Raw genomic sequence first — 55637 nt, 5'->3', positions numbered from 1 at the left:
GTGGCGCAGGCGAAGAGCTGGGGGAACCGAACGACGCCTCCAAGCGACTCGTGCAACGCTGGGAGTCCGGGGAGACCAGGACATGCCGCCCGCTGTATGCGCGGGCACTGAAGCGGTTCACCGGCCGCACCCCTGAGTCGCTGGGGTTCGCGATCCCGATGGCACGCGTTCACTCAGACGGGGCAGGAGGACACGACATGGAGGCTGGGGAAGTCAGCACCGCCGACGCCGCCACAAGCCCGGAGCCAGAGCCGCAGACCGAGTACGCAGGCATCTGGCTGTCCCAGTACGAGTTCTACTCGTCCAGCCGTGACGAGACGTTCGACTGCAAGCATCACGTCGTGATCGTCCAGCACGGCAACCGACTGACAGCCCAGAGCTTGCCCGGAGCATCGACCAACCCGGACAGCCCGTTGTCCCTGGATCTCACCGTCGATCGGAACATCGTCACCGGTACGTGGACCGAGCAGACGGCGACGGACGGGTACTACCAAGGCGCCCGGTACCACGGTGCGATTCAGCTACTCATCGAGCCGACAGGCCGACGTATGGCGGGCAAGTGGGTCGGGTTCGGCAAGGACTTCGATGTGAACACGGGCCCGTGGGAGCTGCGCCTACTCGACCGATCGACAGGCCGCGCGAGCATCGAGCGGTACTCGACCACACCGCAGTGAGGGATCGGGGCGCTCCCCTGCAAGGAAGCAGCGGGAGCCGCCCCAGTGCGGGAGCCTCCGGCTCCTCGCCACCACTGGCCCGAGGGACAGCGTTCGCTAGGATCGGGCCATGAGTCATGGCCGTGACGTCCGCCCGCACCGCGTCGTCGTCCTCGCGCTGGACGGTCTGCTCCCCTTCGAGCTGGGCATCCCGCACCGCATCTTCGGGCGCCCCAAGGACGCCGGGGGGCGGCAGCTGTACGAGGTCGTGACCTGCTCGATCCGGCCGCCGGGGCCCGTCGAGACGGACGCCGACTTCGCGATCATGGTGGAGCACGGGCCGGAGATCCTCGCCACCGCCGACACCGTCGTCGTCCCCGCCTCCTACGAGCTCGGCCCGGTCTTCGAGGAGGGCGTGCTCACCGGCGAACTCGCCGCCGCGCTCGCCCACATCCGCCCCGGCACCCGCCTCGCCTCCATCTGCACCGGCGTGTACGTCCTCGCCGCAGCCGGTCTGCTCGACGGCCGCCCCGCCACCACGCACTGGGCCGAGGCCGAGCATCTGCAGCGGCTCTTCCCGCGGATCGACGTCGACCCCGACGTCCTGTTCATCGACGACGGCGACGTCCTCACCTCCGCCGGGGTCGCCGCCGGCATTGACCTGTGCCTGCACATGGTCCGCCGCGACCACGGCACCGCGATCGCCAACGAGGTCGCCCGCCGCACCGTCGTACCGCCGCACCGCGACGGCGGTCAGGCGCAGTACATCGAGCGGCCCGTGCCCGATCCGCAGCAGGCCGGTACGACCGCCGCGCGCGCGTGGGCGCTGGGGCGGTTGCACGAGCCGATCCAGCTGCGGGACATGGCCGCGCAGGAGGCCATGTCCGTACGGACGTTCACCCGCCGCTTCCGGGAGGAGACCGGCGTCAGCCCGGGCCAGTGGCTCACCCAGCAGCGCGTCGAACGGGCCCGGCAGCTGCTGGAGTCCAGCGACCGGTCCGTCGACCAGGTCGCCCGGGACGCCGGTTTCGGCACCGCCCAGTCGATGCGGCAGCACCTACAGGCGGCCCTCGGCGTCACGCCGACCGCGTATCGCCGTACCTTCCGGACAGTCCGCGCCTCCCGCACCGTCCGGACCGGCAGCGGCGGGACGACAATCGGCGAGCGCGAGAGCTACGGCGGGGTCGGCGCCCCGAGCTGAACGGGCGGCGTGCCGGGCCTCGCCCCACCAGCCCATCCCGGTCAGCGCCAGGGTCAGGCCCACCCCGGCCAGGATCGCCGTGGACGGCGCCACCACCCGCAGCAGCGCGCCGGCGAGCGAGCCCGTCGCCGCGTAACCCGCCCCCGCCGCCGCGTACATGACGGAGTAGCCCGCGGCCAGGGCGCCCGGCGGGAGGGCCTCGCGCAGGGACAGGTTGCGGGTGAGCATGGCGCCCGACTGGAGCATGCCGCCCACGGTGAGAGCGGCAGCGATCCCCGCCGCGTGCGGCATCAGCGCGGCGGCCGTCACACAGACCGAGGTGCCGGTCATCAGGACCACGCTGCGCTCACGCAGCCGCCCCGGCCAGGTGCGCAGGCCGTAGAGGAACGCGCCGAGCCCGCCGCCCACCGCCATCCCGGTCAGCAGCGGACCGGACCAGCCGACGCCGACGCCCCGCTGTTCCAGCAGGGCCGGCAGGACGAGTTCGGAGAGGCCGAGCAGGGTCAGGCTGGCCGCACCGGTGACGTACACCGGCCAGGCGCCCGCCAGGAGCCGCGGCAGCGACGCCCCCGGCCTGTCCCCGCCGGTGGTCCCGCCCGTGCCCCAGGCGGCCGGGAGCAGCCACAGGCCCGCGACGGAGGAGGCCATCAGGGCGGCGGCGAGTAGCAGCGGGACGTACGGGGCGACACCGAGGGCCAGACCGGCGACGGCGGCCGGGGAGACGGCCCACACGCCGGCGGTGAGTATGGACTCGACGGACAAAGCCTGCGCCGCCGCCCGCTCCGGAACCAGCTCGGTGAGCAGGGTGCGCAGACCGCCGGTGGCGGCGCCGGGCGCGGCACCGGCCAGGAACGCGAACCCGCCGAGTACGACGGGATGCGCGCCCGGCAGGGCCCCCAGCCCGGCGAAGCCCACGGCCCCGGACCCGAGCCCGACGGCCAGGTGGGCGCGGGCCCGCTCGTGACGCAGCCGCATCCCGAGGACGGGGGCGCCCACGATCTCTCCGAGGACATAGGCCGCCGCGAGGATCGCCCCCAGGGAGTACCCGCCGGGGCGCTCCCGCACCAGGAACACCAGGGCCAGCGGCGCCATCGCGACCGGCATGCGGGCGCCGACGGCGGTGCAGGCCCAGGTCAGGACCTGTCGGGAGGCGAGGTCGCGGTAGCTCATGCTTCGACGGTAGGGCGTGGGTCCGACAACGCCCCACGGGTTTTCCGGCACCGCCTCATGGCCGGCCGGCCCATCGGGCGGGCCACGCGGTCGCCCTGACCCGGTGTCCGGTGGGCATGCCAAGATGCTTCTGCACCGGGGGAACTTGCCCGGTCTGGGAGTGCGAGCAGAGTCATGCCTGAGACAGAGACGATCCGCCGGTGGTTGCTCCCCGCGCTGCTGGCGGCGGCCCAGCTCGCCTGGCTGGGGGCCGAGGGCCCCTGGCGCGACGGTGATCCGCGCGGAGCGGGCGCGACCGTGGCCGTCGGGTGCGCGCTCGTGGTGGAGACGGCGGCCCTGGGGCGGCGACGGGAGGCGCCGGTGACCTCCCTGGTCTGGTCGGTCGGCGCCATGGCCGTCGGGCTGATCGCCTGGGCGGACGGCTACTTCGCGCTGGGTGCCGTGGTGTCCCTGTACTCCGTCGCGGTCGGCTGCCCCCTTCCCGTGACGTTGCGGGCCGTCGCCGGGGTCGTCGCCGCCGAATGGCTCCTGTCCTTCGCCCGGGCGGGGTTCCGTGGCGTGCCCGCGGCGGAATGGGCCGTCGCGGCCCTGCTGTACGTGCTCTGCGCGGGCCTGGGCGAGGCGCGACGCCAGTGGCGGGCCCGCCGCCTGACCGCGGCCCGTCGGCTGGCGGGTGCCGAGGAGAGCAGACGGCGCGCCGCGGAGAACGAACGGCAGCGCCTCGCCCGTGAGTTGCATGACGTGAGCGCACACCACCTGACCTCGGTGGTCGTCACCGTGGACGCCGCGCGCAGGCTGGGCGGCACGAGGCCGGAGCTGACGGCCGAGGCCCTGGAGTTCGCGGAACGCACCGGCCTCGAGACGCAGACGTCACTGCGGCGGCTCGTGGGGCTCATGCGGGACCCGGAGCCGCGCGAGGCCGAATCGATGACCGGTCGCATCCAGGAACTGGTCGCGGGATTCGGCCGGTTGGGCCGCCCCATCGCCACGGAGCTTCCCCCGGACCTGACCGGCCCGGTGGGGGAGGCCGTCCACGGGATCGTCCGCGAGGCCCTCACCAACGCGATCCGGTACGCCCCCGGCGCGGCCGTCCGGGTCGCCGTACTGCGCGACGAAGAGCGGCTGCTGCTGTCGGTGGCCAACGGGCCCTCGGGCGCGCGGGCGGCACAGCCGACCGGCATCACGGGCTCCGGGCACGGCATCAAGGGCATGCGGCAGCGCGCGGCCGCGGTCGGCGGTGAGCTCGACTCCGGTCCGACGGGCGAGGGCGGCTGGCGGGTCGAGGCGGTGCTGCCCGACACCGGCGGCGCGCAGGCACAACAGGGATGGCAGCGGGACGTTCTGCGGGAACAGCTGCTGGCCGACCCCGCCCTCGCGTTCACCGCCGCGGTGCTGCCGGTCTTCTTCGTCCTGGTCGGGGCCGAGGACTGGAGCCGGCAGGCCAGGCACGCGGCCCTCCCCGGAATCGTCCTGGTCTCCGTTCTGTTCGCCCTCCACGCACTTCCCCTGTTGTGGCGGCGGCGCGCGCCCCGGGCCGCGCTCATGGCCGTCCTGGCGAGCTCGCTGCTCTGGCCGGCGGCCGCCGCGCTGGCGCCCCTGGCGCACCTGTCGGCCTACTTCGTCGTGGGCCTGATCGCCGAGTGTCTCGCCGTGAACGCGCTGGGCGCCTACAGCCACCGCGGCGCCCGCACCTGGCCCTGGGTGGTGGCGACGGGGGTGGTGAGCACCTGTGTGCTGATCGCCACGGCGGCTGCCGACGGCGGACCGCCGGCAGCCGGGATCCCATGGCTCATCGGTGCGGCGCTGATCGTGCCGGTGAGCCTGCCGGCGTGCGCGGGCTTCGCCCTGCTCTGGGGCGTCGGCCTGCTGGTCCGCAGGCGCCGGCTCCGTGTACTCGCGCAGGACGACTTCGCGCTGGCCAGTTCCGCATGGCAGGCCGACCGGTCCGCCGGAGCCGAACGGCAGCTGCTGGCCGCGCAGTTGAGCGATGCCGTACTGCACCGTACGGCGCGTCTCGTGGAGCTCGCCCGTGCGGGACGGCTGGACGACGTCGCGGTCGAGGCCCGCTCGACTCTCGCCGCCATGCGTGAACTGCTGCACGGCCTCGACCGGTCGCCGCGCGCATGAGGCTGGTGGACTCCAGGAGGTGGCGGCCGCGTTCGACGCGCTGCTGGGTGAGCCTACGGCGAGGGTGACGTCCCGGTCGGCGCTCATGGCCCGATCCTAGTGAATACTGGCCTTCGGGCCAGTGTTCATGGAAGGGTGCACATCGGACCCTTAGTGGCGTGACCCAGATAAGCGAGGCTCCCGCAGCCATACAGGCACAGAAGCCCCCCGCCCGTTTCCGTATCCACCGTGCCTGGTTCGTTGCCGCCGTCACCTTCGTCACGATCATCGGCGCGGCCGCCTTCCGCTCGCTGCCCGGTCTGCTCATCGACCCCCTGCACGCGGAGTTCGGCTGGTCACGGGGCACGATCGGCGCGGCCGTCTCGATCAATCTCGCCCTGTACGGACTCACCGCGCCCTTCGCCGCCGCCCTGATGGACCGCTTCGGCATCCGCCGGGTGGTGGCGGTCGCCCTGACCGTGATCGCGCTCGGCTCCGGACTCACGGTGTGGATGACGGCGGCCTGGCAACTGCTCCTGTGCTGGGGCCTGCTGGTAGGCCTGGGCTCCGGTTCGATGGCGCTGGCCTTCGCCGCGACCGTCACCAACCGCTGGTTCACCGAGCGCCGCGGCCTGGTCAGCGGCATCCTCACCGCGGCCTCCGCCTCCGGCCAGCTGATCTTCCTGCCGCTGCTGTCCTGGATGATCACCCGCTACGACTGGCGCCCGGCCGCCGTCACGGTCGCCCTGGCCGCCCTCGCCGTCGTCCCCTTCGTCTGGCTGCTGCTGCGCGACCACCCGGCGGACGTGGGGGCGAGCCCGTACGGCGCGAAGGAGTTCGTGCCGAAGCCGCCGCCGGTGCAGGGGGCCGCGAGCCGCGCGGTCGGGGTCCTGCTCTCGGCGATGCGTACCGGCCCCTTCTGGCTGCTCGCCGGCACCTTCGCGATCTGCGGCGCCTCCACGAACGGCCTGGTCCAGACCCACTTCGTGCCGGCCGCCCACGACCACGGCATGCCGGTCACGGCCGCGGCCTCGCTCCTCGCGGTCATCGGCGTCTTCGACGTCGTCGGCACGATCGCCTCCGGCTGGTTCACCGACCGCTACTCCCCGCGCCGCCTGCTGGCGGTCTACTACGCCCTGCGCGGCATCTCCCTCCTCTTCCTCCCGATGTTGCTGGCCCCCGCCGTCCACCCCCCGATGATCTTCTTCATCGTCTTCTACGGCCTCGACTGGGTCGCCACCGTCCCGCCCACCCTCGCCCTGTGCCGCGAGCAGTACGGCGACGACAGCGCCATCGTCTTCGGCTGGGTCCTCGCCTCCCACCAGGTCGGCGCGGCCCTGGTCGCCTTCCTCGGCGGCGTCGCCCGCGACACCTTCGGCTCCTACGACGTGGTCTGGTACGCCTCGGGCGCCCTGTGCGCGGCGGCGGCGCTGATGGCCCTGGTGATCCGCCGGAAGCCGACCGTGGCCCTGCGGGCGGCGACGGCCTGAGGACGGGACTCCTCAATGGCTTCAGGAGCCTTCCGGACAACGGACTCCGTACTCGGCGAGCCATCCGAGAAGCTCCTGGCGGGAGGCGTGGACCAGGCGCCCTCCGGTGAAGCGGACGTCGTCCGTGACCTCCGCGACGCACGCGGCGGGAGGCACGAACGACCGTGCCTCCTCGTCACTCGTGAACTCGGCCTCCGCGAGCACCAGCCCCCGCAGACGGCCGTCGAACACGTCGACCCCGAGAGGCGGCACACTCAGCCGCGTCTTGGACAGCTGCACACCGGGCAGGGCGGCGAGCACGTCGTACTCGGCCGAGGACAGGTACGTGTTCGTGATCAGGCCCTGAACCGCACCGCGCTGCGGGACCGGGACCACCGGGACCTTCTGGGTGAGCTTCAGTTCGCGGCGGCCGTCCGTGAAGACGGCCCGTCGGAGCCGTAGGCGTGTTCCCGTCACGTACCGGTCGGTGATCGCACGCGTGACGGTCACCGCCGACCGCTCCGGGGGCGCGGCCAGCAGGAACCGCCTCTCCCGCTCCACGCGCGCGTACTTGCCCGGGTGCAACGGCCCGCCCTCGGTCTCTTGTCCCGTGTCCACCTCGTGTCCCATGTCCATGAGGCGATGGGACACCGCTCAGAGGAACCGGCCCCGGTGGAAGAGCAGCGGCTGCTCCGTGTCCCCGTCGGCCGTCCCCAGGGCGGCCACCCGGCCTACGACGATGAGGTGGTCGCCGCCCGTGTGGACCGCGTGGATGGTGCAGTCGATCCACGCGAGCGTGCCGGCGAGGCGGGGGGAGCCGGTGGCCGGTGCCGGGTCGTGGGGCACGCCCGCGAACTTGTCGGCGCCGCTCACCGCGAAGGCGCGGCACAGCGCGGCCTGGCTCGCGGCGAGGACGTTGACGCAGAAGACGCCCGCGTGGGCGATGCGCGGCCAGGTCGTGGACGTACGGCCGACCATGAAGGCGACCAGGGGCGGGTCGAGGGAGAGGGAGGAGAAGGACTGGCAGGCGAAGCCGGCGGGGCCTTCCGGCGTCGCCGCGGTGACAACGGTCACGCCCGACGCGAAGTTCCCCAGCACGCGCCGGAACTCGCCCTGGTCCACCGGCGCCCGTTCGTCCTCACGGACGCAGCGTAGTTCGGGACGGGGCAGCGGTTCGACCGGGCCCGCCCTCAAGTAACGGACGGCGGCGGCCGCCATCCCCGCGTGTCCCATCATGTCCTCATTGAAGCTGACGGTATGTCAGATAGGAAGGGGCGTGAGGGGCTCCGACACGCGCGCGTACGCTGCCGTCATGGGGTGGGGTGACATGAGCACGAAAAAGGGGCTGAAACGGGCCGACGCCGACGTGACCGCCGCGGTCGCGGTGGGGGCGGCACAGCTCCCGGCGGCCTGGCTGCTCCGGTGGATCGTGGAGCTGTCCTCCGACCCGTACGGCCGCGACTACGGCGGTGGCCTCGGACTGGCCTTCGTGGTCCTCTTCGCACCCCTGTACCTGCCGGTCCTCGGGTTGCTGCAGGCCTGGGCCCAGACCCTGCCGGCCGCCGCCCTCGCCGAACTCACGCACGGCCGCCTCCCGTTGCCGCGCTGGGTCCGGCACCTGGCCGCCTCGGCGCTCATCGGGGCCGTATGGGCCGCGGCGGCCGCGGCCTTCTGGGACTGGCCCTTCGGCACCACGGTTCTCGTCCTCGCGGCGCTCGGTGTGCTGCCGGTCCTCGCGATGGCGTACGCGCGCGGGCGGGCGTGGGGCGCCTGGGGTGTCTGGCTGGGTGCGGGAGTCGGCTCCGTCCTGCTGTTCGTGCTCGCCATCCCGGTCGCGCTGCTGGCCACCGTCACGGGGCTGATCGAGGAGTACGAGCCGCCCCGGCTGTCGGCGGCTGAGGTCACCGGCGTCTGGCGCGGCGCGAACGGGGCCGAGCTGCGGCTCCTCCGGGGCGGGCGGGCCGAGTTGGCCAGGATGACGGCGGATGCGGAGTCCGGGGAGGAGCCGGTGGTGTGCGAGGGCACCGGGACCTGGGCCTTCGAGCGGGAGGAGTCCTCGAAGTGGGACAGCGTCGTGGTACGCCTCGCGGAGGGCAGCGGCACCGGCAGCACCTGCGGGGACGAGACGTCCTGGACGATCGGCGGGACCGACGACGAGCCCGAACTGTTCCGGTTCATCGGGGACCCGGACGCAGGAGAGGTACGGATCCTGGAGCCGGCGGAGAGCTGATCCGGCCGCTTCTCACCGTCCCCTGAACTCGGCCGCCCGCCGCTCCACGAAGCTCGTGACTCCTTCCCTCGCGTCCGCCGTCGTCATGTTGATCTCCTGCGCGGCGGCCTCGGCGGCGAAGGCGGTGCTGCGGTCGGTGTCGAGGGAGGCGTTGACCAGCTGTTTGGTGAGGGCGAGGGTGCGGGTGGGACCGGCGGCCAGGCGGGCCGCCCACTCCCGGGCCGTCTTCTCCAGGTCGCCGTCGGGGACGACCCGGTTGACCAGGCCCAGGCGTTCGGCGTCCGGTGCGGTGAGCGCGTCGCCGAAGAACATCAGCTCCTTGGCGCGCTGCGGGCCGATCAGGCGGGGGAGGAGGTAGGCGCCGCCGCCGTCGGGGACCAGGCCGCGGCGGACGAACACCTCGATGAACCGGGCCGATTCGGCGGCCAGGACCAGATCGCAGGCGAAGGCGAGATGCGCGCCGAGGCCCGCCGCCGTGCCGTTCACCGCCGCGATCACCGGTTTCTCGCAGTCCAGCACGGCCGCGATCAGGCGCTGGGCGCCGAGGCGGATCGTGCGGGCCACGTCGCCGGGGACACGGTCACCCGCCGCCGCGCCGCCCCGCAGGTCCGCTCCGGCGCAGAAACCGCGCCCGGCGCCGGTGAGGACGACGGCCCGGACGGTGGGGTCGGCAGATGCCTCGGAAAAAATCTGGATCAGGTGTTCTCGCAGGTCAGGGGTGATGGCGTTGAGGGATTCGGGGCGGTTGAGGGTGAGGATCGCGACGTGATTGTCAGTGGCGTGCCGTACCAATGACTCAGCGGGAATTTCCGGCTTGCCGGTCGTTCCGGGCTTTCCCGCTTTCGCGGGTATCGCGTACTCACGGGGGGTATCGGACATGTTCATCTCAGGTGTCGTCTCGGCGGCCATCTCAGCGACACACCGCCAGCGCGTCCAGCGCCACCGCGCCCTGTCCCCAGGGCAGTACCACCAGCGGGTTGATGTCGAGCTCGGCCAGGTCGGAGCCCAGCTCCAGGGCCATGCGCTGGACCCGCAGGACGACTTCGACGAGGGCGTCGACATCGGCCGGCGGGCGGCCCCGGACGCCGTCCAGCAGGGCCCTCCCGCGCAGTTCCGACAGCATGTCCCGGGCCTGGTCCTCGCCGAAGGGGGGCACGCGCACAGCGGCGTCGTGCAGGATCTCCACCAGGACCCCGCCGAGACCGACCGTGACCGTCGGGCCGAACAGGTCGTCGTGGGTCATCCCGACCACCATCTCCACCCCTTGCTCGACCATCTGGCAGACCAGGACACCGTCCAGGGAGACGCCCTCGTAGCGGGCGATGTCGGTGAGTTCGCGGTAGGCGTCGCGGACCTGGCTCGCCGAGGTCAGGCCGATCTTCACCAGACCCAGCTCGGTCTTGTGGGCGATCTGCGCGCCGGAAGCCTTCATCACCACCGGGTAGCCGACCAGCCCCGCCGCCCGCACGGCCGCCGCCGCACTGGTCACCAGCTGCTCGCGCGGAACGCGGATGCCGTACGCCCGCAGCAGCTGCTTCGCCGCGTGTTCGCTCAGCTGCTGGCCCGGGCGCATCAGCAGCTGCGCCTTGCGGTAGGACGGGGACGGGGTGCGCGGGGCCTGGTCGAAGGGCGAGCGGTATTCGCTCACGAAGCGGTGGTGCTCGAGATGCGCCCGGACCGCCGTGACGCAGTTGCCGAGGGAGCGGAAGGTCGCCACCCGGGAGGAGCCCAGCAGCACTTCGCGGTAGGCCGGTTCCGTGCCCACGGGCGAGCCCCACACCACGCACACCAGCTTGTCCGTCTGCTCCGCCGCGTCCACCAGGTCCTGCACCAGACGATCGCTGAGCGGGGGGAACGGGCCGGTGATCGGGCAGATCAGCACCCCCACCTCGGGATCGTCGAGGATCGCGTCGATGATCTTCCGGCCGCGCCAGTCCCCGACCGGATGCCCGCCGTTGTCGACCGGGTTGGCCACGTTCAGGTACTCGGGGATCCACTGGTGCAGCTCGGCCTGCTTGGCGGGCGACAGGACCGGCAGCCGCAGGCCCGCCGCCGTCGCCAGGTCGGCCGCGTGGGCGCCGGTGCCGCCCGAGATCGAGTAGACGACCACGCCGTCGGCGCGCGGGCGGCGGGCCCGGGCCAGCAGGGCGGCCGTGTCCTGGAGTTCGTCCAGGCCGTCGACGCGGATCACCCCGTACTGCCGCATCGCCGCGTCCACCACCTCGTCCGCGCCGGTCAGCTTCCCGGTGTGGGAGGCGGCGGTGCGGGCGCCGGTCTCGGTGCGGCCCACCTTCACCGCGACCACCGGGACCCCGCGCCGGGCCGCCCGGTCGGCGGCGAGCAGGAAGGCACGGCCGTCCTTCAGGCCCTCCACGTAACAGGCGATGGCACCGACCTCGGGCCGCTCGGCGAAGTACGACAGGAAGTCGGCGGTCTCCAGATCGGCCTCGTTGCCCGTCGGCGCCCAGTGCGAGAGGCGGATGCCCAGCTCCTGGAGGGCGAAGACCGGGCGGCCCTGGTGGCCGGACTGGGTGATCAGCGCGATCGACGGGCCGGTGAGATCCTCGCGGAACCGTTCGAAGGCGTTGAGGTTGGTGTTGGGGCCGAGCAGCCGGATGCCGGAGCGTTCCACGGCCGCCGCCAGCCGGGCCTGCGCCGCCGCCCCCTCCTCGCCGGTCTCTGCGAAACCGGAGGCGAACACGACCGCGAACCGCACCTTGGCCTCGGCCAGTTGCTCGATCACGGGCAGTGGATCGGCGACCAGGAGCACGGCCAGGTCGACCTGCTCCGGCAGTTCGGCGACCGACGCCACGCAGGGGATGCCGAAGACGGACTCGCGGGTGGGGTGCACGGGGTGCAGCCGTGCCCCCACCCGCTCGGCCCAGCCCACCAGTTGCCGGGTGACACCGGTGTTCGGGCGTCCCTCGGCGTCCGAGGCGCCGATGACCGCGACCGACTCGGGCCGGAAGAACCGGTCCAGATCGGGGACGGTCGAATACAACGGCCGGCCGCTGACGTCGAGATCGTCGACGTCGGCCGGCCGGCCGTGGACGGCGGGCCCGGGCTGCTCGCCGCACGCGATGACCCGGGCCCGGCGGGAGTCGGTGGTGAGGGTGCCGTGGGTTGATCCAAGCATCGGTCCGCCCGCTCCTGTGTGACTGCCAAGTAACTGACGCACTGTCAGATTACATACCTGACGGGATGTCAGGAATGGGCGTGCAGAGAGAAAGGAGCGGACCTTTGACGGCGGCAGCGGCGAGCCACGGCTCTACAGCACGGCCAGAACCTCCCTCGCCACCCGCTCGCCCGAGCGGACTGCGCCGTCCATGAAGCCCATCCAGTAGGTCGAGGTCTCGGTCCCCGCCCAGTGGATGCCGCCCACCGGCTTGCGCAGGGCGGGACCGTACTGGGTCAGGACGCCGGGCGCGGCGATGGAGACGGGGCCGCCGCGGGTGTAGGCCTCGTTGTTCCAGCGTTGCAGGACGAAGGACGTGGGGGAGGCCGCTTTCTCGCCGAAGTACGTCACATAGTCCTTCAGTACGGCCGCCTTGACCTCGGCCTCGCTCGCCGCGTCGTACGCCCGGGCCTCGTCGGCCTCGATGAAGCCCATCAGCGCGCCGTACGAGGCGTCGGGCGGGGAGTTGTCGAAGGTCGAGCTGACCACACCGGTGTCGCTGACGACCTGGCCGTTGAGGCCGTCGGCCCGCCAGAAGGGGGTGTCGTAGATCGCGATCGCCTTGGCGACCGAGGCCATCGGCAGCCGCTGGGTGAGCTGGTCGCGGCCGGCCGGCAGAAGCGGGTCGTAGGAGATACGGGAGGCGAGCGGCGGGGGTGCGGCGACGACGACCTTCTTGGCGGTGACGGTGATGCCGTCGGCGGTCACGACGTACTTGCTGCCGGACTGGGCGATCGTGCGCACCGGGGCGTTCAGCACCACCCGGTCGCCGAGGGTGGCGGCCAGCTTGAGCGGAACCTGCTGGGAGCCGCCGACGAAGCGCAGTTCCTGGGCGCCGTTCGCGGTCTCGGTGAGGCGCTCCAGGGTGCCGACGGTGGACTCGTTGCCGGCGGCGGCGATGTAGAAGAGCACGAACAGGAGGGAGAGTTCGCGGGGTTCGGCCGAGAAGATCGAAGTGCAGGCCACGTCCAGGAGGAACTTGGCCGACGGGATCACGGCGTTGGCGCGCAGCCAGGTCTCGAAGGTCTGCCGGTCCCATTCCTCCGCCTTGGCGGCGGTCCAGGGCGCGTCGACCGGGATCGTCTTGGCCATGTCGTCCAGCGAGGCCTGCACGATCGCGGCGTTGGCGAGCCCGGCCACGTCGATCGGCGGAACCGAACCGAGGACGCCGTCGGTGGCGTACGGGGTTTTCTTCCCGTCCTTGTAGAGGAGGTTGTTGCCCGTGTTGTAGGTGGCGAAGGTGGCCACGCCCAGGGAGTCGGCGAGGGCCTTGATGCGGTCCTGGGTGGGGCCGATGAACTCACCGCCGCCCTCGGTCACCCCGCCGTTGGCGAGGGACAGATTCAGGACCCGGCCGCCGACACGGCCGCGGGCCTCCAGGACGGCGACCGTCTTGCCGGCCGCGACCAGGTCGCGGGCCGCGGTGAGGCCGGCCAGACCGGCGCCGACGATCGCGACGTCCACGTCCCGGGTGGTCGCCGCGGAGGCCGGGCCGGCGGCGGTCGCGGTGAGGGCGGTCGCGCCCGCGGCCACGGCGGCGGTACGGCCGAGCAGGGAGCGGCGGGAGAGGCCGTCGCCGGAGCGGGGGGCGAGCTGTCTTTCACGTGCCACGTGCGTCCTCCGTAGAGAGGGGGGCGGAACGAAAAGGTGAACAGGTCTCACATTCTGGCTCCGCACGAGGGCGCACGACAACGCCCTCGTCACATCTGACACACGTGTAACAGGCAGAGAACGGGAGGGAGTTGGGGAGAAACGGGTCTAGGGCGCGAGGTGGCGGGCCACGGCCTTGGCGATGCGTTCCGCGTCGATCGAGAGTTCGCGGAGGGTGCCGCTGATGGGGGTGGTGAAGCCGGTGAAGTAGAGGCCGGGGGCGTTCTTCGGGGTGTGCGGGCCGTGGGTGAGGGGGTGGCCGCGTTCGTCGAGGACGTTCAGGTCGCCGACCAGTCCCTCCAGGGCGCGGACGTAGCCGGTGGCGGCGACGACGGCGTCCGGGGAGATGCGGGTGCCGTCGGCGAGGACGACCTTGCCGCCGTCCTCGAAGCCCTCGACGGCGGCGACGACCTCCACCCGGCCCTTGCGGATCGCGTCGATCAGGCCGACGTCCTGCACCGGGATCGCGCCCTGCTTCGCCCGGGTGTAGAGCCCGGTGTCGGGGCGCGGCAGCCCGTGGGCCGACAGATCGGGGATGCTCAGTTTGGCCTGCGTCCGGGAGATCCGGTCGACGAGCCCGACGGGGAGACGGCGGACGAGGATGCCGCTGTACTGGGCGGGCCAGCCGGCGGTCGAGCGGCGCACGATGTGGGGGACCGTGCGCACCGCCAGCCGTACCCGCTCGGCCCCGCTCTCGACGAGGTCGACGGCGATCTCGGCGCCGGTGTTGCCGACGCCGACGACGAGGACGTCACGGCCGGTGTAGGGCTTGCCGTCGCGGTAGGCGGAGGCGTGCGTGAGGTCGCCGGTGAAGGTGTCGCGGCCGGGCCAGTCCGGCAGGAAGGGGGTGTGGTTGTAGCCGGTGGCGACGACGACGGCGGCGCCGGTCAGTTCACGGCCGCCGGTGGCGTGCAGCAGCCAGCCGGTGCCGTCGGGGGTGCGCTCGATCCGGGAGACCTCGACTCCGGTGACGATCTCCAGCTCGTGGACCTCGGCGTACTTCTCCAGGTACCGCACCACGTTGTCGCGGGCCACCCAGCGGCCGAACCGGCGGGGCATCTTCAGCCCCGGCAGGGCGGAGAGGCGGCGGGTGGTGTGCAGACGCAGCCGGTCGTAGTGGCGGCTCCAGGACGCACCGACCCGGTCGGCCTTCTCCACGACGACGGCGCGTATCCCCTGGGCGCGCAGGGCGTACGCGGTGGCGAGTCCGCCGGGGCCGCCGCCGATGACGTAGACGGGGCGGTCGGCGGGGTTCGCGGTGGTGATCGCGGGCGGTGCGGAGTCGTCCATGGGCGCGAGCGTAATCACGCGGGAGATTGTTGGGTCTCGGTCAAGACCGGAATTGGTTGCGGATCGATCACGCTTGGGGGAGTTGTATGGAGGACTTGTGGCGTAGGCCACTTCATTGTGAGAAACGTGCGAGGACGCGTGGGGCAGGGTGCGACGCCTGGTCCAGGTGCGCTTGGGCCAGGCGTCGCGGGCGGACGGCGTCAGTAGCTATGACGGGAAACGGACGCCGCCGCGTTCAGGGGTACCCCTGGAGGGTACGGCTCGGTGGTCGGTCGCGCTCAGTTCTTTGCCTTCGTCCTGTGTCCGGTCACCTTTGCGATCCAGGTGATGAAGTCGCCCGGGTCGGTGTTGGCGCCGTGGCCCTCGTCCCAGTAGTAGAGGTGGTTCACGTCGTCGCCGAGGGTGTGCGCGGCGGCGGCGAGGTTGGCGGAGACCGTGTGCGAGGTGTCCGAGTCGTTGGTGCCGAGGCGGATCCACCAGTGCTTCGTGCGGGCCTGGTTGGGCTTGTCGACGAGGAAGTACATCGGGTTCATCAGCCGCAGCACCTCGGGGATGTCGCTGTCGAGGCGCTTGCCGGTGACTCCGGCGGTGTCGTGCTTCAGGCTGTACGCCGTGAAGTGACGGGTCTCGCTGGTGCCCTTGCCGAAGAGGTTGTTCTCGCCGGCCGACAGGTCGAAGGCATCGAAGGCCGGGGTGGTCTTCTTGCGGGCGCCGACGTGGGTGAGGAAGTCGTCCCAGGAGAAGGTGGCCTTGCCGTTCTTCCAGGTGATGAAGGTGTTCGAGGCGAGGTAGGTCGCGCGGTCGGAGTCCGAGAGGGCGGTGAGGTACCGGGTGGCCGAGGGCTCCAGGTACTGCTTGACCAGGTACTCGTCGTAGTTGCGGGCGGTCAGCCGGGTGCCGTCGAGGCCCTTGAGCCGCAGCCCGGCCTGGTACTCGGCGAACTGCGCCTGCAGTGCCTTCGACACGGTCTGGTCGACCTTGGAGCCGGAGCCGGTGGCGTTGGAACCCCAGTTCCACTCGTAGGCGCCGTCGGCGTGGTCCAGGTCGGTGATCGGGCACCAGGCGCCGGTCGCGAAGATCGCGTCGGAGGCGTCGGCGGCGCCGAGCTCCTTCAGGAGCTTGTCGTAGAGGGGGCTGTCGCCGGACGCGCCGAGCAGCGCGGACAGGGCGCCGCCGGCGCTGGTGCCCGCGGAGACGATCCGGTCGGTGTTGCCCGGGATGCGGCCCTTGTTGGACCGGATGTAGCGCACGGCCGCCTTGAGGTCGACGATCGCGGCGGGGGCGACGCCGTAGTACTCGCCGTCGGAGTTCTTGAGCGTACGGCCGCGGGCGCCGGGCTCGATGACGACGTACCCGGCGGCCAGGGCCAGCAGCTGGTTGGAGGAGGTGGCGCCGCCGGTCGCGTTGGTGTTCTCGTTCGCGTTCGGGGCGGCCGAGGCGTCGGCCGCGCCGGAGGGGAGGGTGCCGCCGGGCATGCCGCCGCCCCCGCCCGCACCGACCCCGGTGGCGTCCGCGACCGAGGACGGCATGTACCCGCCGATGGAGTTCGCGAGCAGGATCGGCGCGTTGCTCGGGTCGACCGTCTCGCCGTCGATCTCGACCGGGGCGCTGACGATCAGCGACTGGTAGGTGGCGTCCACGGGGTTGGCGACGTAGGTGATCGCCTTCCAGAAGTGGTACGTCACCGCGTGCTCGTCGCCGTCGGTGTCCGTGACGGTCGTCGTCAGCTCGGTGTAGGCGTCCGGGTCGAAGACCAGGGAGTCCGAGGATGACGACGAGCCCGACGAGCCCGACGAGGACGTGTCGGAGGCCTGTGCGTTCAGGGCGATGCCGCCCACCGCGGCGACTCCGGCGGTGGCGCCGATGCCGATGACGACCGACCTGCGCTTGACTGCCCTGTGCTTCACGGTTCGACTCCCTCGGTTTCTCTGCTTGCGGTGTGAACGTACCGAGGGTGCGAACAAAATTGCCAACAATCCCCGGGTATTCATGGGGACCCCACAGCTTCATGGCGGGCGCACAGGTTCCACGGGCTTCCCGGGCGGTCCTGCGGGCTTCCCGGATCCGTCCATCTGACGTACCGTCAGATTCATGGATGCGATCTGGCTCGACGGTGCCCAGTGGCTGGCGGTGCTGCGGATCGGGCTCGGGCTGTGGTGGCTGGAGAGCTGGCGGCACAAGGAGAAGAAGAGCTGGTTCGAGGGCTCCGGCATCTCCTGGGCGGCGGACGTGGCGGCCAAGCACCGCTGGAACGCCGTACGTTCGGGCTTCGCGGTCGTCGTCCAGCCACGCCCGCGCGTGATGGCGTACATCGTCGTCTACGCCGAACTCGCCCTGGGCCTCGGCCTGATCGCGGGCTTCCTCACCCCGATCGCCCTGGTCGCAGGCCTGCTCCTCAACCTGATCTACCTCGTCCTCATGATCCACGACTGGGCCGAGCAGGGCCAGAACGGCATGATGGCGCTGATCTCGGTCGTCGGGCTGGGCGGGATGGCGTGGCAGACCTGGTCCGTGGACAACGCCCTGGGGCTCTTCCTGTGAGCGCGCGACACGACGTCCCCGAGGCCGACGCCTTCACCCGCACCTACTGGGACGCGGCCGCCGAGAGTCGGCTGCTGATCCGCCGCTGCGGGGCCTGCGCACGGGCCCACCACTACCCCCGCGAGTTCTGCCCGCACTGCTGGAGCGAGGACGTGACCTGGGAGGACGCGAGCGGCCGGGCCACGCTGTACACGTGGTCGGTCGTCCACCGCAACGACCTGCCGCCGTTCGGGGAGCGGACCCCGTACGTCGCGGCCGTCGTCGACCTGGCCGAGGGGCCCCGGATGTCCACCGAGGTGGTGGGTGCGGGGGAGTTGCGGGCCGGGATGGAGCTGGAGGTGGCCTTCCGGGAGGGGGTGCCGGTGTTCCGCCGTGTGTGAGGGCGGCGTCAGCGGGCGGACATCCGGCGGCCCGCGAGCAGGATCGTCTCGAGGGCCTGTTGGTTGTTCATGGTCATCACGACGGACCGCCCGTCCTGGGTGTCGATCCGCACACGTGGCCCGTCGCCGCCCGTCAGCCGCACCTCACGCCACGGGTAGGCCCAGCTCAGCGTGTTGTTCTCCCAGAAGTGCAGGCGCCGTGTGGTCAGGTGCAGCACGTACGGCGGGTGCTCGTGGTCGGCGAGTTTGCGCGGGGGGACGGACGGGGGCCACACCCCGTACGTGCTGAGGACGGTCTCGCCCGGCTCCAGCTGCTCCTCCACCGCGTCCTGCCGGGCGGCCTCCTCCCGGCCGAGCCGCGCGCCTCCCCACGCTCCCACGGCACCCAGCACGAGGGCGATCGACAGGACGATCCACCAGTCGAGGCCGAGGGAGCGGCCGTCGGCGGTGAGCTGTGCGACCGCCGGGATCGCGACGAGCGCGGCGCCGCCGAGGGCCGCCCTGCGCATCCGGCGCCGCCGCTCCTCCGGTGTCCTGGTGCGCCCTGTCCCCTGCATCACCACATGGCCTCCCCCGTGTCCCTTGTACGTCGGTGACGTGGCGGGGCGGAAAACGGTTCCCTGTACGAACGGGGTTCAGGTGTTCAATGGCCGGATGACTGGCATCCACGAACCCCACACGGCCCCGCAGACCCCGGAGGTCCACGGTCATGGCCTGACCCTCCGCCGCTGGGACCCGGCGTCCGCCACGGACGTGGACGCGTGGCTGCGCGGGCACACCGACCCGGAGTTCCGGCGCTGGAACACCCCGATCAGAACGATCACCGACACCGCGAGCGCCCGGGAGTCCCTGGAGGCCAGGACCGCGGACGTGGACGCCGGGCGCGCCATGACGTTCTGCATCACCGGCACCGACGACGGGACGGTCCTCGGCCAGATCTCCGTCAACGCGATCGACCGGGTCATGCGCAACGCCGTGATCGGCTACTGGGTCCTCCCCGAGGCCCGCGGCCGGCACGTCGCCACCCGCTCCCTGCTGCTCGCCGCCCGCTGGGCGTACGACGAGATCGGCCTGCACCGGCTGGAACTGGGCCACGCCCTCGGCCACGGGGGTTCCTGCCGGGTCGCCGAGCGGTGCGGGTTCCTGTACGAGGGGACCGTGCGCGGCGGGATGTGGGAGGCGGAGCGCCGGGACGCCTTCCGGGACGTCCACCTGCACGGCCGCCTGGCGACGGACCCGGAGCCGGAGGGGCCGTAAATTCGGGGGCGGTACGGCCGGAGGGTGCGCCAGCATGCGGGGCATGCACCCAGACGACTGGCACCTCACCCATGACCTCGACGCGTTCCTCGACCGCGCCGGCGACTTCCTCGCCTCCCGGCCGGCGATGCACACCGTCCCGCTGACGCTGGCGGACGGACTGCGCCGCAGGGGCCTGCACGCCTTCGGCGACAAGGACCCCGTGTTCGGGGTGCTGGAGAAGGACGGCGCGGTGGGTGCGGTGTTCCTGCGCACTCCGCCGTACTGGATCAACGTCACCCCTCTCACGGAGGAGCAGGCCGACGCCCTCGCCGTCAGGCTGGCGTCCGCCGGGCACGAGGTACCCGGCGTCTCGGGCGCGAGCGACACGGCCGCCGCCTTCGCCGAGGCATGGCAGCGGCGCACCGGCGCCGAGCCGCAGCTGTGGCAGCGGCAACGCCTCTATCGGCTGGGCGAGCTGACGATTCCGGAGCCCGTCCCCGAGGGCGCCCCGCGCGTCGCCGGTGCCGCCGACCGCGACAGGCTGGCCCGCTGGTTCGAGGAGTTCGGCGAGAGCGTGGGCGAGCACAACCTCCAGGACAGCGGTGCCTGGGCCGACGCCCGCATCTCCTACGGCGGTGCCACCTTCTGGGAGACCCCCGACGGCACCCCCGTCTCCATGGCCGGTGCGACCCCGCAGGTGGCCGGTCAGGTGCGCGTCGCCCCCGTCTACACCCCCGCCCCCCTGCGCGGCCGGGGCTACGCGGGCGCCGCGACCGCCGAGGTCAGCCGTGCCGCACGTGCCTCCGGTGCCCGGGAGGTCCTCCTCTTCACCGCCCTCGCCAACCCCACCAGCAACGGCCTCTACCAGCGCATCGGCTACCGCCCGGTGGCGGACTACGCGGTGTACCGGTTCGGGGAGTGACTCAGGGGCCGAGAGGGCCCAGCAGCCGCGCCCATTCCTCGGCGGTGAGCGGCACGGACGGCGGCCCCGGGTCGGTCAGCCTGGCGTAGAGAGCTCGACAGGCCCGGTCCTCGTCGGGGAACCGCTCCAGGACGCTGCGTACGCCGCGCTGCCGTACGCCCACGACCCAGCCACCCTCGTCCTCCTCCAGGTAGAGGCGGTCCTCCGGCCGGGGTGTGCCGGGTGGGGCGGGGCAGTCGGCGATCTCGTACAGCCCGGCGGGGACACCGGCCGCGCGCAGCGCCTCGCACAGTCCGTGCCGATCCATGCCCCGGCCCCTCCTTCGTCCCGCGTCCGGCGTCAGTTGGCGCGTTCCAGGTTGCCGCTGTTGATGAGGGAGCTCACCGTGGCGCCGGTCTTCACATTCGGGCAGTACGTCGCCGTCGTCGCGACCGAGGTCACGTACTGCACCCCCTGCCCCGGCTGCTCGAAGGCGGGGGCGGTCGGGCCTGCGCAGACCAGCGTCGGCTTCTTCACCCGGTACAGGTGGTAGTTGTACGGGAAGCGCGGGTCCTGGGTGTTCAGGCCGGACGGCGGAATCGACCGCTCCGCGTACTTGGCGCCGGCCGGCGCGAGGAACTTGCCGAACTCGTTTCCGAAGCGGTCCACCAGCTGGCCGACCGGGAGGGTCGCCTCGGTCGCGATGGGCACGCCCTGGGCGTTGTGGTCGAAGCCGTCGTCCGGGATCAGCGAGTACTTCCAGTCGCCGATGCCGTGCTCCAGGTTGGGGTCCCACCACTTGTTGAGGAACTCGACGGGCGTCAGGGTGCCGAACCGGTTGTAGCCCTCGAGGGTGGCACCGATGAGACCGGAGTCGGGCAGCCGGGCCGGGCCGAACCGCCAGTCGTTGCAGTAGTACGGCGTGTGCGCGTACGGGTAGGGCGACGGCACCAGCCCCAGGCAGGACAGCTGCCGGGGGCGGGCGCCGTCCGGCGCCGGGTCTCCGTACCCCTGCCGTGCCTTGTCCTTGTCCTGGTGCTTGCCCTTGCCTTCCGCCCGTGCGACGGGCAGCGGCGCGGTGATGGGCTGCCGTGCCACTGGCCGGTCGGCGGCCACGGCGGACGAGGGCGCGCCGAGCAGCACGGAACCGGCGAGCCCGGCCGTCACGGCCAGGCCCACGCTCCACTGACGGAATGTCACTGATACCTCCGCGAGATTCGTCCCGAAGATCGGGAAAGTCCTGAATCATCACAGGCGATCAGTGAAGGAGCGGCAAACGGTACGGGGCCGAACGGCTCACGCCCTACAGCAAATGGTCGGCCTTCCCCGCCTTGATCTCCAGGATGAGGGCGCGGAGGGCTTCGCGGGTGTCGGTGAGGGGGGTGTCCTCCTGTCCGGCGACGGCGATATAGGCGTTGCCGGTGGGGTCGGTGCCTATGCGGAAGCAGTTGTTGCCTTCGCCGCAGTAGGGGTCTTCCCAGGTGATCTCGGTTCGCATGGCTTCCTCAGAGTTCACGGGCGATGTCGAGGATGAGGTCGCGGGAGGCTGCCGACGGCAGCGCTGCCTGGTCCATCCAGTCCAGGTGTGCACGGTACTTGGTGAGTTGGGCCTCCGCGTCGGTGAATACCGGCCCATGTGCGGAGTCCAGCTGCACGGTGTCCAGGCGGGGTACGGGACCGATCGCGTAGAGCATGGCGTGCCCCGCTCCGGGGAAGCCGCTGACGTGCATGGGGATGATTCGTACGTCGATACCGTCCTGCTCGGACCGTTCCGCCAGGTGCTTGAGCTGGTCTCGGGTGGTCTCAGGGCCACCGAACCGCATACGCAGCGCCGCCTCGTGGACGTATGCGACGTAGCGCAGGTGGCGGGCGAACACCTGCTGACGTTCCATGCGGTGGGCCACGCGCAACTCGACGTCGAGTCGCCGAATGGGTGGCAGTACGGCTGTGAAGACACCGCGCGCGTAGTCCTCGGTCTGGAGGAGTCCGGGTACGTGCATGAACTGCACGGTCTGTACCTGAGCTGCGTGCCACTCCAACTCGGCGATGTCCAGCAGGCCTGCGGGTAGGGTGCCGCGATACTGCTCCCACCAGCCTCGTTCCTTGTCCTCGGCGATGGCGATCAGCGCGTCGACGTAACCCTCGTCGGGACAGACGTAGTTGCAGGCGAGAGTGCGGATCCGTTCGGCTGAGAACGGGCGGATGCCCGACTCCATGTTGGAGAGCCGCGTCCTGTTGATGCCGAGAAGGCCGGCGGCGTACTCGGTGGTGACCCCCGCCGCGACCCGCATTTTCCGCATCTCCGCGCCGAGGCGCTTCTGCCGCTCGGTCGGAGTGCTTCTTGTGGTCATGCCTGCCCCTTCGCGCTGTGGACGCCTCAAGTCTGGCGGTGGCAGTCGCCCAAGTCCATCCCGATGGAGGTAATTACCTCCGTTTGCCTGGACACTGTAACCCGGCCATCTCTACAGTCAGTCATGGCTCGACCACAGAGCCGTTACGAATCCGCCCGGAAGCGCATCACACGTGCCCGCCCGCCTTCTCCTCCCCTGGGAGGGGTGTGCGCGTGTCAGGGAGACAGGCCACTGGGTGGAACACCCCCATGAGACAAGGGAGTTGCCGTGCACCTCGAGACCGTGTCCTGCCCTTCGCCGACCATCGCCCCCGCTGACGCCCCCTTCGTCCCCGCACTCCCGGAGAACCTCCTCTACAGCTTCACGCTCCCCGCGGCCCCGCGAAGTCCCGGCGTCGCCCGTGCCGCGACCCGCGCGATCCTCAGGGCGCACGGTCTGCCCGAGGTGACCGACGCGGTCGTCCAGGTCGTCAGCGAACTGACCGCCTGCGCCTGCCGCTTGTCCGCGACCAACGAGGTGTACGTCTCCCTGCGGCACCGCGACGACAACCTGCGCGTCACGGTCTACGACGGCCACCCCCGCCACACCCACGCCCGCCTCGGTGCCATCTGCGTCCTGTCCCGCCGGGTGTCCCTGCGCGTCCTGGACGAGGTCGTACGGGCCTGCCACGGCGACTGGGGCATCGGCGGCGACCGCGAACCGGGCGGAGGCACCCGGATGTGGGCGGTGCTGCCGCGCGCGGGGGCCGCCGGTTATCTCGGGGGAGGGCGCTCGTACGGGTGACGGCGCCGGAAACCGGATCTGCTCTCCGTGAGATCCCACTACGTTCACCACGTGACCGAGCCCTACGTGATCGAGCTGGAGCCGGAAGTGCGGGACTGGCCGAACTTCTCGCGCGGGCTCCGACGACCCTGGGCGAGCCGCACTCTCGTCACCTGGGAGAGGGAGTACGCGAGCTGCGGTTCGTTCTGGGCGGATGTGCCACGCGAGTGAGTTACTGGCTGGCACCCCAGCGAAGGATCGTGCTGCTCACCATGTTCCGGAAGACCCGGATGCGGGAGGATGCCGAGGTCAAGCGTGCCAGGCTGGCGAAAGAGCTGTGCGAGGCCGAGCATGGCCCCGCACATGACGAGTTCACTCGTGAGTTCCGGGAGGACCAGTGAGTCATACCCGCTGGAAGCTGTCGCGGGAGCGGAAAGCGGCCGATCGAGCCGCCGAACCGGCGTCGGTGGTCGCGGAGCGTGAGCAGATCCGGCTGGCCTACGCGCTGGGGCAGCTGGTGTACGACCGCCGTGTCGCGCTCGGGCTGACGCAGGACGCACTGGGGCGTCGCCTGGGGATGACCGAGGACGAAGTGGAGACGGTGGAGGTCGGCGGGATGCTTCCGCTCACCGCCGACCTGCTGGTCAGGCTGGCGGCCGCGCTGGACGTCACGGTGGACCTGCACCTGGTCTCCGACGGGAGCAACACCGTGGTGTTCGAGGAACGCGCGGCCTGAACGGTACGCCGTACCTTCGCTCGTCAGGGCCACAGCAACTGCCGTGACCAGCCCTCGTCGTCCCGCCGGTACGTCAGGCGTACGTGGCGGCGCCTCTCCTCGCCCTGGAAGAACTCCACCTCCTGTGGGTGGAGGCGGTACAGGGTCCAGGTCGGCGACTCGGCCGTCGGGTTCCGCTGTGCCTCCTCCCAGGCCGCCTGGGACACGGCCGCCAGTTCCTCCGGCGAGGAGAGCGGCTCGCTCTGGTGGCCCGTCAGGGCGGCGGCCAGGGCGCCCGTGGAGCGGGCGTGCAGGTCGGCCTGGGCCTCGCCGGAGGGCGCGGAGGTGACCGGGCCCCGGACGCGGACCTGGCGGCCCAGCACGGGCCAGTAGAAGGTGAGCGCCGCGTACGGGCGGGCGGCGAGCTGGCGGCCCTTGCGGCTGGTGGCGTGGGTCGCGAAGGACCAGCCGGTCGCGTCGGCGCCGTGCAGCATCACGATCCGGGCGTCCGGCAGACCCTCCTCGTCGGCCGTGGCCAGCGTCATGGTGTGCGGCTCCCGCTCACCCGACGCCACCGCCTCGGCGAACCAGGCTGTGAAGAGGTCCACCGGGGTGTCGGGGGCCTGCTCCGGGTCGAAGAGAGGCAGCCGCGTCACCTCCGGGTCCCACACCCGCAGTGACCTCAGCAGCTCATGAAGATCCGTAGCCATGCCCCGAGTATCGGCCCCGCCGGTCAGCGGCGGGCGAACTGGACCCCCGTCGACTGCACGGCGTCCGGCTTCACGGCGATCCCCTCGACCGTCAGCTGCTCGCCGTAGATGTCGGTGAGCCGGATCGCGCCGCCGCAGCCGGTTCCCGACTCGGAGAGGAAGTAGTTGTACTCGGTGCGCGCCAGCCGGACCCAGGAGCCGCCCGCACGGACCTCCAGGCGGGCCAGCGGGTTGCGGTGGCCGATGGCCTGGACGCCGCACCAGTACTGGCTGGAGCCCGTCTTGTAGCGGATCGAGATCTTGTCGCTCGTATCCGGGCTGAGCAGGTTCCAGGTGATCTGGATCCGGCCGGCCGACAGCGGGGCCAGCTTGGCGAACGCCTGCTGGCTGAGGTCGAGCTGGCCCGCCTGGCAGGGCGCCGGGCACTCGTTGGTGATGCGGACGGTGATGGACTTGCCGCCCGCGTGGACGGCCACGAACGCGCCGCACGCCTTCGACGTCTCGTAGTCGGCGGTGTTCATCGCCGCTGTCATCACGTCGGAGGTGGGGCCGTAGGAGCAGGCGCCGTCGCCGTTGCCGATGTCGTAGGAGGTGGCGACTCCGGTGTAGGTGGTGCCGGGGCGGATCCGGCCCGCCAGGGAGCCAGTCGCGGACGTCTTCGGGGGCGCGGCGGTGGTGGCCTTCGCGCGGGCGGACGCGGCGGCCGCGGCCGAGCGGGACGCGGACGCACGGGCCGTCGGGCTCGCGGAGTTCGTGGCGCTCGCGGAGGGCTTCGGGGACGCGGAGGCCGACGGTGCCCCGGACGTCGGCGACCCGCTCACCCGGGTGCCGGCGACGGGCTTGGCCGCTTCCCGCACGTCGGCGGTCCCACCACCCGGGCGGAAGGCCACGGCCAGCGACACGACGAGCGCCACGGCGGTCACCGCGACGGCGGAGACCAGAGCGGTGGGGCGCCGGGGGCGGGAGCGGCGGCGGTGCGAAGGGGTGGTCACAGTCGAGTCCTCCGGTCGGGCGGGGCTCCGGTCTTGAGGGTGATGAGAGCGTCCGCCCCAAAGTCGCCGCGGACCTCCCAAAGGTTGCCGTGACCTCATACGGCCGTGGGGTCGCCCGGGTTCACCCGTTTCCCACCGGTCCGCCCACGTCACCACTCACGGCACCCGTTCACGTCACTGTCTCGTACTGGCCCAGGAAGCGGGCCCGCCCCTTCTTCACCTGGTACAGGAAGAGCCCGGGGGTGTAGTCCAGCTGAAGCGTCGTCCTGTTGAACGACACCTTCTTGCAGACACCTCGGTAGGTGAGCGTCCGCAGCCGCCGCGTCACACCGCCCCGCTCCACCCCGTCCCGGCCGAGCAGCCGCAGCCCCTCGGCGGCCAGGCCGAGCGCGTCGAAGGCCTCGGCGGCGTACGGTCCCACCTCGTCGACGCCGTAGCGCTTCCGGTACGCCGCCGCGAAGGCCTTCGCCGCCTTCGGCGCGGGAGAGGCCGAGGGATCCATGTAGGTCGCGCCGAACACCCACCCCTCGGCGGCCTCCTCCGCCTCCGCCAGGAACGTGGAACCCAGCACCGGTTCGAAGGCCGCGCACGAGCCGGTGAACCCCGCCTCGCGCACCGCGCGGGCGCACAGGGCGGCCCGGTGGGCGGAGACACCGGTGTACACGAGGGCGTCGGCCTCGGCGGCGATCGCCGCCTCCACGGCCGCGCGGAAGTCGTCGCTCCCGGCGGCGACTGTGTGCAGGGTGGTGGTGCCGTCGACGTCGTGGGAGGGCGGGAACTCGGTGAGCGCCCTGACGCTGATCCAGCCGGTCCGCCCTGCGGCCCGGTCGTCGATCACGGCGGTCCTGCGGGAGGGCTCGACGTGGGTGAGATACCAGCCGACCGGTGTCGTCCGGGAGACGTCGCTGGGGCTGAGCTGGAAGATCGCCGTGTCCGAGGTCTTGGACAGCTGATCGTCTCTGGCGGAGACGATCAGCGCGGGCAGCAGCGCCTTCTGGTACCTGTCCCGGGCGGCGACCGCCGTCGCGTCCGTCGTGGGACCGACCACGGCGTACACCGTGTCGTCCGCCGCGAAGGCGTCGGCGGTCTCCACGGCCCGCTCGGGCTCCCCGCCGTCGTCCCGCACCTGGAGCACGAGGTCGAAGTCCCGGTCCGCACGGGCGTTGTGCTGTTCCACGGCGAGCCGCGCGCCCCGCTCCTGCGCCCGCCCGAAACTCTTCTGAGCGCCGCTCAGATCGGCGTGCAGCCCGATCGTGTACCGGGGCAGCGGACTTTGCCCGCCCGTCCCGCCCCCGGACCCCTCGCCCGAGCGTCCGGCCACCCACGCCGCCACGCCGCCACCGGCCCCGAGCACCCCCGCGACCGCCCCGAGGACCAGGAAACGCCGCCGCGACGGCCGGTGGGCCACCTCGGTCGCATCGAGCTGCCCCGGGTGTGCCTCATCCGGTGCCTGCGGCACCGGCAACTCCAGTACCCGTGCCGCCCGTTCGGCGATCAGGCCCGGCAGGGGAGCGGGCAGCCAGCCGTCGCCGGCCGTCGCACCGGGATCGAGGGCGGCGCGGACCTCCTCCGCCCCCGGCCGGGCGCCGGGTTCCTTCGCCAGGCAGGCGGTCAGCAGCGGCAGCAGCGGGTCCGGTACGCCGTCGAGGTCGGGGGTCTCGTGGACCGTGCGGTAGATGACGGCGGCCGGGGTGCCGGTGCCGAAGGCGCGGCGGCCGGTCGAGGCGAAGGCGAGGACGCAGGCCAGCGAGAAGACGTCGCTCGGCGGGCCGATCCGTTCCGCCCGGCCTGCCTGGGCCTGTTCAGGCGAGAGGTGGCCGGGGGAGCCGATCACCACATCGCTCGCGGTGAGCGCGGTCGCGTCCGCCGAGCGTGCGATGCCGAAGTCGATGAGCCGCGGCCCGTCCAGGGCGAGGAGCACATTGCCGGGCTTGACGTCCCGGTGCACCAGTCCGGCCGCGTGCACCTCCGCCAGCGCCTCGGCCAGCCTGGCGCCGAGCACCCGTACGCTCTGAGGCGGCAACGGCCCGTAGCGCGCGACCGCGTCGGTGAGCGGCGGCCCGGGAACGTACGCGGTGGCCAGCCAGGGCTCGCGGGCCTCCGGGTCGGCACTGGTCACCGGCACCAGCCAGCGCCCCCCGGCCCGCCCGGCGACCTGGTCGCCCAGTCGACCCAAGGCCTGCGCCTCGCGCCGGAACCGCACCCGGAAGGCGGGGTCGGCGGCGTACTCGGCGCGGATCACCTTGAGCGCGACCAGCGCCCCGCCCGGCGTAAGGGCCAGATAGACCACGCCCATGCCGCCCGCGCCCAGCCGCCCCAGCAGCCGGTGGCCGCCGACGGCCTGCGGATCCCCGGGACGCAGGGCGGCGACGGGCACGGTCGGGCAGCCCTAGGAGCCCGAGGACGACGGTACGGACGCCGGGCCGAGGAAGCGGAACCGGCCGCCCTCGACCACGTAGCCGAAGACCGCGCCGCTCTCGGGGGCGACGAAGGACCCGGTCTCGGGCACGAAGGCGAACTTCTTGGTCACCCCTTGATAGGCGGTGTTGCGCAGGGACGTGGTCAGCTGGGCGCGCGTCGGCCGCTTGTCCGCCTTGCGCAAGCCGTCCGCGACCATGTTGACGACGTCGTACGCCTCCGCGGTGTAGAAGCCGGGGGCGCTGTCGAACCGTTTGCGGTGGGCGGCGGTGAACTCGGCCGCCGCGGGCAGTTCCGTCGGGTCGACGCAGGTGCTGGTGATCAGCCAGCCCTCGGCGGCCTCGCCCGCCCCGTCGAGGAACTCCGTGCTCAGCGCGGCTTCCGGGCTGTACCTCGGTCCGTCGAAGCCGGCCGCGGCCAGTGCGCGCGCGAAGGCCGCCGCGCCCGCGGCGTACCCGCCGTAGACGAAGGCGTCGGAGCCCGCGGCCAGCATGTCGGCGACGACGGGCCCGAAGTTCTCGGTGCCGGCCGGGACGACCCGCGGGTAGGGCACCCGGCCCTGCTCCCGGACCATCAGGTTGATGGAGCCGACGGACGCCCAGGCGTAGTCGGCGGCGGTGCGGTCCATGAGCAGACCGGGTCGCCCGGACGGACCGGTGGCCGCCACCCCGGAGGCGTACTTCTCACCCATCGCCTTCCCACCTGCGGTCAGGAACACGGCGAGGGGCACGGTGGCCTCAAGGTCGTTGGGGCGGGCGTGCAGGAAGGAGCGGTTCTCTGTGACCGTCAGGACGCTCGTTCCGGCGGACACGGAGATCAGCGGGAGCAGCGCCTCGTCGTACACGGCGACGACGGCGCGGGCGGCGTCGTCGGCCGTGGGGCCGAGGACGGCGAGCACGTCCTTGTCCTCGACGAAGGCGCGGGCGACGGTGCCGGCCCGGGTCACATCGCCGCGGTCGTCGACCGTCCTCAGGGTCAGGGTGAAGGGTTTGTCCTTACGGGCGTTGAACCGCTCGACGGCGAGCCGCGCACCTCGCGCCTGTGCCTGCCCGAGGGTCTTTCCCGGGCCGCTGAGATCTGCCTGCACGCCGATGATCCAGTCCCGGCCGGGCGCGGGGCCGGACGTCTTACGGTCGTCGTCCCCGCGCAGGGTGGCCCAGAGCGCCGCCCCGCCGCCCGCCGCCAGGACGGCACCCGAGGCCGCCGCGATGAGGAACCGCCGCCGGCTGGGAGCGGGCCCGGAACCGGCCGTTCCCGTCTCCGCTCCGGACCCGGCCACCCCGGCCTCCGTCGCCCCTGCCCCCGTCTCGGCGACCGTCGGTTCGATGTCCGGCAGGGCGAGCATCGCGGCCGAACGCTCGGCGATGATCCGTACGACGTCCTCCGGCAGCCATCCGGCCGGATCCCCCGGGGTGTCCTCGATGATCAGCTCGTACAGCGCCGCCGCCGAGGGACGGTCCACCGGGTTCTTGGCCAGGCACGGCCGCAGCAGCACCAGCACCTGTTCGTCGATGTCCGCGAGGTCGGGCTCGTCGTGCACCGTGCGGTAGAGCAGGGCGTCGACCGCGCCGGTGCCGAAGGGCGGGCGGCCGGTCGCCGCGTAGGCCAGCAGACAGCCCAGGGAGAAGACGTCACTGGGCGGGCCGAGTTCGTCGGCGCGGGCCTCGGCCTGCTCGGGCGAGAGGAAGCCGGGGGTGCCGACGACCATGTCGGCGGAGGTGATCGCCGTGTCGTCGGCGGCCCGCGCGATCCCGAAGTCGATGAGCCGTGGCCCGTCCACGGCGAGCAGCACATTGCCGGGCTTGACGTCCCGGTGCACCAGTCCGGCCGCGTGCACCTCGGCCAGCGCCCCGGCGAGCATCCGGGCCAGCACGCGCACACTGCGGGTGGGCAGCGGCCCGCACTCGGCGACGGCCTCGGCGAGCGAGGGCCCGGGGACGAAGGCGGTGGCGAGCCAGGGCGCGGCGGCGTCCGGGTCGGCGCCGGTGACGGGTACCGCCCAGGGGCTGCTGACCCGGCGCGCGGCCTCGACCTCGCGCCGGAAGCGGGCCCGGAACTGGGGGTCCTCGGCGTACTCGGCCTGGATCGCCTTGATCGCGGCCAGCGCGCCCTCGTCCGTACGGCCGAGGTAGACCACGCCCATGCCGCCCGCGCCGAGCCGGCCGAGCAGCCGGTACCCGGCGAGGGAGGAGGGGTCGGAGGGGAGCAGGGCGCCGGTCACTCGTCCACCTCCAGCTCGTTCTCCAGACGGACCAGCATGCTGCTCTGTGTCTCGGCCATCGCCTGGGTCAGCTCGTCGTACTCATGGCCCTTGGAGCCACGGCCGGTGGTGGCGACGGTGACCTGTCCGATACGGCCCTGGGTCCACACGTAGGTGTACGGGCCGCCCAGGGTGTCGCTCCGGTACTCGCCGTACTCGAAGAGGGAGTCCTCGGCGTACTCGTTGCCGTTCCTGCCGAACGCCGTGCCGAGGGATTTGAGGCCGGAGATCCGTTCCCCGGCGCGCAGCACCTGGTCGGGGCAGCGCAGCGCCTCTTCCAGGGTCGACGCCTGCTCCCAGTCGGCGCTGTCCGCGTCCTTGTGGACGGTGACGGTCACGGCGACCCTGACCGGGCCCGTGCCGTCGGCGGCGGGGAGTTCGCTGTAGCGGGTGACGCTGGCGAGCACATCGGCGGGGACGGGTAGGCGCTGCCAGACGCAGTCGTCGCCGAGGACCGGCCAGGTGTCCGGATCACTGTCCGGGCCCGCGAGGACATAGCCGACTCCCCAGAGCTCCGGGCCGGCGGCGACCCTGTCGGCCAGGCGCACGGCGTCCGCGCGGGTCTTCGGGGCGCGGGCCGGATCGGGGGTGAAGTCGAGGGCGGTGGGCTTGGTGCTGGGGGCGTCCGTGGCGCCTGGGGTGCCCGTGCCGCCGGATGCGCCGGTGGGGGTCTGCTTCGGCGTTCCGGTGGCTTTGCCGCCCCCGGACCCACCACCCCCGCCGGAACACGCGCCGACGAGCAGCAACCCGCTCACCGAAAGGGCACACAAGCCCCGTAAAAGCCCTCTGTCCACCGCTTCCGCCCCCCGGCGCTCGCGAGTCGCAGCCCTCTCCCGGCCTCTCCCGGGTCCCTGTCAGGACGACGAGAGTACGGCAGAGTTCAGTTCCGGCCCAGCACCACGGTCCCAGAAGAACAGAACCATCCCCCGGTCCCCGAGGCCACCCCCAAACGCGGCAACTCCCCATCGGTTCCCCGCACTTGACGCTCCCCGGCCTCCCCCCGCAACTGCCGCACCGCCTCCACCAGCAGGAACAGCCCCCGCATACCCGGGTGTTGGGCCGACAAGCCGCCCCCGTCCGTGTTCACCGGCAGCTCCCCGCCGACTGCCAGCCGCCCCTTCTCCACGAACGCCCCGCCCTCGCCCTTGGCGCAGAATCCCAGGTCCTCCAGGGTCACCAGCGTCATGTAGGTGAACGCGTCGTAGATCTCCGCGAAGTCCATCTCCGCCGGCCGCACCCCCGCCCGCTCGAACGCCAGCCGCCCGCTGACCGCCGCCGGGGAGACCGTGAAGTCCTCCCACTCCGACAGGCTCGCGTGGGAGACGTGCTCACCGGTGCCGAGGATCCACACCGGGGCGGTGCGGCAGTCCCGTACGTACTCCTCCGCCGCCAGCAGGACCGCCGCGCCCCCGTCGGAGCGGATGCAGCAGTGCAGCTTGGTGAACGGGTCGGCGATCATCGGACCGGAGAGCACCTCGTCGACCGTGACCGGGGTGCGGAACATCGCGTCCGGGTTCAGCGCCGCGTTCGCCCGCGCCTGGACGGCCACCTCCGCGAGCTGCTCGATCGTCGTGCCGTACTCGACCATGTGCCGGCGGGCCGCCATCGCGTACTTGGCGATCAGGGTGTGCCCGTACGGCACCTCGAACTGCAGCGGGCCGCGGGCGCCGAAGGCGAAGGTGCCGGTGCGGCGGCCCGCCCGGATGTCGGCGCGGGCCGTGGAGCCGTAGACCAGCAGGACGGCGTTCGCGTGCCCGGCGGCGATCGCGTCGGCCGCGTGCGCCGCCATGACCTCCCACGTCGAGCCGCCGACGGAGGTGGAGTCGACCCAGGTGGGGCGCAGACCCAGATGGTCGGCCACCTCGACCGGGGCGAGCGTGCCGAGCCCGGCGGACGCCAGCCCGTCCACCCTCGACCGGTCCAGCCCCGCGTCCGCCAGCGCCCGGCGGGCCGCCTGGGCGTGCAGGGCGTACGGGGTCGCCTCGTCCACCCGCCCGCAGTCCGAGAGCGCGACGCCGACGACGGCCACTTTCCGGGTCCCCGCGGTCATGAGAGGCCACCTTCCTCTGTGCATCTCGATCCGGCGCTCCTAATATGACGGACCGTCAGATCCGGAGGGAAGTGCCAGATCCGGAGGGAAGTGCCAGATCCGGAGGGAATCCATGGACCCCCGCCTCACCGCCGAGCAGGACGAGATCCGCCGCACCCTGCGGGAACTGCTCCACAAACGCTGCGGCCCCGAGGAGTTGCGGGCCGCCCTCGACACCCCGGCCGGCCACGACCGCGCCCTGTGGACCGCCCTCGCCGAACAGCTCGGCCTGCCCGGCCTCGCCGTCCCCGAGGCGTACGGCGGTGTCGGCTGCCCCCGCACCGACCTCGCGCTCGCCGCCGAGGAGACCGGCCGGGCCCTCGCCCCCACCCCGCTGCTCGCCACCTCCGTCCTCGCCGCGCCCCTGATCCTCGCCCTCGGCACCGACGCCCAGCGCGCCCGGCTGCTCCCCCGCCTCACCGACGGCACCCTCACCGCCGCCCTCGCCGTCCCCGCGCCCGCCCTCGCCACCGCGCTCGCCCTCACCGGGCCGGGCGGCGGGGACTGGTCCGGCGGGGGGCGCGCGGGAGGCGTGCAGGCCCGGCGGGCCGGAGGCGAGGGCGGCTGGCGGCTGTACGGGGAGGCCGCCCAGGTCCTCGACGGGCACAGCGCCGGGCTGCTGGTCGTCGCCGCCCACACCGGGGGGTTCGTACGGTCGCGGACCCTGCTGTTCCTCGTGGCGGGGGACGCCGCCGGGGTCGTACGGACCCGGCAGACCGCGCTCGACCCGACCCGCCCGCAGGCGCGGGTGCAACTGCGGCACGTGGAGGCCGAGTTGCTGGGCGAGGAGGAGGCGGACGTGTCCGGCGCGCTGTCCTCGGCCGGGGACTTCGCCGCCGCCTTCCTCGCCTGTGAGGCCGTCGGGGCCGCCGACCGGGCGCTGGAGCGGACCGTGGAGTACCTCAACCAGCGGGAGCAGTTCGGGCGGGCGATCGGGTCCTTCCAGGCGGTGCAGCACCGGCTGGCGGAGGTGTACGTACGGGGCCAGGCGGCCCGGTCCGCCGCGTACTACGCCGCCTGGGCGACCGGGCGCGGGGAACGGGTCGGCGGACTCGCGCTCGCGCAGGCCCTGGAGACGCTGCGGCTCGCCGCCGCCGAGGGGATCCAGCTGCACGGCGGTATCGGGTTCACCTGGGAACACGAGGCGCACCTGTACTTCAAGCGGGCCGCCGGCGACGAGCTGCTCTTCGGGCCCGTGCACCGGCTGCGCGCCCACGCGGCCGACGAGGCCGGACTGTTCGCGGGCGCGGGCGCGGGCGCGGGTGCGGGGGTGACGGTGTGATCGGTGTCCGTCTTGTGCAGAAGGTGTCGTCGACCAGGGGCTTCGCCAAGCTCGCCCCGCACGTCATACCCGCCCTCGACCGGGCCGTACACCGGCTCACCCGGGGAAAGGTGCTGCTCAGCGCCCAGCTGCTGCCCGGGGTGATCCTCACTGCGACCGGCGCCCGCAGTGGGCAGCCGCGCCGGACGCCCCTGGCCTGCATGCCGGAGCCCGGGGGCGGCACCTGGATCCTCGTCGGCTCCAACTTCGGCCGCACGGGCCACCCCGCCTGGACCGCCAACCTCCTCGCCCACCCCGAGGCCGAGATCAGCTGGAAGGGAACCGACATACCGGTGACCGCCCAGCTGCTGGCGGGGGAGGAACGGGCGGCGGCGTGGAAGGAACTGCTGAAGTTCTGGCCGCCGTACGCGACGTACCAGGCGAGGGTGGAGCGGGAGATCCGGGTGTTCCGGCTGGTACGGAAGCCCTGAGGCCCAGGCGAGGCGGGCGGGGCGAAGTGTGCGCCGAGTCTCAGCGACACGCCGTCCGCACGGCGTGTCGCTGAGACTCGGCGCACACTAAGGGGCTCGGCCCGGCCGAAAGGACCTAGATGGCGTGCTGGATCAGCAGGAACGTGCCGATTCCCAGCATCGCCGCCCCCGACGTACGGGTGACAGCCCTTGCCGCCGCCGGGCGGGCGCCGAGGACCGCGCGGGCCAGGACGCCGACCGCGAGGTAGACGGCGGCGCAGCACGCCATGTGCAGCAGGCCGAGGACGGCGGTCTGCGCGGCGACCGGGAGATGCGAGCCGCCCCCGCTCACCAGGAACTGCGGCAGGATCGACAGATACAGCAGCAGCCCCTTGGGGTTCAGGCCGCTGATCATCGCGCCCCGCAGGAAGACCCGGCCCTCGACGACCGGCTCGCCCTCCTCCGGCACGCCGGGCCGGCGCAGCACGCCCCACCCCAGCCACACCAGATACCCGGCCCCCGCCACCGTGAGCGCGGTGAGCAGGGCGGGCGAGCCCGCGACCAGGACGGCCAGGCCCGCCGTCGCCAGCGCCGTGTGCAGGGCGTAGCCGCTCACCAGGCCGCCCACCGCCGCGCCCACCGAGCGACCGCGCAGCCCGGCGGAGATCACATACGCCCAGTCGGCGCCCGGCACACAGACCAGCAGCAGGTCCAGCGCGAGGAAAGAAATCAGCGTTCCCGTGTCCATACCGGGGACATTAGGCGTGATCCGGCCGAAAATGTTCCTGTTCTTTTCCCGAAACGCGGCGGACTGGGGGAAGATCTGCCCTATGGACGACGTGGACCGGAAGATTCTTGCCGAGCTGCAGCAGGACGGGCGGCTGACCGTGACCGAGCTGGCCGCGCGGGTGCGCCTGAGCGTCTCGCCGTGTCATCGGCGGCTGCGGGAGCTGGAGCGGTCCGGGGCGATCAGCGGCTACCGGGCGGTGGTGGAACCGGCCGCCGTCGGGCTGGCCTTCGAGGCGCTGGTCTTCGTGTCGATGCGACAGGAGGACCGGGACACGGTCGCCGAGTTCGAGCGGGCGGTGGGCGAGCTGGAGCACGTACTGGACGCCCAGCGGCTCTTCGGGGAACCCGACTATCTGCTGCGGGTGGCGACGGCCGACCTCGCGGCCTTCCAGCGGCTCTACGACGAGCGGCTCGCGACCCTGCCAGGGGTGCAGCGGCTGACGTCCACGCTGGTGATGAAGCACGTGGTCAAGGGCCGGCCCCTGCCGGCGTAGCGGCACGGGCGGTGGTCCCACCCTCGTGGAACCACCGCCCGCCAGACAGGACTTGGGGACAACTGTGCCGGATTACCTCGTCGGCTTCTTGCCGGTGATGCCCAGGTGCACCAACAGCGCCAGGTTCGGCTTGAGTTCGGCCTGCTTGACGCCCCAGGACTGGAAGCCCTTCTGGTGCGAGGCGACGGCGGCGAGCATCGCGACCAGCGAACCGGCGACGGCGGCCGGGTTCACGTCCTTGTCGACCCGGCCCTTGGACTGCAGTTCGGCGACGGCGTCCGCGAGGGAGTTGTTCACCGAGTTGAGGATCTTCATCCGGAGTTTGTAGAAACGCTTGTCGCCCTCGGCCGCGCCGAGGTCGACGACCCGGAGGATCGCGTCGTTCTTCTTCCAGAACTCCAGGAACCCGTCGACGAGTTCCTGCGCCGTCTGCCAGCCGGCCCTGCCGACCCACGAACGGCCCTCCAGCAGCTCGGTCAACCCGGCGCCCTCGGCGGCCATTTGCTCGGCGATCTCCAGGACGGCGCCCTCGACGTCCGGGAAGTACTGGTAGAAGGTCGCGGGCGAAGTGCCCGCCTTCCGGGCCACGTCGATGACCTTGACGTCCCGGTACGGAGAGGAGCTGAGCATCTCGCTGAGGCAGTCCAGCAGCTTCTGCCGCGTCGCCTGCCCGCGCCGGCCGGCCACGCGGCCGTCGACGGTACGCACTTGTCCTGTCATGCCGTCAGCTTACCGAGGGGTGATCGGAGCGCTATTCGGCCGACTGCAAATGGGGTGCTAGCGGCGCGGAGGAAGGGTGTGCTGGTCTGCGCGTTGCGTCAACCGCCGCTAGTTTGGCTGCATGGCCGAAAACAGGGCATCGGTGAACACAGAGGGTGGTGCCGGAGGGGTCCCCGAGGGCATCCCGTGCTGGGTGGACGCGCAGCTTCCCGACGTGGACGCGGGCAGGCGCTTCTACGGCGAGCTCTTCGGATGGACCTTCCAGGAGGCGTACGGCGCCTCCGTGTGGGCCCTGCTGGACGGCAGGCCCGTCGCCGCGCTCGCCCACAAGACGGACGGCCGGATGCCCACCGTCTGGACCGTGTACTTCTCCACCCCGGACGTCGAGGCCACCGTCCGGCGGATCCGGTCGGCCGGCGGCCAGGTGGTCATGCCCCCGTTCCCGGTGGACGGCCTGGGCTCGGCCGCCCTCGCCGCCGACCCCGAGGGCGCCGTCTTCGGCCTCTGGCAGCCGGGCAGCCACCCCGGCTTCGGCGTCCGGCACATCCCCGGCGCCTTCGCCTGGGCACAGCTGTACGCCCGGGACACCGAGACCGCGAACACGTTCTACGGCCACCTGTTCCACGAGGCCCTCTTCGGCCCCGGTGCCGAACCCGACTTCGGCCGGGTGCCGGTCACCGACGTCTTCCCGGAGGTCATGCCGCCGCACTTCCTGGTCCACTTCGGGGTGGCGGACTGCGCGGCGGCCCTCGGTGCCGTGACGCGGCTCGGCGGGCGGGTCCAGGCGGGCCCGTTCACGGCCTCGTACGGAATCGTGGCGGTCGTCACGGACAATCAAGGTGCGTCGTTCGCGCTGCTTCAGCGTTGAACCACGTACCGGAGTACCCGCTCACGTACCGTCCCGCAGGCTGTTTCGCCCCTGTATGAGATGAGACACCCTGATCGTCACCGGGTTCGCAACCGGCCGCCCGGCCAGGAAGAATCTGGGGTGCGTGCCGCCATGGCGGTGCGGTGGTGAGACGCTGCACTTCGGTCGCGTACACATAGTGGGTGACGTGGCCCGTACGGGGAGGTGGCAGGCAAGTGGTGGATCAGCTGACGCAGCACGATCCGCGGCGGATCGGGCCGTTCGAGGTGCTGGGACGGCTGGGGGCCGGCGGCATGGGGCTGGTCTATCTGGCGCGCTCGGCGTCGGGCCGGCGCGTGGCGATCAAGACGGTCCGGACCGAGCTCGCCGAGGACCAGCTCTTCCGCGTGCGCTTCACGCGCGAGGTGGAGGCGGCCCGGGCGGTGTCCGGCTTCTACACGGCCGCCGTGGTCGACGCCGACCCGCGCGCCGCCGTGCCCTGGCTCGCCACGGCCTACGTCCCCGCGCCCTCCCTCGAGGAGATAGTGAACGACTGCGGGCCGCTCCCGGCCCAGGCCGTGCGCTGGCTCGCGGCGGGCGTGGCCGAGGCGCTCCAGTCGATCCACGGCGCGGGACTCGTCCACCGTGACCTGAAGCCGTCGAACGTCCTCGTCGTCGAGGACGGCCCCCGGGTGATCGACTTCGGTATCGCCTCCGGAGTCTCGAACACCCGTTTGACGATGACGAACGTCGCCGTCGGCACCCCCGCCTACATGTCCCCCGAGCAGGCCAAGGACTCCCGCAGCGTCACCGGCGCCAGCGACGTCTTCTCCCTCGGCTCGATGCTCGTCTTCGCCGCCACCGGCCACCCGCCCTTCCACGGCGCCAACCCGGTCGAGACGGTCTTCATGCTGCTGCGCGAGGGCCCGGACCTCGAAGGACTCCCGGACGAGCTGCGCCCGCTCATCGAGTCCTGTATGCAGATGGAGGCCACGGCCCGCCCCAACCCGGCCGACCTCCAGGCCCAGCTCGCCCCGCATCTCTTCGGCTCCGGCTCCGACGACAGCGGTACGGCGTCGGCGTGGCTGCCCGAGAAGGCGGTCACCCTCATCGAGACCCGCCGCGGCGGCCGTCCCGCCCTCAAACCGGCGCCGGTGAGCCCGCGCCAGCTGCCGCCGCCGCCCGCCCACGACCCCGTGGTGCCCGCGCCCGCCCTCGACCCCGTGGTGCCCGGGCCCGCGCCCGCCCTCGGCCCCGGCCCGGTGCCCGCCGTGATCGGCGCCCCCGACCCCGGCCCGGTGCGCCTCGCGGGCGCGGCCGTGCCGATCGGGCCGGGCCCGCGCGTCGCCGACGTCCGCGCCACCGCCGCCGTCAAGGCCCCGCTTCCCGAGCCCGGCCTGGTCGCCAACTGGACCCGGATCCGCCCCGCCCTGGGCAGCGCCGACACCGCCCTCGCGGCCCCGCAGACGGCGGCGGTGGCCCCCGAGACCCACCCGGCGGGCTGGCGCCCCTGGCGGTTCCGCATGTCGAACGACGTGTGGGGCACCCCGGCCGTCTCCGGCGACCTCGTCTACGTCACCTCCTTCGAGGTGCACGCGCTCGACGTGGCGACCGGCCGGCGCCGTTTCAAGACCCGGGACGTGGCCTGGTCGATGGCTGTCGCGGACGGCCGCGTCCACGCCTCCGACGGTCCGACCCTGTTCGCCCTGGAGGCCCGCGAGGGCCAGGATCTCTGGCGGCTCCAGACGGACGCCTGGGTGTACTCGCTGAAGGCCGAGCGCGGCACGGTCGTCACCGCCACCCGTGGCGGCGGCGTCCAGGCCTGGGAGGCCTCCACCGGACAGAAGCTCTGGGAGATCTCCGGCTGCCAGAGCGACTTCGAGTCGCCCGAGGCGGGCCCCGCCCTGCACGACGGCACGGTCTTCGTCTGGCAGGACGCCCGGCTCAGAGCCCTGGACGCCCGAACGGGTGACGAGCGCTGGTCGTACCCCATCGGCGACGCGGCCTCCTGCGGCGGCGTCCCGGTCCGCGTCACCCCCGCCCCCGACGGCTACGTCTACCTCTCGGCCGGCACCCGCGTCATCGCCGCCGACGTGGCGAGCGGCAGGGTGCGCTGGCACTTCGAGGCCCCGGCGGTCTTCCTCTCCCCGCCCGCCTTCGTCCCCGGCCCCGCGGTCACCGGCGGCGGGGTGTATCTGGCCGACTACCTCGGCACGGTCTACGCCCTCGACGCCGCCGACGGCCGCGACCGCTGGCGCATCGCCACGGAGTCCCGCTCCTCCGTCGACCCGGTCCTGGTGGCGGCCGGCCATGTCCACGTGGGCAGCGGCAAGGGCCTCTACACCCTCGACGCGGTCACCGGCACGCCCAAGTGGCGCTTCCAGGCGGGCGGCGACATCGTGGGCTCCCCGGCGGTCGCGGCGGGCCGTATCCACTTCGGCTCCACGGACCACCTGCTCTACACCCTCAAGGCCGACGACGGCCGCCTGCGCTGGAAGCTCGCGACCGGCGGCGAGATCACCGGCTCCCCGGTCGTCCGGGACGGCGTGGTGTACGCGTGCAGCAAGGACCGCTGCGTGTACGCGCTGGACGCGGAGAAGGGAACGGGTACGGCACGCACGGCCTGACGCCGCTGTTCTTCGCTGTCCCGGTCCGGGACGGCCGTCGTACCGGGGCTACACGGAAGGGACCAGACGGCGGCCGTCACTGCGGAGCGGCCCGCTCACCGCTCACCCGAGACGCTACGCCGGGTGCCGCCGTGCCGCCAGGCAGTGGCATGACCGTGACAGCGGCTGTCTAAGCTGGCCCCATGAATCGACGGGGGTACGGAAAGCTCAGGTTCGCGGCGGTCTCGGCGCTGGTGGTGCTGGCCCTGACCGGCTTCTCCACGGGCAGCCACCACGGGGTGAGCAAGAGCAGCGGCAAGCACCGAAGCGGCAGCAGCGACAGCGACAGCAGCGACAGCGGCGGCGGGGGCTGCAGCAGCTCCAGCCAGGACCACGACGGCTCGTCGTCGAGTTCCGGGGGTTCCGGGAGCAGCTCCACGACCGGCCAGGACGCCGAGGTCGAGCTGGTGGACTGCGCGACGAAGACCGAACCGTACGCCACGCTGAGGCTCTTCAACCCCAACTCCAGCGGCGGCACATTCACCGTCACGGTCGACTTCCTCGACGCCGACTCCCACCGGGTGGAGCAGCGGACCACGGACGCATACGTCCCCGGGAAGGACACGGCGACGGTCCAGGTGAAACTCTCCAGCGCGGGCCTGGCGGCCGAGGTCGACCACTGCGAGCCGGAGCCGTACGCACCGGCGGGCTGACCCTCCGCCTCTCTCAACGAGCCGCCCCCTGGACAGGCACCTCTGCCCACACGGTCTTGCCCAGGGGACACCGATCCGACGACCCCCAGCGCACAGCCAGGGCATCCACCAGTAGCAGCCCCCGACCGGACTCGCCCTCGGGGCACGACGAGGGCGGGGCCGCGGGCGGCCGCTTCGTGGAGGCGGCGTCCGCGACCTCGATACGCACCAGGCCCGCAGCCGTGTCGAGGGCGAGCCGCAGGCCGAAATCCCGGCCCGGCACCCGCCCGTGCCGCACGGCGTTCGCGGCGAGCTCACCGACGACCAGGGCGACCGCGCACGACGCGTCGGTCTCCGGCGGGTAGCCCCACTCCTCCATGCACCGCACGGCGAGCCGCCGGGCGAGCTGCGCACCTCGCGGCGAGGAGACGAACTGCCCTGCGCATACGGTCGTTCCTGTCAGCACGACTGGTCCGTTCTTGTCTGCGTACACGAGTCATCACGTTCTGGATACTGTTGGCCCGCCACCACCCAGAGCGTCGGTGTCGACCTGGGGCTGACCCACTTCGCGGTCCTCTCCGACGGTACGAAGATCGGCTCCCCGCGGTTTCTGCGCCGGGCGGAGAAGAAGCTGAAGAAGGCTCAGAAGGACCTTGCCCGCAAGCGGAAGGGATCGAAGAACCGCGAGAAGGCGAGAGTGAAGGTCGCCAGGGCGCACGCGAAGGTCGCCGACGCGCGCCGCGAGTTCCACCACCAGCTCTCCACGAAGCTGATCCGCGAGAACCAAGCGGTCGCGGTGGAGGACCTGGCGGTCAAGGGACTGGCGCGCACGAGGCTGGCCAAGAGCGTGCACGACGCGGGCTGGTCACAGTTCGTGACCATGCTCGCGTACAAGGCCGAACGGTACGGCCGCACCTTCATCAAGATCGACCGGTTCGAGCCGACCAGCCAGGTCTGCTCCACCTGCGGCCATCGCGACGGTCCCAAACCCCTCGACGTGCGCGAGTGGACCTGCCCCGCCTGCGGGACCTTCCACGACCGCGACGTGAACGCCGCACAGAACGTGAAACAGGCCGCCGGACTGGCGGTGACAGCCTGCCGAGCGCGGGTAAGACCGGGACTCGTCCTGGCACAGCGCGAAGAAACAGGAAGCCACGGAATCCCTACAGGAAACTGTGCCGCGTAGCGGCACAGCACCCCGTAGGGACGGCCAGAATCCTCGGGCTTCAGCCCGAGGAGCATGTCAACTGAACTGGGAGCCCGACGACGACTTCCCCTCGAGTCTGCGACTCAGGCAGTACCCGGAGTCCGTCCCCGTCGTGATCGACCCGAGGTTCGGGCACGGCAGGCCTGTCGTGGCCGCCAATCGCGTCGCGGTCGACGCGATCACCGACCTGTGGGAGGCCGGGGAGAGCGTCGAGGACATCGCGTACGGCTTCGACATGACACCCGAGCAGGTCGACGCGCTGTGCCAGGCAGTGGTGCGCCTTGCCGCCTGAGACGACGGACAGGACGTGGCCGACGAGGAGCGGATCACTCACCCAAACGACCATGGGTGCCACTCAGTGTCGGGCGAATCCGGCTGGCGGCTCTTTGTGTTGCGAGAGTCTCAGCGACATGCCGTCTGCACGGCGTGTCGCTGAGACTGAGCACACACTTTCCCCGGGTCGAACGGCGAGCGCACCTGGCCGTGACAGGGCGAAACAATCATCCGCGCGACCTCGCCGTAGGACACCGGCTGAGCCGCCGGTGCGCGGTTCAGTGCTGCGCGCTGGATTCCGGCGCAGGCAAGCGCTCCGGTGTCGTGGCCTCGGTGATGTCGAGGTCCTGGGTTCCTATGACGGACAGCAGGGCCAGTTGTTCGGCTGCTCGGCTTCCGGGGGGTGCGGTGAACCACAGCAGGCGTTGGCGGCCGTCCTCGCTGAGCAGGTTGTAGCAGTCGAGTTCGATGACGCCGAGCGTCGGGTGGATGATCTTCTTGTGGTCCATGCGGCGCACCGCGACGTCGTGGGTGTCCCAGAGAGCCGCGAACTCCTGGCTGCGGCGGCGTAGTACGGCGATCATCTTCGTGACCTCCGTGTCCCGGCCGCGCCGGGCGGCCGCTGCCTGGAGGTCGGTCACGAACACCCGGGAGTGGTGCGGGTGATCCTCGGGCGGGTGGATCTCGCGCGTCCGCGGGTCGGTGAACCAGCGGTACACGAAGCTCGCCGTCGGGCCGCGGTGTGCCGGGGACCTGCCGAGCAGGTTCAGGGCCAGGTCGTTCTCCACCAGCGTCTCGTGCAGGTCGGTGATGACGCGCGCGGGCGTGTTGGACAGCCGGTCCAACAGCCCGAGAAGCGCGGGCTGCACGTGTGCCGACGATCCGTGCGCCGACGGGGGGATCGGCCGTTCGGCCAGGTGAAACAGGTGGTCGCGTTCGTCGCCGGTCAGGCGCAGGGCTCGGGCGAGGGCGGCCAGGGTCTGGGCCGAGGGCTGTACGCGGTGCTTGGCGCTGCCGCGTTCCAACTCGGTGTAGTAGTCGGCCGACAGCCCTGCCAGCTGGGCGACTTCCTCGCGGCGCAGCCCGGGGACGCGGCGGCGCGGGCCGTGGGGGAGACCGACCTCGGCGGGGCGGATGCGGTCGCGGCGGGTCCTGAGGAAGGCACCGAGTTGTGGAAGGTTCACCCTTCCATGGTCGTTCGCATGCCGGGCCGTAGCCAGGGGGTGGCATCCCCTGGGTGGACGCAGCCCTGGCTGGGGGCGGGGGACCGGCCGATCGTGGAGGACGCAGCTGGGCGACGGCGAGACCACTTCCTGGCCTCCCCGGCCGGCCACTGGGGCAACGGACAGGTCGTCCGTGCCAACTGCGGAATCATCTGACATCCCATGAGAGAAGGAACGACAGCCATGCCCTTCGCGAACTTCAAGGTCCCCGAGAAGACCCTCACCCCGAAGCAGAAGGAGGAGATCGTCACCCGTACCACCGAGCTGTACGTCGAGATCTACGGCGAGCGCGCCCGCGACAACACCATGGTTCTGGTCGAGGAGGTCGCCGACGGCGGCTGGGGCATCGGCGGCAACGTGTTGACCCTCGCCATGCTCGGTGAGGTGACACCGACCGACACCGGCGACGCCTGACCGCGGAAACGGTCTGCTCGGCGCCGCCGGGTCCGGGTGTCAGTTCGGGAGGTCGGTCGGGTCGGTCGCCCACGCGGTGTCGGGCTGGTCGGTCAGGTGGTAGGTGAGGGTGCCTCCCGAGAGGGCCAGGCGGGCGTTCGTCCAGGACTGCCGGTGGGCGTGCCCGTCGAGGCGTACGGCGTCGATGTACAGGTGGGTGTCGTCGGCGTCGGGTGCCGTGATCGTGATGTCCTCGCGGCCGGCCCGGTCGATCACCGTGTGCGGGAAGACCGGGGCGCCCAGCAGCATGGACGCGCTGCCCGGGGTCCGGGGGTAGAGGCCCAGGGCGGAGAAGACGTACCAGGCGGACATGGTGCCCAGGTCGTCGTTGCCGGGCAGGCCCGAGGGGCCGGTGCCGTACACCGTGTCGAGGATCTGGCGCACCGTCGCCTGCGTCTTCCAGGGCTGTCCGAGGGCGTTGTAGAGCCAGGGGGCGTGGATGCCGGGTTCGTTGGTCGGGTCGTAGCGCAGTGGGTCGCCGCCGCGCACCGACCAGGAGCCGTCCGCCTTGTGGAAGAAGCCGTCCAGGCGGGCGGCGGCCACCTCACGGCCGCCCATGGCGTCCGCGAGACCCCGCACGTCCTGCGGCACCATCCAGGTGTACGTGGCGCTGGTGCCCTGGGCGAAGCCGAGGTCGCTGCCCGGGGCGAAGGGTGTCACCCAGGAGCCGTCGAGGTCGCGTGCCTGGATGTAGCCGCCGTCGGCGGTGGCGACGGGGTTGAAGACGTTGCGCCAGTAGGCGGCGCGCTCGGTGAAGGCCTCGGCCTCCGCGTCCCGCCCCAGCAGCCTCGCCCACTTCGCCAGGGCGGAGTCGGCGACGGCGTCCTCCAGGGTCTCGGCGGCGCCGCCCCAGCAGTGGCACACGTCCTGGGCGGCGTAGTGGGAGGTGAGGTACTGCGCCAGGTTGGGCCGCTGGCCCACGCACTGACCGGGGCAGCCGGCGTCCGAGAGACCGTCGGGGTGGGGCACGGTGGCCTGGCGGACCAGCGAGTCGAAGGCGCCCTCGTAGTCGAAGTTGCGCACGCCCATGGCGTAGAAGGTGGCCAGCGTCGCCGCCGACGGGTCACCGGTCATGACGTGGGTGGCGCCGCTGATGTGCACCCAGCGGTCCCAGACCCCGTTGTTCTGCCGGGCGAAGTTGTAGAGGGACTGGGCGAAGTCGCCCGCCACGGTGGGCTTCAGCAGGGCGAGCAGCTGTATCTGGGCCCGGTACTGGTCCCAGCCGGAGAAGTTGCTGTACTGCGCCCGCTGCCCGCGTGCCAGCCGGTGGACGGCCTGGTCCATCCCCCGGTAGCGGCCGTCGGCGTCGCTGATCAGGTTCGGCTGCATGAGCGCGTGGTAGAGCGCGGTGTAGAAGGTCTGGCGGCGGGCCGTGCTGCCGCCGTCGATCCGGACGGTCCGCAGTTCGCGGTCCCAGGCGCGTGCCCCGGCCTCGGCCGTGTCGGCCACGCTCGCGTCCGGCTCGATCTCGTCGCGGAGGTTGGCCTCGGCGCCGTCGAGGCTCACGTACGAGATGCCGATCCGCATGTGGACATCGTTGTCAGAGGTCGTGTCGAAGCCCACCCAGCCGCCGGAGCCGCGTCCCGCGCGGTCCGCGCCCGTCGCGTATCCCTCGCCTCCGGAGGCGGACGTCGCTCCCGGGGAGAGCGTGCCGTCCTTCCAGGTGCCGACCGACGAGAAGGCGCGGTCGAAGGACGCGCTGAAGTACAGCTTGTAGTAGCTCTTGCGGTTGTTGGTCCCGCCGTTGGCGCGGCGGCCGCAGAAGGCGCCGGTGAGCACCCAGCCGGTCACCTTGCGGTGGGCGGCGTCGATGTCGACGTGCGCGTCCTCGCTGCCGTTGAGGGAGTTGGAGACGCGGAAGAGCAGACTGGCCGGGCGGTCGGCGGGGAACGTGAAGTCGGCGACCCCCGCGCGCTTGCTGACGGCCAGGTCGGCGCCGGCACCGGACTTGAGGCCGAGGGTGTAGCGGCCGGGTACGGCGGCCTCGTCGGTGTGCGAGAAGTCGGCGGCGTAGACGGCGTCCTTGGTGTCCGCCGAGGGCGAGGACGTGACGTCGCCGACGAACGGCATGATCGGTACGTCGCCCGCGGCGCCGGGGTTGCAGCCCGCACCGTTGACGTGGGTCAGGCTGAGGCCCCGGATCCGGGTGGCGTTGTACTGGTAGCCGTTGGCGGCCCCCGTACTGGTCTGGTCGCCCGTCGTGCTGGTCGGGGACCAGGCGATCATCCCGTAGGGGAGGGTGGCGCCGGGATAGGTGTTGCCGCCGTTCGCGGATCCGATCAGGGGGTCCACGAGCGAGGAGGGCCGCTCCGGCGGTCCGTCGGCCGCGGTGGCCGCAGTGGCCGTGCTGGCCGCGGTGGCCGGGAAGGGCGCGGCGAGGGCGAGCGCGGCGGTCAGCAGGGCGACGGCGGATCGGGTGCCTAACCGTCTTGCGGTGCGCGGCCGATGAGGAGGACGCAGGGGACGCATGGGATACAGGGGACGCATGGGCAGTCGCCTTTCGACGAGGAGTCAGATGGCGGATCGGACGCGTGGGGCCCGGCCGTGGCCGGTCGTCATGTGCACGATCAAAGACACTTGAGATTAGGAGGCTGCCCGGAGGGACGGAAGTGGGGCTTCGCGTCCTGGTGGTGAAGGCGAGTTGAACACGCTCTTCAGCGCGGAGTCACCCAGCCCGGCCGCCAGGTCCCCGCGGCGTCGTGGCCGGGCGCTGTGGCCGTGAGGTGGGCCCGGAGGGTGGCCAGGGCCGGGTGGGGGTTGTCGCGGTGCCAGATGAGTGAGTGCGGGTAAACGGGCGTCGGGTCGGTCACCGGGATGCGGCGCAGGCCGTGGCCGGCGGGCCAGACGAGGCGGGTGTGCTCGCCCATGAAGGTGGCCAGGGCCGGGGTGTCGGCGACGGTGTCCAGGAGTACGTCGGAGCCGAAGTTGGGGCCGGTCGCCTCGATGGTGAGGCCGAACTCGGCGACGAGGTCGTCGTAGTAGGCGGCCCACTCGGTGCCGGGGACGATGCCGGGCATCCAGATCCGGTGCCCGGCGAGCCGGCCGACGGTCACCGACCGGGCGGACGCCAGCGCGTGGGCGGGGCCGGTGAGGAGCTGGAGCGGCTCGTCCAGCACCCGGACCGACTCGATGTCCTCGGGAAGGGGCCGGCCGGGCACGCCGACGGCGCGGAAGGACGCGTCGATCGTGCCGGAGCGGATGGCGGCGACAGCCGTGTCGACGTCGAACAGCATCACCACGTCGAGCTCGATCTCGGGGTGGGCGTCGTGGAAGCCGCGCAACAGGCCCGATGCCGCGCCGCGCGAGGCGATCATGTCGACGCGCAGCGGACGGCGGCCGGTGCGCACGGACGCGACCGCGCGCTCGGCCACCCGCAGCAGCTCCCGGGCGTGGGGCAGGAACGCCTGCCCGTCGATGGTGAGTTCGGCACCGCGTGGCGTGCGGGTGAACAGTCGCACGCCGAGGCTGCGCTCCAGCGCGGCGATGCGCTTGGAGACGGCCTGCTGGGTGACCGCCAGCTCGGCCGCGGCCTCCTGGAACTGCCCCGCGTCGGCGGCGGCGACGAACGTCCGGACGGTGTCGAGGTCCATGGCCGCCAGCCTAGAGCTACAACCATTGGTTGTGGCGGGGTGGTGCTCTGGTTGTTTGATCCCAGGAGGCAGGGCTCGCTTTGATGCTTCCGAGCCGATCGCCGAACCCGTCGCTGATCGCCGATCGGTTGTGCGGGTGAGGGCAGGGGGAGCATCGGACATGCGGAAGGCACGTCGGCTCGGGCGGCCGTTCGGGTGGCTCTGGGCAGCGTACGGGACCAGCGCGCTCGGCACCTGGCTCGCCTTCGGCGCGTTCCCGCTGATCGCCGTCCAGGTGCTGCGCGCCGGGCCGGCGGAGGTCGCGGCGCTGTCCTCCGTGGGCGCGGCGGTCGGCGCGGCCGTCGCGGTGCCGCTGGGGCCGTGGGTGGAGTTCCGCCGCAAGCGGCAGGTGCTGATCGGGGCGGACCTGGTGCGGTGCGCGGCGCTGATGACGGTCCCCGCCGCGTACGCGCTCGGCGCGCTCACCTTCGTCCAGCTCCTGCTGGTCTCGGTCGTCGTCGCGGCGGCCGACATCACCTTCCGCGCCGCCTCCGGCGCGTACCTGAAGACGCTGCTGCCGGCCGAGGACCTGCTCGTCGCGAACGCCCGGTTCGAGTCCACGTCCTGGACGGCGACCATCATCGGACCGCCGCTGGGCGGTGCCGCGATCGGGCTCCTCGGCCCGGTGGCGACGGTGGCGGCCGACGCGGTCAGCTACCTGCTCTCGGCCCTGGGTATCCGCGCGACGGGCGGCCAAGAGCCACGGTCCGAGCGCCGCGAAGCCACGCACATGCGGGCCCGGGACCTGCTCGACGGCTGGCGGTACATCCTCGCCGACGCGACACTGCGCCCCCTGTTCTTCAACACCGCCCTGTTCAACGGCCTGGTGATGGCCGCACAGCCGCTGCTGGCCGTCCTGATGCTCGGCCGGCTCGGGTTCGCGCCGTGGCAGTACGGCCTGGCCTTCGCCGCGCCCTCGATCGGCGGGCTCCTCGGTTCCCGGCTGGCCCCACCGCTCGTCACGCGGTTCGGACAGCGCCGGATCCTGGTCGCGGCCGGGGCGCTGCGCGCGCTCTGGCCGCTCGGCCTGGCCTTCCCGGGGCCGGGCACCGGAGGGCTGCTGCTGGTGATGGGCGTCGAACTCGGGCTGATCTTCTGCTGCGGTGTCTTCAACCCCGTCTGTGCCACCTACCGCCTCGAACGCACCCCGACCGACCGGGTCGCCCGCACCCTGACCGCCTGGGCGGTGACGACCAGAGCCTCGACCGCCCTCCTGACGGCTCTCTGGGGCGTACTGGGCGCCCTCCTCGGCCCGCGCACGGCCATAGCCCTGGCCGGCGTACTCCTCCTGGCGACCCCGCTGCTGCTGCCCCGCGGCGCGGCGCCTTTCCGGCTGAGCGCGTCGGCGTCATCGAGGGAGTCAGGCTAAGCTAATGCCGCGGGTACGTACCCGTACCCGTACCCGGGCCGATGAAAGGGACCCGCACCATGGCTGACTCCAACGTCCGCATCCCCGCCGAGGCCCGCGACCGGCTTGCCGAGATAGCTGCTGCGGAAGGGCTGTCCCTACGCTCCTACCTGGCTCGGCTCGCCGAGACCTTGCTCACCCCGGCGGAGCGGGCCGAACGGGCGGAGAAGGCGCAGGCAGTGCTGCGAGAGTGGAACGGCTACGACCCCGACGAGGACGAGCGGGCCGAGCTGGATGCCGAGTTGGACCGCCGTATCGCCGAGGCGGGTGCCGCGTGACTCGTGATGTGCATGTGTTCCTCGACGAGAGCGCGATGGTCGCCGCCGGGCGGGGCAATTTCCTGGCTTCCCGACTGATCCACCGCGCTCACGACGAGTCGGGCTGGTTCCTGTACGCCACCGTGTGTGCTCTGGTCGAGGCCGACCGGGCGCGGCCGGGCACCGCGGAGCACATCGCCGCCCTGCCCGGCATCGCGTTCGTCGACCTGGATCTGCCGGCCGCACTGTCGGTGGCCCGGGCGAGCACGTGGGCCGACGCCCACACTCTCCATGCCGCCCGACCCAGCCCCGAGCGACCCGATGGCGCGGTGATCGCGACCACCAGGCCGCACATGTGGAAGGAGTATCCGGTGCGCACCCTGGACCTCAGCCCCTGACGCGGTCCGCCGCTCAGCGGATCCGCGGCTTCGCCCCCGACCGCCCCCCGAACAGCTCCGCCTGTTGCTCGGTGGGCAGGTTGCCCAGGGCGATGAGGTGAGGTGCCTGGGCCCAGCCCGCCCCGCGCGCCGCCTCCTTCGCCGACCACAGCGCCCGTACCGTGCCCTGGACACCGGCGGCCGGATACCCGGCGATGACGGCGGCACAGGCGATGGCGGCCCCCAACGCCTCGCCGGAGTCGGTGAGTTCGGAGACCAGTCCGATGTCGTGGGCCCGCCGGGCGGAGATCCGTTCGGCGGTGCCCATCAGCATCATCCGCGCGACCTCGCCGTAGGGCATCCGCTGGGCCATCAGGACGGACTCGTAGGCGCTGACCATCCCGTAGGTGGTGTGCGGGTCGAAGAAGACGGCGTCCTCGCCCGCCACGACGAACTCGCACTCGCCGAGGAGGTAGAAGGCGCCTCCGCAGGCCATGCCCTCCACGGCGGCGATCACCGGCTTCCAGAGGTCGTTCGCCTTGGGGCCGATGGTGAGGAGGGGGTCGTCCTGCATGTAGGGGGAGTCGGGCTGCGGGACGACGGAGTCCCGGTCCAGGCCCGTGCTGAAGGCCCGCGTGCCCGACCCGGTGAGGACCACGGTCCGTACGGTGTCGTCGAAGCGCAGACCCCGCCACACCTCCGCGAGCCGCCTCGCCGTGTCGAGGTCGATGGCGTTCAGCCTGTGCGGGCGGTCCAGGGTGACGACGGCGACCCCGGTCTCCTTGGACACCTCCAGCGTCACGCTCACGGCCGCTCCAGAACCCACTGCACCAGCCCCTCGGCGGTGAAGACCGCCTGCACCCGGGCGCCGATGCGGACCCGGTCGGGAGGGAGCGAGTCCAGCGGCGCCCCCGCGTGCCGTACGAGGTTGCCGACCAGGCGGATCCGGGGGGCGTCGGCGAGTTCGACGAGGATCACGTTGTACGGGGCCTGCGCCGCGTAGTCGGGGAGCAGGGGCGGGTGCGGGACGACGTACGACCAGATACGGCCCCGTCCGGACGTCGGCCGCCACTCGCTCGCGAAGGACTGGCAGTGCGGGCAGCAGGGGCGGGGCGGGAAGCGGGGCTCGGCGCAGTCGGCGCAGGTCTGGACGCGGAGTTCGCCCTGGGCGGCGTACTGCCAGAAGGGGGCGCCGTCGGGGTCGGTGACCGGGGTCAGCATGGGTCAGCTCCTGAGGAGGAGGGCGGAGGTCGGGACGCCCTCGCCCGCCGTGACCAGGCAGGTCGCGGCGTCGGGGACCTGGGCCGTGCTGGTGCCGCGCAGTTGCCGTACGCCCTCGTTGACGAGGTTGAAGCCGTGCACGTACGCCTCGCTGAGGCCGCCCCCGCCGGTGTTGAGGGGCAGCCGGCCGCCGATCTCCAGGGCGCCGCCCTCGGTGAACGCGCCGCCCTCGCCCCGGCCGCAGAAGCCGTAGCCCTCCAGGGAGAGCGGGACGAGCGCGGTGAAAGCGTCGTAGATCTGGGCGACGTCGACGTCGGCGGGGGTGACGTCGGAGTGCTTCCAGAGGTGTCGGGCAGCCGTCCACGCCGGGCCGGTCAGCGGGTCGTCGTTCCAGTAGTTGACCATGCCGTGGTGCTGGGCGGGCAGCCCCTGCGCGGCGGAGTGGACGTACACCGGCCGCTGCCGGCAGTCGCGGGCCCGCTCCCGGCCGACTATCACACAGGCCAGCGCCCCGTCCGTCTCCAGGCAGTTGTCGTACAGGCACAGGGGCTCGCTGATCCAGCGGGCGGTCATGTACATCTCGCGGGTGAGGGGGCGGTCGTACATGATCGCGGCGGGGTTCTGGTTGGCCCGGTTGCGGCAGGCGAGGGCCACGTTGAAGAGGTGGTCCCGGGTCGCGCCGTACTCGTGCATGTAGCGGCGGGCCAGCATGGCTATCTCGTCGGCCGGGCGGAGCAGGCCGTAGGGGCGGGTCCACTGGGCGGGGGTGGGGAGTTGGACGGCCGTGCTGGTCCACGGGCGCGGCCCGCTGCCCCGTTTCCGGGCCCGCCACGCGACGCCGACGCTCGCCTGCCCGGAGGCGATGGCGGCGGCCAGATGCGCGACGGTCGCGCACGAACCCCCGCCCCCGAAGCCGACCTTGGTGAAGAAGGTCAGATCCCCGAACCCGACCGCCTTGGCCAGCTCGACCTCGTCGGTCTCCTCCATGGTGTAGGAGGCGAGCGCGTCGACCTCGCCCGGTGCGATCCCGGCGTCGTCGAGCGCCGCGAGGACGGCCCGGCAGGCGAGGGCCTTCTCGCTCTCGGGGAGGTGCTTGGCGAACCGCGTCTGGCCGATGCCGACGATCGCGGTGGCGTCCTTGAGGGTCACGCTGCACGCACCTCCGCAAGGCAGGTAACAGGGTGTCATCACGGCTGACAGCCCGTCAGGTTACCGCTAATCTGACGGGTAGTCAGCTACTGGGGAGGTCGGTCATGCGCGGTGACATGGAGTGGGGGACGATTCCCGGACTGGTGCGCCGGGCGGCCGAGCGGTACGCGGACACCGAGGCGGTGGTCGAGGGCCGGACCCGGATCCCGTACGGCGAACTCGGCGCCCGGGTGGAGCGTGCGGCGGCGGCCTGCCTGGCGAACGGGGTGCGGGCGGGCGACCGGGTCGGCATCTGGGCCCCGAACTCCCTGGACTGGATGGTCGCGGCGCTGGGCGCGGTGTCGGCGGGCGCGGTGCTGGTGCCGCTCAACACCCGCTTCAAGGGGACGGAGGCGGCGGACGTGCTGCGCCGGAGCGGGGCGCGGCTGCTGTTCGTGACGGGCACGTTCCTCGGTACCTCGTACGTGGCGTCACTGCGCCGCGCCGCCGGCGACGGCCCCTCCGGAGGCCGCGGTCCCCTCCCCGGCCTCCCCGCCCTGGAGCAGGTGGTCGTCCTCTCCGACGACGCCCCGGCGGACTTCCGCACCTGGAAGGACTTCCTCGCGAGCGGGGAGGGGATCGGCGCGGGGGAGGTGCGGGCACGGGCGGACTCCGTCCGCGGGGACCAGCCCTCGGACCTCGTCTTCACCTCGGGCACGACGGGCCGCCCCAAGGGCGCGGTGATCACCCACGCGCAGACGCTGCGGGCGTACGAGGTGTGGAGCGACCTGGCAGGCCTCCGCCACGGCGACCGCTACCTCATCGTCAACCCCTTCTTCCACACCTTCGGCTACAAGGCGGGCGTGATCGCCTGTCTGATGCGGGGCGCGACGATGATCCCCCAGCCGGTGTTCAACGTGGACACGGTCCTGGCGAACCTGGCGGCGGAGCGCGTCTCGGTCCTCCCCGGGCCGCCCACGCTCCACCAGTCCCTGCTGGACCACGCGTCGAGGGACACCTACGACCTCTCCTCCCTGCGGCTGGTCGTGACGGGCGCGGCCGTGGTGCCCCTACGACTCGTCGAACGCCTGCGCGGCGAACTCGGCGTCGAGACGGTCCTCACGGCGTACGGCCTCTCGGAGGCGAGCGGCATCGTCACGATGTGCCGGCGGGGCGACGACCCCACGGTGATCGCCTCGACCTCGGGCCGCGCGATTCCCGGCACGGAGGTACGGGTGGAGGCGCCTCCCGGACAGCCAGGGGAGGTACTGGTCCGCGGTTTCAACGTCATGCGCGGCTACTACGAGGACCAGGCGGCCACGGCCGAGGTCCTGACCCCGGACGGCTGGCTGCGCACGGGCGACATCGGCGTCCTGGACGCGGCCGGCAACCTGCGTATCACCGACCGGCTGAAGGACATGTTCATCGTCGGCGGCTTCAACGCGTACCCGGCGGAGATAGAGCAACTCCTCGGCCTGCACCCGGACGTGACGGACGTGGCCGTCGTCGGCGTCCCGGACCCCCGCCTCGGCGAGGTCGGCAGGGCCTACGTGGTCCGCCGCTCCGGCGCGGTCCTCACCGCCGACGACCTCATCGCCTGGGCCCGCCGCGAGATGGCGAACTACAAGGTGCCGAGGTCGGTGGAGTTCGTGGGGGAGCTGCCGCGGAACGCGAGCGGGAAGGTGCTGAAGAGGGAGCTGCGGGGGAGGGCCTGAGAGCCACGGGCTCCGAGGTGCTGGGAGGCCCGGCCCGGGACACGCGCCGGCCGCGGTGGCTCCCCCTCCGCGCCACCGCGGCCGTGCTTCCCCCGGGGATGTGGCCCGTGTCAGGCCGTCTCGCCCGAGGCGTGGTTGTCCAGCAGGTTCGCCGCACCGCCCGACGCGTGGTTGTCCATGGTGGTGATCTCGTCCCCGGAGGTCTCCTCCGCCGCCACGGCGGTCTCCTCCGCCACGGCGGTGGCGAGGACACCCTCCTCCACCACGGACGCGTGGTTGTCCAACGGCTTGATGACGTCGTTCTCTTCGGCCTGGCTCATCTCAACTCCGGCAAAGTCTCAGTTCAAACGGGACGGGAGCGGCCCGCCCGGCGACTCCCCCGAGTGCTGCCGGGCGGGCAGCGTTCGGCCGCTCACCCTAATGGGGCGGCCTCCTGACGACCCGTCTGCCCCCCGACGCGACGGATCGACGGAGCCAAGACTGCCGAGCCGCGATAAACGAATGATGAACGGTCGCGCCGGACCCGCCCCCAGGTCGTGTCGCGCGCCCTACACCGCCGCCGCGGGGGCCAGCAGCGCACGCACTTCCGTGACCTCGGACGAGCCCAGCCGCTCGTAGATGGAGAGGGCTTCCTGCCAGCACGCCTTGGCCCTGTCCGGCTGGTCCATCGCCGACAGCGCCCGGCCCAGCACGGTGAGGACCGTACCGCGTCGCCACTCACCGCCGATTCCCCGCAGGGCGATCGCCTGCTCCGCGTGGCTCGCGGCGAGCGTCGGCCGCCGAGCCGCCAGATGCGCCTCGGCGATACGGAAGTGGGTGACGCCCTCCCACAGGGGCTGGCGGTTGTCATGGAAGAGGGCCAGCGCCTCGGTGAGCTGTGCCAGTGCCTCGGACAGCCGGCCTGCCTGCGTCAGGGCCATGCCCAGCGCGTAGCGGCCGTTGGCCAGTCGTAGCGTCAGGCCCATGCGGTCGTAGATGTCGATGCCCTGCTGGGCGAGTTCGATGGCGTCGGTCGTGCGGCCGGTGGCCAGGTGGATCCGGGACAGGTTGCACAGGGCGCTCGCCTCGCCGACGTCGTTGCCGTCGGACCGGAAGTTGTCGATCGCCTGCAGGAGATAGCGTTCGCCGTCGGCGTGCCGGTTCTCGTAGATGGCGATGATGCCGCGGTCGTTCGGGGCCCAGCAGCTGGGCAGCGGGTCGTCGGCCCGCGCGGCCAGTTCCATGGCCTGCCTGGCTTCGTCGTCCGCCTCCTTGAAGCGGCCCGCGACGAGGTGCGCGTTGGTCAGGGCGGTGCGCGCCCGGCCCTCGGCGCGGATGTCTCCCGTCTCCCGTGCCGCGTCCCGCAGGCTCAGTGCCGCCACCTCGTACTGACGCGCGTTGGCACCGGATTCGGCGAGGTCCTTGCTCGCCCAGAGGAGATCGACCGCTCTCCTCAGCGTCGCGGCGCCGCCGGACTGACGGACGCAGGCCAGAAGGCAGTTGGCCTCGGTGTACAACCAGTCCTGAGCCCCGTGCGGGCCCTCGAACACCAGCCCCGGATACTCGGTGACCGCCAGATGCTCCACCAGCCGGTCCCCGGGCCGCTCCAGCGCGTAGACCCCCGCCGCCGTCGCCAGATAGAAGTCCAGCAACCGTGACAGAGCCGCGCCCCGCTCACTCGGCGGCCACTCGTCCCGCTCCGCGCAGGCACGCGCGTAGAGCCGCACCAGATCGTGGTAGCGGTAGCGGCCGTGAGCCGCCGACTCCAGCAGGGACGTGTCGACCAGGGACTCCAGCAGGTCCTCCGCGTCCTCCACGGGCAGGTCCAGAATCGCCGCGGCCGCCGCCACCGAGACGTCCGGCCCGTCCGCCAGCCCCAGCAGGCGGAACGCCCGGGCCTGGGCCGGGTCCAGGGCGCCGTAGCCGAGTTCGAAGGTCGCCTTGACCGCCAGGTCACCCGCCTGGAGTTCGTCCAGCCGCCGCCGCTCGTCCCCGAGCTTGGCCGCGAGGACCGCGACCGTCCAGGTGCGGCGGGCCGCCAGGCGGGAGGCGGCGATACGGATCGCCAGCGGCAGGAAGCCGCAGGCCGCCACCACGTCCAACGCGGCGTCCCGTTCGGAGGCCACGCGCTCCTCGCCGACGATGCGGGTGAACAGCGCGAGGGCCTCGTCGGGGGACATCACGTCCAGGTCCACCAGGTGCGCGCCCGCCAGGTCGACCATCCGGACCCGGGAGGTGACCAGGGCCGCGCAGCCCTCCGTGCCCGGCAGCAGCGGCCGTACCTGGGCCGCGTCCCTGGCGTTGTCGAGGAGGACCAGGACCCGGCGGCCGTCCAGCACCGACCGGTACAGGGCCGCGCGGTCCTCCAGGGAGTCCGGGATCGCCGAGTCCGCCGTGCCGAGGGCACGCAGGAAGGAGCCGAGGACGGTCTCCGGCTCCGCGGCCCGCGCCCCGGCGCCCTGAAGGTCGACGTAGAGCTGCCCGTCGGGGAAGGCCGCGCGGGCCCGATGGGCCACGTGCACGGCGAGGGTCGTCTTGCCGACGCCCCCGATGCCCGCGAGCGCCGACACCGCCATCACCCGGCCC

At 72.3% G+C, this 55637-nt stretch carries 54 protein-coding genes and 1 pseudogene (2 of these 55 only partly in view); 26 read left to right on the top strand and 29 right to left on the bottom strand.

Annotated features, from left to right (window positions below; all coding sequences use genetic code 11):
• The 4 genes from ACLZN2_RS31145 to ACLZN2_RS31130 all read left to right on the top strand — a co-directional run.
• Positions 1–674 carry the 3' portion of a helix-turn-helix domain-containing protein gene (locus ACLZN2_RS31145; protein WP_416982727.1) on the top strand. Its footprint begins 100 nt before the window's first position, so 674 of the gene's 774 nt are visible here — the last part of the coding sequence; its start codon lies off the left edge, out of view; it ends in the stop codon at positions 672–674.
• A gap of 109 nt (positions 675–783) precedes the next feature.
• Positions 784–1854: a GlxA family transcriptional regulator gene (locus tag ACLZN2_RS31140; protein WP_416982726.1), complete on the top strand. Its 1071-nt coding sequence runs from the start codon at positions 784–786 to the stop codon at positions 1852–1854.
• Positions 1855–3198: 1344 nt separating this feature from the next.
• Positions 3199–5151, top strand: coding sequence for a sensor histidine kinase (locus tag ACLZN2_RS31135; RefSeq protein WP_416982725.1), 1953 nt, complete (start codon positions 3199–3201; stop codon positions 5149–5151).
• Positions 5152–5309: 158 nt separating this feature from the next.
• On the top strand, positions 5310–6620 hold the full coding sequence (locus tag ACLZN2_RS31130; protein WP_416982724.1) for an MFS transporter: 1311 nt from the start codon (positions 5310–5312) through the stop codon (positions 6618–6620).
• 21 nt (positions 6621–6641) lie between these two features.
• Here ACLZN2_RS31130 and ACLZN2_RS31125 read toward each other — a convergent pair whose 3' ends face one another.
• Both ACLZN2_RS31125 and ACLZN2_RS31120 read right to left on the bottom strand, forming a co-directional pair.
• Entirely contained in the window at positions 6642–7235 is a 594-nt protein-coding gene (locus tag ACLZN2_RS31125) for a hypothetical protein (protein ID WP_416982723.1), read from the bottom strand.
• A gap of 18 nt (positions 7236–7253) precedes the next feature.
• Positions 7254–7832, bottom strand: coding sequence for a flavin reductase family protein (locus ACLZN2_RS31120; RefSeq protein WP_416982735.1), 579 nt, complete (start codon positions 7830–7832; stop codon positions 7254–7256).
• Positions 7833–7926: 94 nt separating this feature from the next.
• Here ACLZN2_RS31120 and ACLZN2_RS31115 point away from each other — a divergent pair, with 94 nt between their 5' ends.
• Positions 7927–8829, top strand: coding sequence for a hypothetical protein (locus ACLZN2_RS31115; RefSeq protein WP_416982722.1), 903 nt, complete (start codon positions 7927–7929; stop codon positions 8827–8829).
• A gap of 12 nt (positions 8830–8841) precedes the next feature.
• On the opposite strand, the gene ACLZN2_RS31110 is transcribed toward ACLZN2_RS31115, so the two are convergent.
• From ACLZN2_RS31110 to ACLZN2_RS31090, 5 genes are all read right to left on the bottom strand, one after another.
• Positions 8842–9714 (bottom strand): enoyl-CoA hydratase/isomerase family protein, encoded by an 873-nt coding sequence (locus ACLZN2_RS31110; protein WP_416982721.1) that lies wholly within the window; start codon positions 9712–9714, stop codon positions 8842–8844.
• Positions 9715–9739: 25 nt separating this feature from the next.
• Positions 9740–11965: an acetate--CoA ligase family protein gene (locus ACLZN2_RS31105; RefSeq protein WP_416982720.1), complete on the bottom strand. Its 2226-nt coding sequence runs from the start codon at positions 11963–11965 to the stop codon at positions 9740–9742.
• A gap of 132 nt (positions 11966–12097) precedes the next feature.
• Positions 12098–13615 carry a flavin monoamine oxidase family protein gene (locus ACLZN2_RS31100; RefSeq protein WP_416982719.1) on the bottom strand — a complete coding sequence of 506 codons (1518 nt, stop codon included), beginning with the start codon at positions 13613–13615 and terminating at the stop codon, positions 12098–12100.
• A gap of 147 nt (positions 13616–13762) precedes the next feature.
• Positions 13763–14944 carry a flavin-containing monooxygenase gene (locus ACLZN2_RS31095; RefSeq protein ID WP_416982718.1) on the bottom strand — a complete coding sequence of 394 codons (1182 nt, stop codon included), beginning with the start codon at positions 14942–14944 and terminating at the stop codon, positions 13763–13765.
• 278 nt (positions 14945–15222) lie between these two features.
• Entirely contained in the window at positions 15223–16851 is a 1629-nt protein-coding gene (locus tag ACLZN2_RS31090; protein ID WP_416982717.1) for a subtype B tannase, read from the bottom strand.
• Between the two features lie 184 nt (positions 16852–17035).
• Here ACLZN2_RS31090 and ACLZN2_RS31085 point away from each other — a divergent pair, with 184 nt between their 5' ends.
• Together ACLZN2_RS31085 and ACLZN2_RS31080 are read left to right on the top strand one after the other, a co-directional pair.
• Positions 17036–17485, top strand: a complete 450-nt coding sequence (locus ACLZN2_RS31085) for a DoxX family protein (protein ID WP_416982716.1) — start codon at positions 17036–17038, stop codon at positions 17483–17485.
• Positions 17482–17865, top strand: a complete 384-nt coding sequence (locus ACLZN2_RS31080) for a Zn-ribbon domain-containing OB-fold protein (protein ID WP_416982715.1) — start codon at positions 17482–17484, stop codon at positions 17863–17865. Before ACLZN2_RS31085 ends, ACLZN2_RS31080 begins: the two co-directional genes overlap by 4 nt.
• A gap of 8 nt (positions 17866–17873) precedes the next feature.
• Here the strand turns inward: ACLZN2_RS31080 and ACLZN2_RS31075 are convergent, their stop codons facing one another.
• Entirely contained in the window at positions 17874–18422 is a 549-nt protein-coding gene (locus tag ACLZN2_RS31075; protein ID WP_416982714.1) for a hypothetical protein, read from the bottom strand.
• Between the two features lie 97 nt (positions 18423–18519).
• Between ACLZN2_RS31075 and ACLZN2_RS31070 the strand changes: the two genes are divergently transcribed.
• Positions 18520–19122, top strand: a complete 603-nt coding sequence (locus tag ACLZN2_RS31070) for a GNAT family N-acetyltransferase (RefSeq protein ID WP_416982713.1) — start codon at positions 18520–18522, stop codon at positions 19120–19122.
• A 43-nt stretch (positions 19123–19165) separates the two neighbouring features.
• Positions 19166–20026: a GNAT family N-acetyltransferase gene (locus tag ACLZN2_RS31065; RefSeq protein ID WP_416982712.1), complete on the top strand. Its 861-nt coding sequence runs from the start codon at positions 19166–19168 to the stop codon at positions 20024–20026.
• A 1-nt stretch (position 20027) separates the two neighbouring features.
• On the opposite strand, the gene ACLZN2_RS31060 is transcribed toward ACLZN2_RS31065, so the two are convergent.
• The 4 genes from ACLZN2_RS31060 to ACLZN2_RS31045 all read right to left on the bottom strand — a co-directional run bounded on the left by ACLZN2_RS31060 (position 20028) and on the right by ACLZN2_RS31045 (position 22356).
• Positions 20028–20333 carry a hypothetical protein gene (locus ACLZN2_RS31060; RefSeq protein ID WP_416982711.1) on the bottom strand — a complete coding sequence of 102 codons (306 nt, stop codon included), beginning with the start codon at positions 20331–20333 and terminating at the stop codon, positions 20028–20030.
• A gap of 32 nt (positions 20334–20365) precedes the next feature.
• Positions 20366–21205: a TNT domain-containing protein gene (locus ACLZN2_RS31055; protein ID WP_416982710.1), complete on the bottom strand. Its 840-nt coding sequence runs from the start codon at positions 21203–21205 to the stop codon at positions 20366–20368.
• Between the two features lie 103 nt (positions 21206–21308).
• Positions 21309–21503 carry a hypothetical protein gene (locus tag ACLZN2_RS31050; protein WP_416982709.1) on the bottom strand — a complete coding sequence of 65 codons (195 nt, stop codon included), beginning with the start codon at positions 21501–21503 and terminating at the stop codon, positions 21309–21311.
• A 7-nt stretch (positions 21504–21510) separates the two neighbouring features.
• A complete protein-coding gene (locus ACLZN2_RS31045; RefSeq protein WP_416982708.1) occupies positions 21511–22356 on the bottom strand; it encodes a helix-turn-helix domain-containing protein in 846 nt (281 codons plus the stop codon).
• A 267-nt stretch (positions 22357–22623) separates the two neighbouring features.
• Here ACLZN2_RS31045 and ACLZN2_RS31040 point away from each other — a divergent pair, with 267 nt between their 5' ends.
• From ACLZN2_RS31040 to ACLZN2_RS31025, 4 genes are read left to right on the top strand one after another with little or no spacing between them, the layout of a single operon-like run.
• Entirely contained in the window at positions 22624–23139 is a 516-nt protein-coding gene (locus ACLZN2_RS31040) for an ATP-binding protein (RefSeq protein WP_416982707.1), read from the top strand.
• 51 nt (positions 23140–23190) lie between these two features.
• Positions 23191–23349, top strand: a complete 159-nt coding sequence (locus ACLZN2_RS31035; RefSeq protein ID WP_416982736.1) for a hypothetical protein — start codon at positions 23191–23193, stop codon at positions 23347–23349.
• A complete protein-coding gene (locus tag ACLZN2_RS31030; protein ID WP_416982734.1) occupies positions 23292–23519 on the top strand; it encodes a hypothetical protein in 228 nt (75 codons plus the stop codon). The genes ACLZN2_RS31035 and ACLZN2_RS31030 overlap by 58 nt, the downstream gene beginning before the upstream one ends.
• A complete protein-coding gene (locus tag ACLZN2_RS31025; RefSeq protein ID WP_416982706.1) occupies positions 23516–23854 on the top strand; it encodes a helix-turn-helix domain-containing protein in 339 nt (112 codons plus the stop codon). The genes ACLZN2_RS31030 and ACLZN2_RS31025 overlap by 4 nt, the downstream gene beginning before the upstream one ends.
• Positions 23855–23877: 23 nt before the next feature.
• Here ACLZN2_RS31025 and ACLZN2_RS31020 read toward each other — a convergent pair whose 3' ends face one another.
• From ACLZN2_RS31020 to ACLZN2_RS30995, 6 genes are all read right to left on the bottom strand, one after another.
• Positions 23878–24543 (bottom strand): pyridoxine/pyridoxamine 5'-phosphate oxidase, encoded by a 666-nt coding sequence (locus tag ACLZN2_RS31020; protein ID WP_416982705.1) that lies wholly within the window; start codon positions 24541–24543, stop codon positions 23878–23880.
• Between the two features lie 23 nt (positions 24544–24566).
• Positions 24567–25535 carry an expansin EXLX1 family cellulose-binding protein gene (locus ACLZN2_RS31015; protein ID WP_416982704.1) on the bottom strand — a complete coding sequence of 323 codons (969 nt, stop codon included), beginning with the start codon at positions 25533–25535 and terminating at the stop codon, positions 24567–24569.
• A gap of 169 nt (positions 25536–25704) precedes the next feature.
• The gene (locus tag ACLZN2_RS31010) at positions 25705–27912 is read right to left on the bottom strand and encodes a bifunctional serine/threonine-protein kinase/ABC transporter substrate-binding protein (RefSeq protein ID WP_416982703.1); all 2208 of its coding nucleotides are present in this window, start codon (positions 27910–27912) and stop codon (positions 25705–25707) included.
• A 12-nt stretch (positions 27913–27924) separates the two neighbouring features.
• Positions 27925–30174, bottom strand: coding sequence for a bifunctional serine/threonine-protein kinase/ABC transporter substrate-binding protein (locus tag ACLZN2_RS31005; RefSeq protein ID WP_416982702.1), 2250 nt, complete (start codon positions 30172–30174; stop codon positions 27925–27927).
• Positions 30171–30968, bottom strand: coding sequence for a hypothetical protein (locus tag ACLZN2_RS31000; protein ID WP_416982701.1), 798 nt, complete (start codon positions 30966–30968; stop codon positions 30171–30173). Before ACLZN2_RS31000 ends, ACLZN2_RS31005 begins: the two co-directional genes overlap by 4 nt.
• A 125-nt stretch (positions 30969–31093) precedes the next feature.
• On the bottom strand, positions 31094–32263 hold the full coding sequence (locus ACLZN2_RS30995; protein ID WP_416982700.1) for a thiolase C-terminal domain-containing protein: 1170 nt from the start codon (positions 32261–32263) through the stop codon (positions 31094–31096).
• Positions 32264–32375: 112 nt separating this feature from the next.
• On the opposite strand from ACLZN2_RS30995, the gene ACLZN2_RS30990 reads away from it, so the two are divergent.
• A complete protein-coding gene (locus ACLZN2_RS30990; RefSeq protein ID WP_416982699.1) occupies positions 32376–33584 on the top strand; it encodes an acyl-CoA dehydrogenase family protein in 1209 nt (402 codons plus the stop codon).
• Complete coding sequence (locus ACLZN2_RS30985) at positions 33581–34054, top strand: nitroreductase family deazaflavin-dependent oxidoreductase (RefSeq protein ID WP_416982698.1); 474 nt, start codon at positions 33581–33583, stop codon at positions 34052–34054. Before ACLZN2_RS30990 ends, ACLZN2_RS30985 begins: the two co-directional genes overlap by 4 nt.
• Before the next feature lie 115 nt (positions 34055–34169).
• Here the strand turns inward: ACLZN2_RS30985 and ACLZN2_RS30980 are convergent, their stop codons facing one another.
• On the bottom strand, positions 34170–34781 hold the full coding sequence (locus ACLZN2_RS30980; protein ID WP_416982697.1) for a LysE family translocator: 612 nt from the start codon (positions 34779–34781) through the stop codon (positions 34170–34172).
• An 82-nt stretch (positions 34782–34863) separates the two neighbouring features.
• On the opposite strand from ACLZN2_RS30980, the gene ACLZN2_RS30975 reads away from it, so the two are divergent.
• A complete protein-coding gene (locus ACLZN2_RS30975) occupies positions 34864–35316 on the top strand; it encodes an Lrp/AsnC family transcriptional regulator (protein WP_416982696.1) in 453 nt (150 codons plus the stop codon).
• Positions 35317–35388: 72 nt separating this feature from the next.
• On the opposite strand, the gene ACLZN2_RS30970 is transcribed toward ACLZN2_RS30975, so the two are convergent.
• Positions 35389–36024 (bottom strand): TetR family transcriptional regulator, encoded by a 636-nt coding sequence (locus ACLZN2_RS30970; RefSeq protein ID WP_416982733.1) that lies wholly within the window; start codon positions 36022–36024, stop codon positions 35389–35391.
• Positions 36025–36157: 133 nt separating this feature from the next.
• Between ACLZN2_RS30970 and ACLZN2_RS30965 the strand changes: the two genes are divergently transcribed.
• The 3 genes from ACLZN2_RS30965 (at position 36158) to ACLZN2_RS30955 (ending at position 40202) form a co-directional block, all read left to right on the top strand.
• The gene (locus ACLZN2_RS30965) at positions 36158–36904 is read left to right on the top strand and encodes a VOC family protein (protein WP_416982695.1); all 747 of its coding nucleotides are present in this window, start codon (positions 36158–36160) and stop codon (positions 36902–36904) included.
• A 215-nt stretch (positions 36905–37119) separates the two neighbouring features.
• Positions 37120–39510, top strand: a complete 2391-nt coding sequence (locus ACLZN2_RS30960; RefSeq protein ID WP_416982694.1) for a PQQ-binding-like beta-propeller repeat protein — start codon at positions 37120–37122, stop codon at positions 39508–39510.
• 182 nt (positions 39511–39692) lie between these two features.
• Positions 39693–40202 (top strand): hypothetical protein, encoded by a 510-nt coding sequence (locus ACLZN2_RS30955; RefSeq protein ID WP_416982693.1) that lies wholly within the window; start codon positions 39693–39695, stop codon positions 40200–40202.
• A 13-nt stretch (positions 40203–40215) separates the two neighbouring features.
• On the opposite strand, the gene ACLZN2_RS30950 is transcribed toward ACLZN2_RS30955, so the two are convergent.
• Complete coding sequence (locus ACLZN2_RS30950; protein WP_416982692.1) at positions 40216–40647, bottom strand: ATP-binding protein; 432 nt, start codon at positions 40645–40647, stop codon at positions 40216–40218.
• Positions 40648–40701: 54 nt separating this feature from the next.
• On the opposite strand from ACLZN2_RS30950, the pseudogene ACLZN2_RS30945 reads away from it, so the two are divergent.
• Both ACLZN2_RS30945 and ACLZN2_RS30940 read left to right on the top strand, forming a co-directional pair.
• Positions 40702–41367, top strand: a pseudogene (locus ACLZN2_RS30945) (RNA-guided endonuclease TnpB family protein); the annotation flags it as partial.
• 133 nt (positions 41368–41500) lie between these two features.
• The gene (locus ACLZN2_RS30940; RefSeq protein ID WP_416982691.1) at positions 41501–41680 is read left to right on the top strand and encodes a DUF433 domain-containing protein; all 180 of its coding nucleotides are present in this window, start codon (positions 41501–41503) and stop codon (positions 41678–41680) included.
• A 259-nt stretch (positions 41681–41939) separates the two neighbouring features.
• On the opposite strand, the gene ACLZN2_RS30935 is transcribed toward ACLZN2_RS30940, so the two are convergent.
• Positions 41940–42845 (bottom strand): helix-turn-helix domain-containing protein, encoded by a 906-nt coding sequence (locus ACLZN2_RS30935; RefSeq protein ID WP_416982690.1) that lies wholly within the window; start codon positions 42843–42845, stop codon positions 41940–41942.
• A 222-nt stretch (positions 42846–43067) separates the two neighbouring features.
• Here ACLZN2_RS30935 and ACLZN2_RS30930 point away from each other — a divergent pair, with 222 nt between their 5' ends.
• Positions 43068–43298 (top strand): tautomerase family protein, encoded by a 231-nt coding sequence (locus ACLZN2_RS30930; protein WP_416982689.1) that lies wholly within the window; start codon positions 43068–43070, stop codon positions 43296–43298.
• Positions 43299–43337: 39 nt separating this feature from the next.
• On the opposite strand, the gene ACLZN2_RS30925 is transcribed toward ACLZN2_RS30930, so the two are convergent.
• Both ACLZN2_RS30925 and ACLZN2_RS30920 read right to left on the bottom strand, forming a co-directional pair.
• The gene (locus ACLZN2_RS30925) at positions 43338–45806 is read right to left on the bottom strand and encodes a GH92 family glycosyl hydrolase (RefSeq protein ID WP_416982688.1); all 2469 of its coding nucleotides are present in this window, start codon (positions 45804–45806) and stop codon (positions 43338–43340) included.
• A 185-nt stretch (positions 45807–45991) separates the two neighbouring features.
• Positions 45992–46927, bottom strand: coding sequence for a LysR family transcriptional regulator (locus ACLZN2_RS30920; RefSeq protein ID WP_416982687.1), 936 nt, complete (start codon positions 46925–46927; stop codon positions 45992–45994).
• Between the two features lie 160 nt (positions 46928–47087).
• On the opposite strand from ACLZN2_RS30920, the gene ACLZN2_RS30915 reads away from it, so the two are divergent.
• The 3 genes from ACLZN2_RS30915 to ACLZN2_RS30905 are packed head-to-tail and all read left to right on the top strand — an operon-like array spanning position 47088 to position 49029.
• On the top strand, positions 47088–48335 hold the full coding sequence (locus ACLZN2_RS30915; RefSeq protein WP_416982686.1) for an MFS transporter: 1248 nt from the start codon (positions 47088–47090) through the stop codon (positions 48333–48335).
• Between the two features lie 59 nt (positions 48336–48394).
• Positions 48395–48652 carry an Arc family DNA-binding protein gene (locus ACLZN2_RS30910; RefSeq protein WP_416982685.1) on the top strand — a complete coding sequence of 86 codons (258 nt, stop codon included), beginning with the start codon at positions 48395–48397 and terminating at the stop codon, positions 48650–48652.
• A gap of 35 nt (positions 48653–48687) precedes the next feature.
• Complete coding sequence (locus ACLZN2_RS30905) at positions 48688–49029, top strand: hypothetical protein (RefSeq protein WP_416982732.1); 342 nt, start codon at positions 48688–48690, stop codon at positions 49027–49029.
• Positions 49030–49042: 13 nt separating this feature from the next.
• Here the strand turns inward: ACLZN2_RS30905 and ACLZN2_RS30900 are convergent, their stop codons facing one another.
• The 3 genes from ACLZN2_RS30900 to ACLZN2_RS30890 are packed head-to-tail and all read right to left on the bottom strand — an operon-like array spanning position 49043 to position 51378.
• Positions 49043–49816: an enoyl-CoA hydratase/isomerase family protein gene (locus ACLZN2_RS30900; RefSeq protein ID WP_416982684.1), complete on the bottom strand. Its 774-nt coding sequence runs from the start codon at positions 49814–49816 to the stop codon at positions 49043–49045.
• Complete coding sequence (locus ACLZN2_RS30895) at positions 49813–50229, bottom strand: Zn-ribbon domain-containing OB-fold protein (RefSeq protein WP_416982683.1); 417 nt, start codon at positions 50227–50229, stop codon at positions 49813–49815. The genes ACLZN2_RS30900 and ACLZN2_RS30895 overlap by 4 nt, the downstream gene beginning before the upstream one ends.
• Positions 50230–50232: 3 nt before the next feature.
• Positions 50233–51378 carry a lipid-transfer protein gene (locus ACLZN2_RS30890; RefSeq protein ID WP_416982682.1) on the bottom strand — a complete coding sequence of 382 codons (1146 nt, stop codon included), beginning with the start codon at positions 51376–51378 and terminating at the stop codon, positions 50233–50235.
• A gap of 104 nt (positions 51379–51482) precedes the next feature.
• Between ACLZN2_RS30890 and ACLZN2_RS30885 the strand changes: the two genes are divergently transcribed.
• On the top strand, positions 51483–53072 hold the full coding sequence (locus ACLZN2_RS30885) for a FadD3 family acyl-CoA ligase (RefSeq protein WP_416982681.1): 1590 nt from the start codon (positions 51483–51485) through the stop codon (positions 53070–53072).
• A gap of 110 nt (positions 53073–53182) precedes the next feature.
• Here the strand turns inward: ACLZN2_RS30885 and ACLZN2_RS30880 are convergent, their stop codons facing one another.
• Positions 53183–53392, bottom strand: coding sequence for a sigma-like protein (locus ACLZN2_RS30880; protein WP_416982680.1), 210 nt, complete (start codon positions 53390–53392; stop codon positions 53183–53185).
• Between the two features lie 228 nt (positions 53393–53620).
• Positions 53621–55637, bottom strand: the 3' portion of a protein-coding gene (locus ACLZN2_RS30875) for an AfsR/SARP family transcriptional regulator (RefSeq protein WP_416982679.1). The gene runs 962 nt beyond the window's last position; the window shows 2017 of its 2979 coding nt (coding positions 963–2979); its start codon lies beyond the right edge, outside the window; its stop codon occupies positions 53621–53623.

Origin of the sequence: Streptomyces sp. T028 (genome assembly GCF_048159505.1) — a bacterium.
In the GTDB taxonomy this organism is placed as follows: domain Bacteria; phylum Actinomycetota; class Actinomycetes; order Streptomycetales; family Streptomycetaceae; genus Streptomyces.
Note: the sequence above shows the minus strand (reverse complement) of the source record. Positions and strands in the feature narration are given on the sequence as shown.

Bases quoted from the DNA above. Each gene is read 5' to 3' on its own strand.
- ACLZN2_RS30955 (WP_416982693.1), top strand. From the start codon at position 39,693: ATGAATCGACGGGGGTACGGAAAGCTCAGGTTCGCGGCGGTCTCGGCG.
- ACLZN2_RS31125 (WP_416982723.1), bottom strand. From the start codon at position 7,235: ATGGACATGGGACACGAGGTGGACACGGGACAAGAGACCGAGGGCGGG.
- ACLZN2_RS31085 (WP_416982716.1), top strand. From the start codon at position 17,036: ATGGATGCGATCTGGCTCGACGGTGCCCAGTGGCTGGCGGTGCTGCGG.
- ACLZN2_RS31060 (WP_416982711.1), bottom strand. From the start codon at position 20,333: ATGGATCGGCACGGACTGTGCGAGGCGCTGCGCGCGGCCGGTGTCCCC.
- ACLZN2_RS30995 (WP_416982700.1), bottom strand. From the start codon at position 32,263: ATGACCGCGGGGACCCGGAAAGTGGCCGTCGTCGGCGTCGCGCTCTCG.
- ACLZN2_RS31115 (WP_416982722.1), top strand. From the start codon at position 7,927: ATGAGCACGAAAAAGGGGCTGAAACGGGCCGACGCCGACGTGACCGCC.
- ACLZN2_RS31105 (WP_416982720.1), bottom strand. From the start codon at position 11,965: ATGCTTGGATCAACCCACGGCACCCTCACCACCGACTCCCGCCGGGCC.
- ACLZN2_RS30975 (WP_416982696.1), top strand. From the start codon at position 34,864: ATGGACGACGTGGACCGGAAGATTCTTGCCGAGCTGCAGCAGGACGGG.
- ACLZN2_RS31050 (WP_416982709.1), bottom strand. From the start codon at position 21,503: ATGCGAACCGAGATCACCTGGGAAGACCCCTACTGCGGCGAAGGCAAC.
- ACLZN2_RS31045 (WP_416982708.1), bottom strand. From the start codon at position 22,356: ATGACCACAAGAAGCACTCCGACCGAGCGGCAGAAGCGCCTCGGCGCG.
- ACLZN2_RS31135 (WP_416982725.1), top strand. From the start codon at position 3,199: ATGCCTGAGACAGAGACGATCCGCCGGTGGTTGCTCCCCGCGCTGCTG.
- ACLZN2_RS30965 (WP_416982695.1), top strand. From the start codon at position 36,158: ATGGCCGAAAACAGGGCATCGGTGAACACAGAGGGTGGTGCCGGAGGG.
- ACLZN2_RS30980 (WP_416982697.1), bottom strand. From the start codon at position 34,781: ATGGACACGGGAACGCTGATTTCTTTCCTCGCGCTGGACCTGCTGCTG.
- ACLZN2_RS30920 (WP_416982687.1), bottom strand. From the start codon at position 46,927: ATGGACCTCGACACCGTCCGGACGTTCGTCGCCGCCGCCGACGCGGGG.
- ACLZN2_RS31070 (WP_416982713.1), top strand. From the start codon at position 18,520: ATGACTGGCATCCACGAACCCCACACGGCCCCGCAGACCCCGGAGGTC.
- ACLZN2_RS30990 (WP_416982699.1), top strand. From the start codon at position 32,376: ATGGACCCCCGCCTCACCGCCGAGCAGGACGAGATCCGCCGCACCCTG.
- ACLZN2_RS30915 (WP_416982686.1), top strand. From the start codon at position 47,088: ATGCGGAAGGCACGTCGGCTCGGGCGGCCGTTCGGGTGGCTCTGGGCA.
- ACLZN2_RS31020 (WP_416982705.1), bottom strand. From the start codon at position 24,543: ATGGCTACGGATCTTCATGAGCTGCTGAGGTCACTGCGGGTGTGGGAC.
- ACLZN2_RS31110 (WP_416982721.1), bottom strand. From the start codon at position 9,714: ATGAACATGTCCGATACCCCCCGTGAGTACGCGATACCCGCGAAAGCG.
- ACLZN2_RS30880 (WP_416982680.1), bottom strand. From the start codon at position 53,392: ATGAGCCAGGCCGAAGAGAACGACGTCATCAAGCCGTTGGACAACCAC.
- ACLZN2_RS30895 (WP_416982683.1), bottom strand. From the start codon at position 50,229: ATGCTGACCCCGGTCACCGACCCCGACGGCGCCCCCTTCTGGCAGTAC.
- ACLZN2_RS31065 (WP_416982712.1), top strand. From the start codon at position 19,166: ATGCACCCAGACGACTGGCACCTCACCCATGACCTCGACGCGTTCCTC.
- ACLZN2_RS30925 (WP_416982688.1), bottom strand. From the start codon at position 45,806: ATGCGTCCCCTGCGTCCTCCTCATCGGCCGCGCACCGCAAGACGGTTA.
- ACLZN2_RS31075 (WP_416982714.1), bottom strand. From the start codon at position 18,422: ATGCAGGGGACAGGGCGCACCAGGACACCGGAGGAGCGGCGGCGCCGG.
- ACLZN2_RS30930 (WP_416982689.1), top strand. From the start codon at position 43,068: ATGCCCTTCGCGAACTTCAAGGTCCCCGAGAAGACCCTCACCCCGAAG.
- ACLZN2_RS30885 (WP_416982681.1), top strand. From the start codon at position 51,483: ATGCGCGGTGACATGGAGTGGGGGACGATTCCCGGACTGGTGCGCCGG.
- ACLZN2_RS31095 (WP_416982718.1), bottom strand. From the start codon at position 14,944: ATGGACGACTCCGCACCGCCCGCGATCACCACCGCGAACCCCGCCGAC.
- ACLZN2_RS31120 (WP_416982735.1), bottom strand. From the start codon at position 7,832: ATGGGACACGCGGGGATGGCGGCCGCCGCCGTCCGTTACTTGAGGGCG.
- ACLZN2_RS30905 (WP_416982732.1), top strand. From the start codon at position 48,688: ATGGTCGCCGCCGGGCGGGGCAATTTCCTGGCTTCCCGACTGATCCAC.
- ACLZN2_RS30910 (WP_416982685.1), top strand. From the start codon at position 48,395: ATGGCTGACTCCAACGTCCGCATCCCCGCCGAGGCCCGCGACCGGCTT.
- ACLZN2_RS31140 (WP_416982726.1), top strand. From the start codon at position 784: ATGAGTCATGGCCGTGACGTCCGCCCGCACCGCGTCGTCGTCCTCGCG.